Genomic DNA, 47,715 nt, shown 5'->3' with positions numbered 1-47,715 from the left:
TCTGTCTGCTCAGCGGCTTTGGTGTCGCGGCTCTTGGAGGGGTCGGCGGGCAGGACCTCGACGGTGGTGTCGGCGCGGTCGGCGGCGATGAACTGGACGCGTCCCGCGGGGATGTCCAGGACGGCGGAGATCGGAGCGGGGGTGTCGAACTTCTGCATCGTACTCTCCCGTGAATCGTAGTTTCCGATGACAGAAAAGCTACGTTGCATTCAAAGATTCTTCAACAGATTCGTTGCTCGCAATCGCCACTATTGCAGGTACGAGCCAGACAATTGTTGCAATGGTTTGAGATTTAACGCAACAACAGCCCCCTGTTGCGTTGCAATGGATTAGACATGAACGCTATACCGGAGTCGTGCGGCGGGTGTGGCTGGACGAAGCGCCTGACGCACCCGCCGTTGCCCCGGCCGTCCTCGCCCAGCGGGCCGGTTGCGTACGAGTGCTTCCAGGCGGTCGAGGGCGACGACGGCGAGGTTGACCAGGCTGCGCTTGACGTGGGCCCACACCCCTCGACCGGGTTCAGGTCCGGCGAGTAGGCAGGCAGCAGGAACACCGTCAGCCACTCACGCTCGGCGATCAGGCGCCGCATCTCGCGGGAGACGTGGGTGCTCAACCGGTCCCAAACGAGCACGACCTGCGCCTCGAGGGGCTGATGGACGCCGTCCAGGAGGCCGAGGTAGTCCCGCTCGCCCATGCTGCGGCGCCCCCCTTGCCCGCGGCGTGGGCGCGCACGCGGTGGCACAGGCGGGTGCGGAAGCCCGGCCGCCAGGCGGTCAGCCCGGCCACCGACAGGCATCCGGAGCGGCGACCGCTGACCGTCACCACCGGGGTGACGCCGCGCCTGCCTCAGGTGCGTGTAGCCGAGACTGGGACGCGGGCAAGCAGGTGGCAGGCCGGAGGCGACACGTGATCACAGACTGCCGTCTATTGCTCGTTTATTGCTCGTTCGGGCGAGGCGAATTCTCGACCAAGCACCGGTCTCTGCCGACGATTCTCCGGCCCAGGTCAGACCGAGCTTGGCGTACGCCCAGCCGGTCTCCTCCTCCCACGTGAGCCGCAGACCGCCGCGGCCGCCTGTACGGCTGACCTCCCAGACGAGGATCATGTACATCGTCTCGCCGTACGGAAGACCTGCCACGACCGGTGGCCCGCTCCTCTCGGGCTGCGAGTTGCCGCCACTTGGGTGACTCTAAAGAGGTCGTCTGGAGTCACAGCGATCAGGAGAAGGCCATGACCACAGCCAAGGACATCATGCATCCCGGTGCTCACTGGATCACCAAGAGTGACACGCTCCAGCACGCGGCTCAGCTCATGCGCCAGCTGAACGTGGGCGCACTGCCCGTCGGTGACGAGACCCACAACGAGCGGCTGTGCGGGATCATCACCGACCGGGACATCGTCATGAAATGCGTCGCGGATGGGCGCAACCCGGCCGAATCCAAGGCTTCCGACGTCATCGAAGGCACCCCGCGCTGGATCGACGCGGACGCCGACATCGAGGACGTGCTCCATGAGATGGAGAGCCACCGCATTCGCCGGCTACCGGTGATTGAGAACAAGCGGATGGTCGGCATGATCAGCGAGGCCGACCTCGCCCTGCACCTCACAGACAACCAGATCGCTGAGTTCGCAGGGCACATCTACTCGCCAGCCCCAGTGCAACGCTGAGCTGAACCCGCCGCCCGGCGACGCCCCCTGCCACCGGCGCCGATTGGGAGCGGCAGCGGACCTGACCGGCTGGCCCGCTTCGAATCCCGGCGCTGCGCGACGGGTCCGGGGCTCAACTCGTCGGACAGACCCTAGTTCGGAGAAGTCTCCTACGGGGAGATAGTGCTACTGCTGACCGAGCACGGCTGGAACCTGTCGGTGATCAACCGGTTGAAGGTGCCGCAAGCGGCCCCGGACGCCGGCAGCAACGGCCCGCGGATCTACCGGGTCGAACTGGAGAAGCACAAGCGGGGCGCCGGCCGGTACTTCGAGACCCGCAACCTCACCGACGACGAGGCCGCCTCCCCCGGGCGGCTCATCACGCAGGCGCTGGAAGCTACCGTGTTCGCCCGCGCGGCCGTGCACACGCTGAGCCCCAGCACGGACCGCTTCCTGATCTGGCGCTGCGCCAAGGCGCCGCTGACCGACCTCCCACAGGACGAGACCGTGGAGATGGTGGTCCGCCTGTTCTGGAAGCAGGGCGTGGCGGCCACCGGCGTGCAGGACATCGTGAACGCCACGGGGCTCAACCGCTCCAGCCTTTACTCCACATACGGCGGCAAGCAGCAGCTCTACCTCGCCGCGCTGAACCGCTATGTGGCGGCTCGATCGCAGCCCGTCTTCCGGCAGCTCGCCGAGGACGGGCGGGGGCTGCCCGCGGTCGCGGACTTCTTCCGCGGCCTGATCAGCGCGCGTACGTCAGGAGAGCACGCGCGCTGGGGCTGCCTGGTGTCCAACGCGCACGCGGGCGCGGAGAGCGACGACCTGGAGGTGCGGGCCGTCCTCGACCGGCACCACCAGGGGCTGTGCGACGCGCTGCGCTCCACGCTCGAAACGGCAAGAAAGGACGGGCAGTTGGCAGCTGCTGTCGATCCAGCCTCGGCGGCTGAGCTGCTCTCGCTGCTCGCGTACGGGGTGAACGTGCGGTCGCGGGCGGGCGGCGACGCACGTTCCCTGAGCCGCACCGTCGATGCGGCTCTCGACTCGCTCCGGCCCCCGGGCTGAGAGCGCCAGGGCCTCACTTCGCGGTGGCCGTGCCCGGCTGTCGCGGAGACCGCCCGATGAAACTGGCGACCACGCCCGCGCCGACGAGCAGCATGACCCCGGCCACCACGAGGGCGAGCCGCGTCCCGTCGCCGACCGAGGGCGCCGCGCCGATCACCGTGCCGAGGACCGCCACGCCCAGCGACCACGTGGAATCGGATCCTATTCGGGCCCTGGAGTCGTTCGCCCTCGGCTGGTTCCCCGCCGAGGAGACGGAGCCGGCCGAAGAGAGCACGGCGGCCGAACCGGGTGATCTGCCGCCGTCGTTGGCCGCCTTCCACCGTCTGGCCCGTCTCCGCCCGGCGCTGCTCAGATTCCCCGACCCGGTGCTGAAGCAGCCCGAGCGTGCCTCCGGACCGCTCGGCGACCGGCTGGTCTTCGCCGTTTGGCACAGTGGCTCCATGGACTGGTCCATCCCGTGGCCACCGGAGGGCACGAGCGAAGCCGATCCCCGCGTGTGGCACACCGAAGACCCCTATCTAGCGAACCCGGAGACGACCCTCGAAGAGGAACCGCTGAGCCGCTTCCTCCTACAGTTCACCCTCTACGGAGCCATGAATGCCGCCCCCTACCAGGCACGCACCTACTGCATGCCAACCCAGCGCCTTGACCCGTTGTGGAGCATGCTGCGCCCCGTACCCCTCAGTCCGTTCCTGCCGGCCTACGAGGCCGAGAAGTTCTTTGTGGCCCCGGGATTGCTCGCGGCGGTCAGCAGCGACGAGAACGAGGCGGTCGTGACCTTTGCCGCGCTCCACCGCGGGACACTGACGCCGCTGCTCGAACACGGGTTCCGCTGGATCGCATCCTGGGGCGCACCTTCGATCTCCACCGAGGGGTACAGCGAAGACCCGCCGTTCTGACCGCCACCCCGTCAAGATCTACGAGGCTGTCCCTGTCCAGTCCCAGGTGAGAGCCGCGAGCTGGTCCCACTGAGGACGGATGATCTTCCATGGGCGGGCCCAAAATGACACGTGCCCAAGCGAGTTGTGTCCGGGAATGCTTCACCTGCTCGCGATGTTGACCGGTGAGGCAATCGTCGGCGACAGGGGGGACGAGAAGGTGACACAGGCCAGGGAACTCTACCTGAGCGTGGCGGAATCAGCGGGGAGGCTGCTGGCAGAGCCGGCGGTCGCAGGCGGCTGGCACCAGCCCTCAGCCCTGGCGAAGCTCAGCGTCCGCGGGCTGGCGGGCCACCTGGCCGGGCAGGTCTTCTTCATTCCCACGGTGCTGGCTGAGCCAGTACCTTCTGAGCCCGCCATCTCAATCCACGAGTACTACAGGCAAGTGAGTTGGATCGGCTCGGACCTCGACACGCCGTTCAATCAAGGCATCCGATCCGGCGGCGAGGACGAGTCAGTCGACGGTCCCGCCGCACTGGCCGCGCGGGTCGCCACGTGCGTCGACGAACTGCGCGGCACCTTGCCCGCCGCACCGGATCGCCTCGTCCGCCGCCCGACCTGGGGACCGTTCTCGATCAGCCTCGACGACTTCATCACCAGCCGGACCCTGGAGCTCATCGTTCACTGCGATGACCTCGCGTGCAGCGTCGGGCTGCCCACACCTGAGTTCCCGGCCCTGGCCGTTGAGACAGTCGTGGACCTGCTGTCGCGGATCGCACTGCGACGGCATGGCGCGACTAATGTCCTGCGCGCACTGAGCCGCGCCGAACGCGCACCGGCCTCCATCTCGGCGCTCTAGACATGGATCGGTTAGTGATCAAGAGACAGCCTGGGTGAGGTCTTTGAGCCAGATCATCGAGGCGCGCAGGTGGAGGCCGGCGAGGTAGCTCTCGGGGGTCTTGTCGTACCGGGTGGGTGCGCCACTAGGCGCTATGGAATCGAGTGAGGTGAGAGACCTTCACCGCCGGGTTGTCGCAGCAATTCGGTTGAAGCTGGGGTCAGTTCGGCTCGGGGGATGCTGAGCCGAGCGGTAAGCAGCCCTGACAACGTCGGGACGGGCGGCCGAACGCCTTGGACTGGCCCGGGAGTTCATCATCGGCATGCCCTTCGCCGGAGGCGAACCGCTCCGGGCCCGCCGCCCCTTCCCCGACGAGGTTGCCCGCGTCCTGGCCGACGAGATCAACCTCGCCCAGCTCGTGGAGAAGCACGACCCCGACGACCAGGGGATGCGCGACGTCTGGGAGACCATCGTCGTCACCGACCGACGCGTGAATGAGGTTCTCAAAGTGCGCTGGGGCTACATCGGCCGCTACGGCGGCCTGCCGATGTTCTGGCACGATCAGACCAAGGTCGGCAACTACGACACGGGTCTTGCTGAGGTGCCCCGGTCGGGCGTGACCGTTGTGACGATCTGATCGTTCGGCGGGTGTGACGACTCGGCCGTGGATCGTGGACGATGACTTGTGGGCGCTGATCGAACCGCTGCTGCCGCCCTGGCCGAAGCGGTCGCCGGGGCCTAGGCCAGTGGATGATCGGCTCTGTCTGCAGGGCATCCCGTACGTCCTGCACCAAGACATCGCCTGGAAACTCCTCCCGATGGAGCTGGGGTTCGGGTCCGGGCAGACCTGCTGGCGGCGCCTGGACAACTGGCAGCGGGCCGGAGTCTTCGAGCGGTTGCACCGGATCCTGCTCGCCGAGCTCAACGCGGCTGGCAAGCTCGACTGGGCCCGCGCGTGCGTGGACGGCTCCCACGTGCGCACGAAGAAGGGGGAGCCGTGACCGGTCCGTCGCCGGTCGACCGGCGGAAGGCGGGCAGCAAGCACCACCTGATCTGCGACGGCGAGGGCACCCGCTGCACGTCATCACGACCGCCGCCAACGTCAACGACACCACCCAGACCCTCGACCTTGTCGACGGCATCCCGCCCGTCGCCGGACGACCCGGCCGGCCCCGACGGCGGCCGGAGTGCCTCCTGGGCGACAAGGCGTTCGACTCGAAGGATGTGCGCGGTGAGCTGCGACGCCGCCGCATCCAGGCGGTGATCTCCCGCAAGGGCTCCCCGAACATCAAGGGTCTGGGCAAGCTCCGCTACATCATCGAGCAGACCTTCGCCCTGCTCCACCAGTTCAAACCCCTCGCGGTCCGCTGGGAACGACGTATCGAACTCCACGGCTCCTTCCTCTCGTTGATTTGCAGCCTCATCTGCTGGAGACGCCTCAAGAAAACCGGATCATGATCGCGTTACGAGCTCATGGGAAAAGATTTGAGCGAGGCAGCGCCCCGCTGCTACTTTCGCGGTGGACCGTGAAGTCGTCGTATGGAGGTGAGCCCCGTGAACACAGTTACCCATGGGTGCTCCCCCAACCCGTCACGGTCCGGCGGCTGACGTTCGGTGTCGCCAGGAGCGCCTGAGATCGAGGCACTCCTGGAAGGAGACTCCGATGAACACGAAGCCTTTCACATCTGGCCTGAGCGAGAACGCGGTGATGATCACGCGCGTCGCGGACAGGCAATGGCATGCACTGGATGACGACCTGGTGGTCGGCCGCGGGCATGCGGAGCATCGGCCCGACGGACGCTTGTTCGTCAGCATCGACGCCTGGCACGACGCCGCCTTCGACCGGCTCGCCGAGGCGATGCTGGCGGAACTGCCGGCGCCGCTGTACACGGTGGTCGACGAAGCCGACGGCGAGCTGACGGCCGGCTGGCGGCGGGCCGGTTTCACGATCCGGCGCCGCGAGTGGGAGCACGTCGTGCCGACCGACCCGCGGGTCACAGGGCTCGAAGAAGTCCTGCCGCCTTCGGGCGTGACGATCGTGCCCGCCGGTCAGGCGGACGAGAGTCTGCTGCGGGCTGTGGACCGCGCGATCCGTGACGAAGTCGAGGCGACCGTCGGGTGGCAGTCGATGCCCGCGGAGGTAATTCCCCGCCCCGAAGGCGACACCATCGTCGACCCGTCGAAGTACGCGGTGGCCGCGGCGCCTGAGGGCTACCTGGGTCTGATCCGGGTGGTGCCGGTGAACCGGCCGCGCATCGGGCTGGTCGCGGTCCGGGCCGGCGAGCAGCGCCGCGGCATCGCGCGGGCGCTGCTGGCCCACGCGCTGGGGACGCTGCACCGCTCCGGGTTCGCCGCGGCTTGGACCGAAGTCCACGAGTCCAACCAAGCAGCCTCGGCGCTGTTCGAGGGCATCGGCGCCCGGCCGATGAGCAGCAACCTGGAGCTGGTGCGATGACGAAGAACAAGAACGTCATCGAAGTCGAGGGCAAGGTCGTCGAGTGCCTGCGCAGCGCCATGTTCACCGTGGAGCTCGAGAACGGCCACCAAGTGCTCGCGCACATCAGCGGGAAGATCCGCAAGAACTACATCAAGATCATGCTGGAAGACCGGGTGCTGGTGGAGCTCCCGCCGTACGACCTGACGCGCGGCCGGATCGTGTTCCGGTACCGGAACTAGCGGCGGTCGACACCTTCCGCGGCAGCTGATCGCGGGGCCCCGGTCACGGCGTTTCCGTGACCGGGGCCCCGATGATGGCTCGCACGGCCGCGGCAGCCACCGCTCCAGCCGCCGCCAGCAGGTCTGGCCTGGCTTCGACATCGGCAACCGGCCCCATCGAATTGGCCATCGCCGGCGCCGGCAGGCGTTCGATGACGCTCTGCGGCGGCCCCACCGCATAGTCGTTCCCGCAGGCGAGCGGCAGTGGGGCCGCTTCGAGACGTCACGGGCCACTCTTCGATCAGGTGGGGCCAAGTGGCCAATATCGAGGGTCCGCCGAACGACGTCAGAGCCAGTCTGGCCCGAGCCGACCCCCAGCCGCCCCCGAACGCGGACTGGACCGCGCCCAGCTGCGCCCAGCGCCGCGCGCGCTCACGGTCGAGCCCGGCGGCCCCGGTGAAGACGTCGAGTGTGCGGCGGATCGACCTACGTAGGTCGCCTTCTTCGACGAGCACCACAGAGCGGGACTTGATCAGCGTGCCGCAGTCGTAGGCGGGATCCCCGACCCCGCCTTTCGGATCTACCGCCAGCCAGGGCTCGCGGGTGGCTGTCAGGATGTTCCGCGCATTCAGGTCGCCGTGGATGGGGGTGTCCGGCTGGCGGTAGCCGAGTTCGCGCACCGTGGTGATCGCGGCGCGCACCAGATGGGACGGCAGCGCCTGCGGGAACTCCCGTGCGTCCTCGAGTAGTTGCTCCTCCCACGCACCGGCCAACTCTTGAAGGCGGGGAAGACCAGCGGGCGCGGGGACGGCCAGGCGGCGGCTGATGCCCCCTGCGATCGCCGCCACCTCCTCACCCGATGCGGCCTGGGCCAACGTCGTGCAGTGCGCTCGCTCCAGCAGCATCGCGAACCGGTCGTCGTCACGCTCGTGCAGCAGGACCGCTCCGTGCCCGGCCCAGGACGCGAGCGCGTCCGGCTCGAACCGGTTCTCGGGGTGCGGGAAGGACACCTTCAGCACGGCGGGCTCGCTCGCCTTGCGCAGCACGGGGACGACGATCCCGACGCCTCCGTACATCACCTCACCGTCCGGAGCGCAGAACCATCGCTCCGCCGACTCCTGCACTCTGGCGGGAAGATCGGCAAGCCACTCCGCGCCGTTGTCGCCTTCGCGTGCGATGGTCGCCCGCGCGAACTCCTCTGGTGTGCGGATCACCGGCGTTCCCCTGGGGCGGGAGACGCGGCACGTCGTGCGGCCTGGGTCCTCACGCAAGGCCGCCAGCCGGAGTCCGCCGCAGGCCCAGGCGTTGCCGTCACGGCCACTGCTACTCCAGGAAGGACCGGAGCTCCGGGGTGGTCGGCGGGAGCTCGTCGAGGGTGCGCACCCACTGGTAGCGATCGTGCTCGGACAGGATGATCGGGCCCGGCTTCTCGGGGGTCCAGGTGAAGACGAACTGCCGGCTGGTGCGGCCGCGGGAGTTGGTGTAGTCGAAGTGGCCTGCGTAGCGGTCGACGGCGGCGGTGAGCCCCGTCTCTTCGGTGATCTCGCGGGGAGACCCCATGCCGCCCCGGACACACCCCACCCGGCCGCTCGTCCTGCCCGGCGCACTGCTCCTGACCACCGCCCTGCTCGCTGCCAGCCTGACCGGCTGCTCCGCGCTCTCCCCGTTCAACACCTGTGACGACACGGCGACACGCGTGAAGGAGCTACGCTCCCAGCCGATCCTGGAATCCGTCCCGGAGGGGGCGACCGTCCCGAAGGACCTGGCCTCGGTGCACGCGGGATGCCTCGACGACAGCGGCGACGCCTGGCTGTACGTCGAACGCATCTACGCCTTCCCCGGCTCCCGACAGAAGGTCGTGGACTTCTACCGCACCACCGCCAAGGCGGACGGCTGGCGCCTGCAGTCCGCCCCTCCAGGCCTGAGCTCCCCCGAAACAACGGCGGGACTGTGCTTCACCAAAGGCGGGGACGGCGACGCCCTCCTGCTGACCGTGCAGTTCACCAACGCCCGCCAGCTGAAGTTCGAGCGCGACTACGAGGCCGGGCCGGAGTTCGACTCGGGCTCCGGATTCGAGATGGAGGTCGGCTCCGAGACGGACGGGGCGGAGACCGGCTGCTTCGACTGACGCCCCGGGGCTTTCGGAGCCGGCGACGGGGCACGCTGCCATACGGCAGCAGGTCGCGGCCACCGGCCTGCACGACCCCCTGGCCGCACTGGCCGCTCTTGCGGCCATGGAGCGGCAGGTCATCGACCAGATGCCTCCCGCCGTGCGGTTCGCCACAGGGGCGGTGCGAGTTGTGACGCTGTCGGTCGTACCCTCGGAGTCTCGCGTCAGGCCGCGCACCAGCGGCTCGCCAAGCAGGCCGATTGATGCACCACTGTCCGCGGGTGAACCACCTTCGGGATCACAGGAGTTCGCGGGAAAGTGGGCTCCCGGCCGGGGCCCGGAGTCGGTCCGGGTGGAGTTGCCGACCCCAGTACCTTTGTGTCCCTCGCCGCCCAGCTCAACCAGCTCCAGTTTCAGCAAGCCCGCTCGAAGGTATACGTGCAGGGCAGCGGCCTCGACGCTTACGTACAGATGCACGCTCCGAATCTGCGGGCATCTGGCCGACAAGACGTGTGACCGGTTCGTGGCAAATCCGTACCTCGCGGTACGCCCGCCCTTGCGCACATCCCTCCACGCTCAACAGCGCCCGGCTCCACAGAAGTGTCACAGGGCCCTCCCGACTCCCACCTGCGAACAGCACGGATACAACCCTCGCGGCCCGTCGCGAGTCAGAAACGCCGCGATGAGGTGAGGGCCTTCGCACAACCGGTCCACAGGAATGACATACGATGCGCGCGACCCTCATAAAGATCACGTAATAGGATGTACACGTCATGGCAATCCGTACCCCGTATCGTTCCCTTCGCGGTATATCCGCCGTTGCCGCCCTGCTCGCGATCGGCGCGGTGGGCTGCTCGGACGTCTCCGACGCCGTCGGCAGCGCCAAGGACAGCGCGAAGAAGGTGGCTCGCCAGCGCTCGGTGTTCTCGCTGGACATCGGCGACTGCTACAACCCGAACGGCAAGGCCGAGGGGGCAGCGTACGCCGTCGAGATCGTGCCCTGCGACGAGGCGCACGAGGGCCAGGTCGTCGGCGAGTTCGCGATCGACAAGGGCAAGGAGTACCCCGGCGACGACGGGGTCTCGACGATCGCGGACAACCGCTGCCCGGTCGAGGCACAGAAGTACGCCCCGGACACCTGGGCGCTCCCCAAGGGCGTCGCCCTCTTCTACTACACCCCGACCAAGGAGAGCTGGGCGACGGGTGACCGCGCGGTGAGCTGCACCTACACCGCGGACAAGGGCACGTTCAGCGGCTCGCTGGACACCGCGAAGTCCCTCAAGCCCGAACAGACCACCTACCTCACGGGTTCGAACGCAGTCTACGAGGCCCTGTGGGCGAACCAGCCCGAGAAGGACACCGTCGAGGACGACCTCGCCGGCTACAAGGCGCAGGCCAAGGCCGTCGCGGCCGCCCTCGACACACACGTCAAGGGCCTGGACGGCATCGAGGGCACCGAGGTCGGCAAGCTCCGCGCGACGCTGACGAAGGCGGCCAGGAACTGGAAGAAGGCCGCGAACGCCGCCGACGCCGACGCGTTCTACATCGCCTACGACCCGGCGTTCACCGACATCGACCCGAACAAGTCGGTCGCCGCCCGCAAGGAACTGGGCCTGGCCACCACCGTCCCGGCCGACGAGGCCGAGGTCTGGGCGGGCTGACGCTCCGTCGGATTAGCGGGGCTGTGTCCGTCAAGAACCCGGCCCCGCGCCCCGAAGCCGTCTGTGAGGCCGAACGCCAGGCGGCTACTCGGGCCGCCTCCGAGTGCCGCGCGGAAGAAAAAGCGGCACGCCGTCTTGGGCCCCGGTGGCACAGCGGCTGCTCAAGCACCGGGCCGGCCTAGACGACGACGGGTAGGTCACCTTCTGGCTGGACCAGATCGCAACGGTGCTGCCCAGTTGCCAGACCGTTCCTAGGGACTGAGCGGGAGCGAGTCCTGCATCCAGGACTGCTGTTGCTCAGTCGCGTGCTCCGAACGGTGTTGGGCACGCTGGTCACCCGCGTTCGCTCCGCTGCCGGGCGGCACGCATCTGGTGCGTGGTCCGGGGATGCGGGGGCGGGGTTCCTCACGCCCCGGGGCGCCCGGTCGGGCCTGGGCGGTCCGATGCCCCGCACGATCGCTCTGGTCGTGTGGGGGCGGTGCCGTCCGTCGCCGGATCGGGTGTCCGAGGGCGCGTCGCCCGATCGCGATGCTCGCCGCATCGTGCCGGGAAACCTGTCGGTCGGGGCTGGTGAGGGGTTGCTGCCAGTGCTGGGCGCCCCACCGGGAGGTGTAGGCCGGGTCGACCGCGACGATGGCGATGTCCTGCTCGGCGGCCATCGCCACCAGCCGCGCCCTCAGCTTCGCGGTGGGGAAGCGGGAGATCAGACGGCGGAAGCGTTTGTTGCGGCCGTGCTTCTCCCGGCAGCGGCCGTCGGTAAAGTCCAGGTCCTCGACAGCGCCTTTCGGGCGCGGCGTGGCCGTATGCGGTTGCCGTCCGGTGGTCCGATCCAGCCCAGCGCCGTGTAGAAGTCCTTGGCCCGGTCGACGTCGGACACCGGCACCACGACGACCTCGAGTTTCATGTCCATGGCTTGCGCCTCCCGTCTCGGAGGGGATACCGGCGACGGCCGGATCCGCGGTGGCGCCGGGCCTGGAGGACTCATCCCACGGCACTCGAAACGCGTTGCGAGCACCTCGTCTCACGCCCGGCCCGGCAGCTTCCTGACCCTGTCGAACGGGCTGTGTCGTGTTCCAGCGTAGACACGCGTTCGATCAGGCCGCATGTGGACGCTCGCCCACTTCGCCGGCGGCTGATCGCGAAAGGCGCCGGACGAAGGGGTGCTGCCTGCGGGAGCCCGCGCGCTCGACAGCCGACTGAGGCCTGGGCCGAGGGCAGTGGGCGGTCAGTGTGCGACGAGCTGCTGGCCTCCGTCGATGTCGTACGTGGCGCCGGTGAGGGCGCCGTTGGCCATGATGTGCAGCGCGAGGGCGGCAACATCCGCCGGTCCGACCACTCGGCCAATGGGCAGCGTCTTCCTCAACTCCTCGCGTCTGCCTCCAGTTGGTCACCGAGAAGGGAGGCCGACAGCGGTGTGTCCACGAACCCGGCAGCCGTGCTCAGCGGGTTCAGTTCGTCCGCCGCCCGCTTCAGGCGTTCGGTGTCGCGCGCCACGAGCACCAGCTCGCCGTCGGCCGCACGCACCTGTCGCGCGGTCTCCAGACCGATGCCCTCGCTGCCTCCCACCACCACGACCGCCTGCCCGGCCAGGCCGCCGCGCGCTCCACCGGCTCCTCCATCGGTCCCATTCACAGGGGTCACCACCCTCAGAACGCGGCTTCCGTACGTACCTCCGCTCGCCCCGTATGATCGCCTCCGCTTCTTCCGGGCCCTCGTTCTCCTGTTGTGCTCCCGCCCCGGCGCTCACCCCTCCACACCAATGGCGGTCCCGCGTCTCGCGGTTGAGACTTTCGCGCTGCGCTCCTGCGCGCCGGGGATGCACAGGATCCGTAGGCGAGCCGCTGGGGCCGACCAGCCCAGCGCCCGGCCGGCCAAACCCGGATGCCGGGGATTTGGTACTACGGGGACCCCTTTCCGGCCCGGCCGTTCACGATGTCGACGAACTCATCTGTTGCGAGGATGGCATGGGCGTACAGGGGCGCGTTGAGCTCGAATGTCGCTGTCATCTCCTCCCAGCTGAAGGAGGCGATGGCGTCGCGGATGAGGGTCACGTGGTAGCCCAGCTCCTGACCGAAGCGTGCGGTGGTGTCCACACAGGTGTTGGCCCGCATACCGATCAGCAGGATCTTCCGGATGTGGTGCTGCTTGAGCATGAAGTCGAGGTCTGTGTTCGCGAAGCCGCTCGAGGCCCAGTGCTGGCGCATGACGAGCTCGTCCTCGCGGGGGTGGAAGTCGGGGTGCCACTCGGCCCCCCAGCTGCCCTCGGCAAAGGTCTGCTGGGTCACGATGCGCTGTTGGGTCGGAGACAGGTGGTCCCACGTGATGTAGTCGTTCGGCGTCGTCTGGTGGTGGGGCACGATGAAGACGCGAAAGCCCCGGCTGCGGGCCGTGGCGAGCATGGTGCGCATGTGGTCGAGCAGGCAGACGCCTTCCGCCACTTCCTTTGCTCGGGGCCAAAGCTTGCCGCCTTCGGAAAGGAAGTCGTTGTATGGGTCAACGATCAGAAGAGCGGTTTGGTCCGGGGGGTACGGCGCTGCAGAAGTCATGAACAGTTCCCATCTGGTCAGCAAACGGATCGATCGCAGCTGGGATGCAAAAAGGAGTGGACGGCCAGGACAGGCCCCAGGTCCTCTGGCGCAGACGGCCAACTCGCCCTTCAGTCTGTCACTCGTCCGACCGAAAGGCATCCGCGCCGGGTGGTACCCGGCTAGCTTGACTCTGTCGGAGATCTTGGATTTTCCCGGTGCGCCGGCATGATCAGCGGGCATGCTCGATGCTGTTTCGCAGGCCGATGCAGTTGCCGAGGTGTCCGTTGTCGCTCCGTCCCCGTTCCGGTGAGCAAGTCCCGTTTCTGACCGCGCAGATCGCGCGGGCGAGTAACCCGGACGGTACGACGGCGATGTGGGTGAGAGACCACCTCGACGGACTGTGGTGTGATAGGGATTTCGCTGGCTGGTACCCGCGCGACGGACGCCCCGGCATCTCGCCGGCCCAACTGGCCACCGTGTGTGTACTGCAGTTCCTGCTCGGTCTGTCGGACCGGCAGGCGGCCGAGGCGGTGCGCTGCCGCATCGATTTCAAGTACGCCATGGCCCTGGAGCTGGACGATCCCAGCTTCCACCACAGCGTCCTGGCCGACTTCCGCGAGCGCCTCGCCCAGGACGACCGCGCCGACCGACTTCTCGATCTGGCGCTCGCCCGCCTGAAGGAAGCCGGCCTCGTGCGCGAGCGCACCACGCAGCGCACCGACTCCACCCACGTCCTGGCCGCGGTGCGTGATCTGACCCGGCTGGAACTGGTCACCGAGGCCGTCCGCGCTGTCCTAGAGGAAGTGGCCCGCACCGCTGATCACTTGCTGACCGGCCTGGTCGACGAGGACTGGGGGCGCCGCTACGGCCGTCCGGTCCGCTGGGCAAGAACCCCACCCGCCCCAAGACCAGGATCCTCGCCGCCGGCGACGACGCATGCCGACTGTGAGAACACCTCCACCGGCAGGGATTGGGCTACCGGCCCGGCCCGCAGGCCGAGGCCCTGCGGCAGATCGTCGTGCAGAACTACTACCGCGACGCGGCAGGCCGCCTGCGCTGGCGCACTGCCGACGACGGCGGACTACCGCCCTCCTCCTCGGCGATCCTCTCTCCCTACGACACCACGGCGCGCTATGTCCGCCATGGGCACATCATCAGCTGGAAGGGGTTCGCCGCGCATGTCATCGAGACGTGCGCCTCCGGCAACGTCAACGTGATCACGGACGTGGCCACCACCTCGGCCGCCACGAACGACGCCCAGGCCCTGCCCGGCACCCCCACCCGCCTGGCCCGTCGCGGACTGCTGCCCGCCGAGCACCTGGTCGACGGCGGCCAGCCCAAAGAGCTCGTAACACGATCATGAGCAGGCCTTCTTGAGGCACCTCCAGCAGATGAGGTTGCAGCTCAACGAGAGCGAGACTTCGTGGAGTTCAATGCGCTTCTCTCAGCAGACGGCCAGGCGGTTGAACTCGTGAAGCAGGCCGACGCTCTACTCGACGACGTGGCGTAGCCCGTCCAGGCCCTTGATATTCAGGACGCCCTTCCGAGAGGCCACTGGCAGTGTCCGGCGGCATCGCAGACCAGGAGGCGCTTGCCGCCCCTCTCCACCAGTCAAACGATGACAGGCCGGTCGTGGCGCTCCCGTTCCGCGCGAACCTGGAGCCGTTCACGCATGCCAGCGACCAGTCGGGTTGGCCGACTACACTGCCCCGAAATTCATACAGACGTCTTACACGAACGTCTTGTACATGCGTATAAATGTCGTCTACGGTGAACCCATGAACACCGACAACGCCAAGCGTTCCGCGCTCACCATCGACGGCCGCACCCTGTCCTATGTGGACTTCGGCGGACCGGGCCGCCCGCTGCTCGCCCTGCACGGACACATGTCCGAGGGCATGTCGTATGCCGATCTCGCCGCCCGCCTCGCCCCGGACTGGCGGGTCATAGCGCCCGATCAGCGCGGCCACGGCAACTCCGACCGGGCGGCCGACTACAGCCGGGAGGGCTACCTCGCCGACCTGGAAGCCCTCATGGACCACCTGGGACTGGACCGCGCGGCTCTCCTCGGCCACTCGCTCGGCGCGATCAATGCCTACCAGTTCGCCGCCCGCCGCCCCGAGCGAGTGACCGCGCTGGTCAACGGGGAGGGCTGTGCCGAGCTCGGCCTGGACGGCAGCAACCCCCTGGCGTTCGTGCTGAACCTTCCGGAGGGCAACTGCCCCAGCCGGGAGACATTCGTGGCGCAGCTGGGACCGTTCGCCCCCTTCCTCGAATCCGCCGTTCGCGAGCGGCCGGACGGAACTTGGGGCCTGCACTTCCACCCCAAGGACATCTACGAATCCGAGGACCAGGTCCACGGCGACCACTGGGCAGACTGGACCGGCTCCGCCTGCCCAGCACTGCTGATACGCGGCGCCAAAGGCGGTGTGCTGTCGGCGGAGCAGGCAGCACAGATGACCGCTCGGCGGCCGGGCACCCGTCTCGTCGAACTGGGGACGGACCACTTCTTGTACGCCAACGACCCAGTCGGTTTCGCGGACGCGGTTCGGGACTTTCTTGCCTCGGCATAGCCACTCGACTTTCGCTGTTTTCGTAGGTCATGGGGTGGTGTTGGCGCTGGCTGTGGCCCAGGCGTGCTGGACGGCGCGGATTTCGTCGGGGGTGGGCTGAGCTGGATCGACCGCGGAAAACCGGGCGGCGATGATGACGCGGCGGAGCTTGGCGGTCATGTCAGCGAAGGACGGCTCGGTCTTGGTGGTGTACCAGGGCGAGCGCCGGCGGGTCTCGGCTGCGTCGTCGGGATGGTGGCCGAGCAGCGTGTACCAGACGACGGTGATCGTGTAGCACAGGCAGGGCTACCGGGCACCGCAGTCACCGACCCGCGGCGTAGGTACACCAGGCCGAACAGGGCACGCTGGTGCGGCGGGAGCTTGCGGCGGCGGTTCACCCTCGCGGGTGACGATGAGCATCGTGACCCACTCGACCAGGGCGTGAGGCAGGTCGAGTGCGGCAGGATAGGGAACCAACCGGGTAGCTCCAGCGCCGGTGGGTTGAGACTTCGAACACCTCTCTCCGGGAGCGAGAGCTCACTGGGTATCAAATTGTTCCCCGGAGCGAAGGAGACACGGTCGCATGCTGTCTCCTGCCGGCTCGGAAAGACTTCCGTCACTGACCGGGTTGCGCTTCCTCCTGGCGGCCTGTGTCCTGATGGCCCATGCCTTGTCGGGTTCGGCAATCTTCAGCGAAAAACTGCAGGCTGTGCTTTCCGTCCCAGCGGCGCCGCTTGCCACCTCCGCGGTATCCGGGTTCTTTGTCCTCTCCGGCTTCGTACTTGCCTGGTCGTACCGGCCGGGGGATCGTGCCCGAGCCTTCTGGCGACGCCGCTTTGGAAAGATTTACCCCAACCACGCGTTGGGCTGGGTTCTGGGTGCGCTCTTCTTTGTGGTCACGACCGCCCCTAGCCCCATGGCGGTCGGCGGCAGCGCAACCGTGCTGGGCGGGGCTGCAGAGCTGTTCCTGGTGAAGGTCTGGGTGCCTGCTCCGGAAGTATTCAATGGCTTCAACGACCCGTCTTGGTCTGTTTGTTGCGAGGCTTTCTTCTACCTGCTTTTCCCGGTGCTGATTCCTGCTGCCCGCAGGTTGACCCGGACCGGGCTGCGTTGCGCGTGGCTGGCCCTTTCCTGCGCGATCCTCACGTTCCCCGCACTGGCGATGGCGCTCGGTGGGCGAGCGCTCCCGGGCTGGCCGCTCGGTCTGAACGCGCTCTGGTTCGCCTACGTCTTCCCGCCCGTACGATTGACGGAGTTCATGCTCGGAATCGTCACCGCGCGCCTCGTCCAGGAGGGGTCCTGGCCACGGTTGAACGCGCCGATCCGTATCGGAGTCTTGGCGACGGTACTCGCCGCAACTCCATTCGTTCCTCTGACGTATTGCCTCGGGGCCAGCTATGGCGTGCCTTTCTCCTTGATCATTGCCGGGCTGGCCGTGCGAGACATCCAAGGCCGGAGCCGTTTGCTCGCCCGGCCGGCCGTGGTCACGCTGGGGGAGGCTTCGTATGCCCTTTACATCGTTCACTTTCCCTTGTTGATGTCCGCCCGGCAGGCCGTCGGCGTCAATCACCGGTTCGCCGTGCTGAACGGCGTCCTGTTTGCAGCGGGGCTGATGGTGGCGGCGCAGGTGGTGGCTCTGCTGGTCCATCGACGGTACGAACGGCCAATCCAGGCGCGCTTCGCTCGGGGCACCCGCGCCGTGTCGTCCGGCCGCCTTGAACACAGCACAGCGTCCGTATCCGACTAAGAAGATGTCCTATGTGGTGAGTCGAATGTATCGCTTGTAGCAGCAGACCGCGGGGCGAGGCCGAAAAGGCCAGGTAGTTGCGGGGGTGGCGTTCGTAGCAGGGTGACAGACCGCCAATCAACCTGACAGCGCCCCGCCGATTCTTCTCCCATCTCCCCACCGCCACAGCCGACTTCGCCAACTCAACCTGACCTGCGGCCTCAACGGAGGTCTGCGAAAACAGCGAAAGTCGAGTAGCCATGGCCCACGGCCTTTCCGGCCCTCCCCGATGGATCATGATGCGGCCTTCTTGAGGCGCCTCCAGCAGATGAGGCTGCAGGCCAGTGAGATGAAAGCGTCGTGGAGTTCAAGACGCCTCTCCCAGCGCACAGCAAGGCGTTTGAACTGGTGGAGCAGGGCGAAGGTCTGCTCCACGACGTAGCGGAGCTTGCCCAGGGTGAAGACGCGGCTGAAACAGATGCAATACCGCCCCCGCCTCCTCGAGGGTCTCATCGCCAAAACCGGGCTCGACCTCGGCGCCGCCAAAGGCCGTTCCCTGTCGGCAGTCGGGAAATAGTCGGCGCCTCAGGGCGGGTCAGAGGGACCTCGTCGGCAGTTCCAGGACCGCGCGTGCAGCGTCGCGGACATCCGGGCGGGATCTCGACGTCTTTGCCGTCGATCTCCGCGGTGAGCTTGCCGGACTTCTGGCTTACCTCGCGGGTGGACAGCACGCGCCAGTCGTGTCCGTCTTCGGGGGCGTCGGGGCTGAGGATGTCGGCGTTGGGCCGGATGACGATCCAGCCTTCGCCGGCCACGGTCAGGTGCTTGCCGAAGGCGCCGAGCATCTTGGCCTGCCCGTCGGGGCCGCCCGCGATCTGCTGGACGATCTCCGAGGCGCGGTGGTTGGGGGGGGGACTGGCTCGATCGTGCCGTCGTCGGCGCGGCGGCCCGCGTACAAGGTGGCGCCGGCCATCCCGTTGGCGAGGTAGGTCGCGGCGAAGCGGACCTCGGGGACGGCGTGGTACAGCTGCCAGGCCCGAGTCTGCCATCCCTGGTCAGTGGCAGCCTTGACAGAGCGGGCCTTCTGGTCGATGTATCGGGAGGCCGAGACGGTCAGTGAGCCGGTCGTCACTTGCCCACCTCGCCAAGGGTGTCGTCGACGCGGTTGAGGAGGACGGCGGCACCGGCGACGGCGAACCACTCGACGCCGTGGATCAGGAGGGGGCGACGTCTGACTGGCCGGTGGTGAGGGGCCAGGTGGCGAGCAGGGTCCCGGCGATCCACCAGCCCATGCAGTAGGCGCAAGAGATCAGCGTAACGGCCGCGGTGCGCAGGCCGCTGTCGGTCTTGCGGCTGTGCCAGTCGAAGACGACGGAGCGGGCGGGGTCCAGGATCGTGTCATGGACAACCGGTCTCGATCCTGCGGGGCGTCGGGGCGGCCTCCTCCCCTGCGCGCCATCACGAACGGCTCGGCCCCGAGCCCCGGGCCAGGACGGCTCCGCCCGACGGCGGCGCGGCGCCTTTGTGCCGCTCCGCGCCGTCCGCTGGGGCGTTTCAAGCAGGCTGAGCGGCGGCCGCGTCGAGTGCCTCCCGGGCCGCCGCCACGGCCGCCGCCCGGTCCTGCGGCACGAGCCCGATGCGGGTACGCCGGTCCAGGAGATCGGCCTCGTCCAGGGCGCCCTCGTGCAGGGCGGCCCACAGCAGGGCTCCACGTGTGACGGGGTTCCCCGGCACCACGGGCTCGTTCAGGTGGGGATCGCGGGTGCCCAGAGCGTGCACGGCGGGAGCCTCGGTGCCGTAGCGGCGGACCAGGTGGCCGGGTGCCGCGAGCGCGCCCAGCCGGTGCGGGGCGGCGGCTCCGACCAGGGGCAGGGACGCGGTGGTCGAGCCACCGGCGCGCAGGCCGCGGGCCTCGACCGCCGCGTCGACGGCGTCCTGTGCCATGCGCCGATAGGTGGTGAGTTTCCCTCCGACGACGGTGACCACCCCTTCGCCGGAGGTGAGGACGGCGTGCCGGCGCGAGATGTCGGAGGTACGAGTGGTGTCCGCCGGCCGTGTCGGCACGGTGTCCAGCAGGGGGCGCAGTCCCGCGAAGGCGCCCACGACGTCGTGGCGCCTCACCGGTGTGTGGAGGGCGGAGCCCAGGACGTCCAGCAGAAAGCCGATGTCCGACTCGGGTACCTCGGGCACGTCTGGTATGTCACCGTCGACGGGCTCGTCGGTCAGGCCGACGTACACGCGGCCGTCGTCCTGCGGCAGCACCAGGACGAATCGATTGGTCTCCCCTGGAATCGGAATGTGCAGGCCTGCGGGCAGCGGTCCGAGCAGGTCGGCGCGCAGGACCAGATGGGTGCCGCGCGAGGGGCGGATGCGGATGCCCTCGACCAGGTCGCCCGCCCATACGCCGGATGCGTTGATCACCGCGCGGGCCCTGATGTCGCCTTGTTCTCCGGTGAGTTCGTCGCGGACGCGGGCGGTGGTCCCGCTGAGCTCAAGGGCCCTGACCCTGGTGAGGATCTTCGCGCCGTGGGCGGCTGCGCTGCGGGCGAGCGCGGTGACCAGACGGGCGTCGTCGGTCACCCGGCCGTCCCAGGACAGCAGGCCGCCGCGCAGGCCGCCGGGGCGTACGGACGGTGTCAAGTGGTGGGCTTCGACGGCGGAGAGGCGGCGCGGCGCGGGCAGGGTGGCACGAGAGGTGCGGGCCGCCAGGCGCAGGGCGTCCCCGGCCCGGAAGCCGGCCCAGGCCAGGGACGCCTGACCTCGTGACACCGAAGGCGTCAGGGGCAGGACGAAGGGCTGGGCGCGCACCAGGTGAGGGGCGGTGCGTTCCATGAGGACACCGCGTTCGACAGCGCTTTCGTGGGCTACGTCGAACTGCCCCGAAGCCAGGTAGCGCAGTCCGCCGTGGATGAGTTTGGAACTCCAGCGCGATGTGCCGAAAGCGAGGTCGTGGGCGTCGACAGCGACGACGCTGAGGCCGCGCGCGGCGGCGTCCAGCGCGACCCCGGAGCCGGTGGCGCCGAGCCCGACGACCAGGACGTCCACCACGTCGGCGTCGACGGCCTCGGTCAGTTCGCGGCGCCGGCGGGCGGCGGAGAGAGACGATCCGGAGGCGGGGGCGGCCGAGCCGGACGGACTGCTGATGGGGCTCATGGGGTCAGGGTCCTCTCCAGAAGCGTGCGCAGTTCGTCGAGGAAGGCGGAGCTGGTGAGTTCGGGGTCGTCCTCGTCGGTCATGGTCCGCAGCGACAGGGTGAAGGACTGCACCACGAGCAGTACCGCGCGGGCCTGCCGGCCTGTGTGTGTCCGCCGCACCGACCCGTCGGCGTGGCCCTCCTTCAGTGCGTCGACGAGCAGGCTCAGCAGGGCTTCCTGGCTGGCTCCCCGGCGGTCCAGGACGTAGGTCAGCAGGAGTTCGGGGTCGACATCGATGATCTTGCGGAAGAGCGGGTGGGCCCGGAACGCCGCGACTCCGGCCACGAGACCGTCCACGATCAGGCCGCGCATGTCCCGGCCGGGCCGGCGCTGCGGCATGGCGCGGCTCGCCACGTCGATCCATTCACGCGTCATCAGGTCGCCGACCAGTGACCGCACGTCGGGCCAGCGGCGGTAGAGCGTCATCCGCGAGACGCCGGCGCGGCGGGCGACGTCGGTGAGGGTGGTGCGCCGAACGCCGAACGCCAGCACGCAGTCGCGTGCGGCGTCGAGGACGGGGTCGGTGTCCGAGTGGTTGTGACGAATAGGCGCCATGTGTAACAGTGTAACGCCCTGTGCGGCCGTGCGGGAGACGGCGCGTCGCCAACCGACCGATGAGGACAAACCGTTCATGGACATGCTGTGGAGTGGCTGGGGCGACCCCGCCAAGGCGGCACCGCTGCCCGACTCGGTGACCGCTCTGCTGCGGGACCTGCTCGGCGTCAAGCCGCGGGACACCGACACGCACGCTCTCGAGGAGATCTCCCTTCCCCAGCCCCCGTTGGACGCCGCCGGCCTGCGCGCGCTGGCGGAGGCCGTCGGCGGCGAGGCCCACGTGAACACCGACGCGGAGAGCCGGATCAGGCACACGCGCGGCAAGTCGACGCCCGACCTGTTGAAGATCCGTGCCGGAGACGTCGTGGACGCCCCAGCGGCCGTCGTCCTGCCCGCCACCCACAGCGAGGTCCTCGCCGTGCTGCGGGTGTGCGCCGAACACGGCCTCGCGGTCGTCCCGTTCGGAGGCGGTACGTCCGTCGTCGGCGGCCTCGCCCCCGAGCGCCGCACCTTCGTCGCCCTGGACCTGCGCCGTATGAACGCCCTGCTCGACGTCGACCCCGTCTCACGGACCGCCACCCTCCAGCCGGGCCTTCGCGCACCCGACGCGGAGGCGCTCCTGGCCGAGCACGGGTTCACCCTCGGGCACTTCCCCCAGTCCTACGAGTGGGCGACGATCGGCGGATTCGCAGCCGCCCGTTCCAGCGGACAGGCCTCCGCCGGATACGGCCGCTTCGACGAGATGGTCCTCGGCCTCACCGTCGCGACCCCCGAAGGCACCCTGAATGCGGGACGCGCGCCGCGCTCGGCGGCCGGCCCCGATCTGCGGCAGCTGATCCTCGGCTCCGAGGGAGCCTTCGGTGTCATCACCGCCGTCACGGTACGCGTCAGGCCCCTGCCGCAGACCCGTATCTACGAAGGGTGGCGCTTCGCCTCCTTCGAGCAAGGCGCCACCGCCCTGCGCCGGCTCGCCCAGGACGGCCCGCGTCCTACGGTGCTACGGCTGTCCGACGAGACAGAGACCTTCATCGGTCTCGCCCAGCCCGACGCCATCGGTTCGTCCGAGATGCCGACGAACGCCGGATGCACGGCGATCGCCGGATACGAGGGGACCGAGGAGGAAACGGCGAGCCGCCGCGAGCGGGCCGCCGCGGTGCTGCGCGCCGCCGGAGGCACCTTCCTGGGAGCGGAGCCCGGCGAACGCTGGGCACACGGCCGCTATGCGGCACCGTACCTGCGGGACTCCCTGCTCGACGCCGGCGCCTTCGCCGAGACCCTGGAGACGGCGACCTTCTGGTCGCGTGTTCCCGAGCTCTACGCGGCCGTGCGAACCGCGCTGACCGACACCCTCACCGAGGCAGGCACCCCGCCCCTCGTGATGTGCCACATCTCGCACGTGTACGAGAACGGCGCCTCGCTGTACTTCACCGTGGTCAGCGCACAGGGCGAGGACGCCGTGGCCCACTGGGCACCGGCCAAGACGGCAGCCAACGAGGCCGTCCTGAACGCGGGCGGTACGATCAGCCACCACCACGGAGTGGGCACCGATCACCGCGACTGGTACGTGCGGGAGGCCGGGCCGCTGGGTGTCGAGGCCCTGCGCGCCGTCAAGCGGCGGCTGGACCCCGACGGCCTTCTCAATCCCGGGGTGCTGCTGCCCGTGGACTGACTCCCCCGCGCAGACCCCCGGTTGCCGTCCGGCCGCCGGTCCGCCGTCAGACTCCGGCCCCGCACCAGGGGCCGCCCCAGCTCCGTCCCACCGTCACCGCCCGGAGGCACACCGATGCGACAGTTCACCGCCGTCGTCAATCCCACTGCGGGCGACTCAGCCGGAGCGGCGGCGCTGCTCCAGGTCGCCCGTCTGCTGCGGGAGGCCGGAGCGGGGCTGGACACCGAGTACAGCCGCAGCCTCGTCCACGCCCAGGAGCTGGCACGCCGGGCCGGGGAGCAGGGCCGGGTCGTACTCGCCGTCGGCGGCGACGGCATGGCCGGGGGCATAGGCGGCGCTCTCAGCGGTACGGACGCCGTACTGGGCCTGGTGCCCGCGGGCCGCGGCAACGACTTCGCCCGGGCTCTCCAACTGCCCACCGACGGGGCCGGCCTGGCCCGTGTCCTGCTCGACAGCAAGCCGCGGCGCGTGGACACCATCGAGGTCGAGTCGGCGGTGCACCCCCGCACCATCGTGCTGGGCAGCGTGTACGCGGGCGTCGACGCGCTCGCCAACCGGCATGCCAACCAGTCGCGCGTACTGCGTGGGGCCGCCTCTTACTATGCCGGCGGGCTGCGCGCCGTCGCCGGTTGGCGCCCGGCGTCCTACCGAGTCACCGTCGACGGGCAGGAGCACCTGCACCGCGGGTACACCGTCGTGGCCGCCAACTCCGGCTACTACGGCTCCGGGCGCATCGTCGCCCCGACCGCCCGTGTGGACGACGGCCTGCTGGACGTCGTCATGATCCGGGAGGCCCCCCGCCGCCTGTTCTTCACCCTGATGAACGAACTCAAGACCGGCGCCCACGTCGAACGGCCCGAAGTCGTCGTCCTGCGGGGCAGGGAGATCCACATCGAGGCCGACCGGCCTGTGCCCTACGGCGCCGACGGGGAGGTCGAGGCCGTCCTGCCCGTCACCGCCCGGGTGCGGCCGGGCGACCTGGCCATGCTGTTCTGAGCGCAAGTCAGCCGGCCCGGAGCACACCTGCCGCGCCGCCCGCCCCAGAGGCCGGCACCCCCGTACGCGCAGCGGCACGCCTGCGCACGCACCCCGTTGGACGATTCGACAGCCGGTCCGCACACTCCTGAGGACTTGGCCGCATTCGCCACTCGCCTGATCACGACCCATAGCCCTCGCGCATCTGCGGGGCATGGGTCGCCGAACGTACTTGATCACGTGCTGCGGGATGTCGCGACGTGGCCGCACGCTTCCATGAGCAGCTCTCTACGCTCTTGGCACGTGTATCACTGTGTTTGCTCAGATACTGCCCGAGCAGAGCAATCGCGGCGCCGGTCGCCGTGGCCAAGAGCGTGCTCTCGACGGTCCGTCATCGCGCGGAACCCGGCCAAGGCGGGCACTGGCACGTCGTCCTGCCGATGCCGATTGCCGCACGCTCTCCTTGCCGCACAGCGGGACGCCCTGCGGCACGGCAGGCCGAAGCACAAGATGCGGCCCGCACGCAAGTCAGCCGGGTGGGATTCCGTCGAGCGGCTAGTCCGGCGGTTCGCGGCTGCGAGAATGGCCGCCGTCAGCCATTCGGCGTATGGCGGCGGGCGCGCGGCGCGCTGCTGCGCGTATGCCTACGACAAGTGGGAAGCCCTCAGCTCATGACTGCCCAGCCCAGCTCCGGCAAGCACACGTCCTCCGTCCACCAGCTGAAGGTCCAGCTGGAGGGGATGAAGCCGCCGGTGTGGCGACGCATTGTGGTGCCCTCGGACGTTTCGCTGGGCTCGCTGCATGACGTGATCCAAGTGGCGTTCGGCTGGCAGGACATGCACCTGCACGCCTTCGAGGATCCCTCGGGCGGGCGGTATGCCCCGCCGGACGACTTCGGCGTCCCGGCCTTCGACGAGGCGAAGGCTGCCCTCGCGGACGTCCTGCCGCGCACCGGCGACCGCATGGACTACACCTACGACTTCGGCGACGACTGGTTGCACCGGATCACGGTGGAGGAGGTACGCCCCGCCGGGCAGGGCGAGGGGGAGTTTGCGCTGTGCACGGGCGGGCGACGCGCCATGCCCGCCGCCGAGGACGTCGGCGGCGTGTGGAGTCTGGCGGAGCTGCTGCAGCGGTACGAGGCGGGGGAGCGCCCACGTCCCACGCTCATCCGGCACGGCGGTGAGGAGTCGGTGGAGTACGACGGGCTGCACGACGAAGTGCTGGCCGGCCTGTACGAGGAGGACTTCGACCCGGCAGCCTTCGGCCCGGCCGGGGTCACCCGGGCACTCGCTGAGGTCCGGCTGAGGCGGGCGGCAGGCACGCGGCGGGCGGGGCGCAGCGAACGGAGCGCGCGGGGCGTACCTACGGGGATGTACCTCTGCGGATGCGGCGACCTGCATCCTCTGCCCGGTGATGTCGGCGACAGGTCGGCTGAGGAGGAGTCGCTGTCCGACCTCTTCGACGCCGCGGACGTGCGGCTGCCGGCCGTACGGCTGCCCGTCGAGTCGGAGTTGGCCCGCGCGGTGCGCGAGACGCCCGTCTTCATGGCAGCGGTGCGGCTGGGTCACTGGTGCGGCGGTGGCCGGGAGCTGACCCCAAAGGGGTTGCTGCGGCCGAAGCTCGCCCGGCAGGCCGTGGAGGACGCCGAGTTGTGGCGCATCGCCCCTGAGGAATGGGGCGATCCGAAGGAACGTGTCGCACGGTTGGCGAGGATCCGCAGCGCGGGCGACATGGAGCTGGTGGACCTGCCCTGGGAATGGGCGCTGAACTGCGGCTTCGTCGAGGTGGAGGGCAACCGTGCGTACGTCGGCGACGAGGTGCCGGAGGAGGGCGACGACGCGGCGCTGTTGGCCGCCTGGCAGGGGGCGGTTGCGGGCGCAGCGGTCGAGCTCTCCCTCACCTTTCCCGTGCTGGAGGGGCCACTGGGCGAGTTGACACCGCTGCGGGCGCTGATCGAGGAGGCGCCGCCAGTGGTGTTCTTGATGCTGCTTGCGGCGTACGGGCTGCCCGACGGGGAGTGGCTGGACGTAGCGGATTACCTGACTGGCGGCTTGGAGGGGCTGCCTGGGCGGCCGGCCCAGCAGCTGGTGTCGGCGCTCCTCGCCGAGCAATATGACGACATCGCCGGAACGCTGGAGCTGTTCGGCGCCGCCGAGCGCGAAGACGACCGGGCTTTGGCAGACGACGCCCTCGCTGTGCTTCTCGACGGCGGTGGGCGCGACCCGCTGCAGGTCGGCCGCTTCCGGCTCACCCCGCTGGGCCGCTCCGGCCTGCGCACGCTGCTGGCAGGGGCGGGCATCCCGGCGCCGGTAATCGGTTCGCTCGCCGGGGCGGACGCCCGCGAGCTGCTGGCCGCGCTCCCCTCGTATCCGAGCGAGGTGGATGCGGCGGCGGAGTTGGCGGGCTGGCTGGCGGGACGCTCCGCGGCGGACGCGGCGGTGCAGGTGGTGGACGCCTGCGCCGGTACGGAGCCGGCCGACGCGTTGCGCCGACTTGAGGCCCCGCGGGTTCTGGCGGCCGTGCTGGAGGCGGACGAGGCCGGGCGGGCGAAGGCGGTGCTGCGTAAGGCGGCCGTCGCGCAGGTCACCGGTTGCTCGCACGCGGCGGCGTCGATGCTGCGCCGGATCGGCGAGCCCGCCGACGGACAGGCCGCGTGGGGCTTGGAGTGGATGCTGGTGGACGGTGCGCTGCCGTTCGCCCGCCGCGGTGAACAGGCGCTGCGCGAGCGGCTGTTGGCGGGGCAGAGGCCGCGCCCGCTCGACCAGGTGGCCGAGCACGCGGACGACCTGTGGCGCGCCGGCCATCCGCACGCCGGCGAGGTGCTCGGTGCACTGGCCGACGCCGCCAAGCCCGTCGACAAGGCCCTGGCCAAGCGGCTGCGGAAGGCCGCGTTCAAGGCGGGGAGCACCACATGAGCCTGCTCCTCGGCAAGATCGACGCCGGGGGTGTACCGCTCGCGGACCCCGCTGCCGCCGTCCGGGCACGCGAGCACCTCACCATCGGTGGCACGACCGCCGTCTCCACCCCGGCCGACCGGAACACCGCACGCACCGCGAGGAGCACCACGTGAGCCTGCTCGTCAGAGAGATCGACGCCCAGACCTCGCCCCTTGCCGATCCCTCCGCCGTCGCCTGGGCACGCGAGCACCTCGCCGCCGGCGGCTGGGCCGCCGTGTTCACCCCGGCCGAGCCGGGACTGCCGGCCCGGCTCGGCCGTCTGGTGCTCTATCAGCCCGCCGCCGGCGCCCGCCGCGCGCCCGCCCGGGCCGCAGCACCCGAGGCGGTCGAGCAAGTCCGCCTGTCACTGGTCCTGCCGCACGGCGGCGGGGTACGCACCCGCACCCTCGAAGGATGCGCGCTCTCCCCCGGCGACACGCTCGCGCTCCTGCTCGACCTGCCCGCCTCCGGCGTCCATCCGTCGCTCGCCGCATGGGCGGCCGTCGCCCACCGCGCCCTTCAACTGCTCGGCGAGGGGCGCCTGTATCCGGCGCTGACCAGCGACACCTACACCACCTGGCGCTTCGGGCCGCCCGGCACGCGCGGCAAGCGGGACCTGGACGCGCTGGCCGCCGCTCTGCCCCCGTACGCCCACAACCTCCCCGCGCCCCGAACCGGCGACGGGACGCCGCGCATCGCCGAACCGGCCGCCCTGGTACGGGAGTTCTGCGATGCACTCGCCGACGCTCTACCGCGTACCCCGGCCGCCGGCTGGGCCGTGCCCGGCAACCCGTACGCCGACCGCGCCACCGCCCTGCACCCGCGCCTGGCCCAGTGGGCGGCCGAGGCCGCCGCCGAGCGGGCCGCGCAGGTCAGCGTGGAACTGAGGGTGGAACCTCCGGCCGGGCGGCGCCGCTCTTTCCAGGCCGTGCTGCAGTTGCGCACTGCGGCCGATGCGTCCCTGGTCCTGGACGCCGCCGACATGTGGGCCGACCCACACCGCGCGCAGCGCCTGCTCGGCCCGCGCGCCGAGGCCGAGGCACTGCTCGCGCTGCGCCGCGCCGCCCGCGCCTGGCAGCCGCTGACCCGCCTGCTGGCCGAGGCCGCCCCCAGCGCGCTCCGGCTCGACGACGAGGAGGCCATGGAACTGCTGGGGGATGCCACCGACGCGCTACGCACGGCGGGTGTGCGCGTGCACTGGCCGCGGGAGCTGGTCAAGGCGCTTGAGGCGCGGGCGGAGATCGGGGCGGCCGGCGCTCCCGGCGCGAGTGTGGACACCCTGCTGGGCCGCGACGCCCTGCTCGACTTCTCCTGGCATGTCGCGCTCGGCGGCGAGAAGCTCACCGAGGCCGAACTCGATCTGCTCGCCGAGGCCCGCCGCCCGCTGGTCAAACTCCGCGACCAGTGGGTCGTCGCCGACCCGAAGCTGGTGGCCCGCCTCAAGCGGCAGCGCACCCGCGAACTCGCCCCGCTCGACGCTCTCCAGGCGGTGCTGACCGGAGAAGTGGAATGGGACGGCGAGCGCGTCACGGTGGAGGCGGCCGGCGCGTTCGGCGAGCTGGTCGACCGGTTGCGCGACCCCGAGGCCCGTGCCCCCGTCCAGGTGCCGGAGGGCCTGACCGCCACCCTGCGCGGCTACCAGCAGCGCGGCCTGGCCTGGCTGGCGGACATGACCCGTCTCACCCTCGGCGGGATCCTCGCCGACGACATGGGCCTCGGCAAGACGATCACCCTGCTCGCCCTCCACCTGCACCGCCAGGAACATCCCGACACTGCGGGGCCCACCCTCGTGGCCTGCCCGGCCTCACTCCTCGGCAACTGGCAGCGCGAGGCCGCCCGCTTCACCCCCGGCGTCCCGGTGCGCCGCTACCACGGCGGCGAACGCACCCTCGACCACCTCGCCGGTCACGAACTCGTCCTGGTCACCTACGGGGTGCTGCGCCGCGACCGGGAGCGGCTCGCCGCAGTCAAGTGGTCACTCGTCGCCGCCGACGAGGCCCAGCACGTCAAGAACCCCTACTCCACCACCGCCCGCGAGCTGCGTGCCCTGCCCGCCCGCGCCCGCGTCGCGCTCACCGGCACCCCGGTGGAGAACAACCTCTCCGAGCTGTGGGCACTGCTCGACTGGACCACCCCCGGCCTCCTCGGCCCGCTGCCGGCCTTCCGCGACCGCTTCGCGAAAGCCATCGAACGCGGCGCGCTCGGCACCGACACAGACGAGGAAACCGCCGTAGCGGCCCAGCAGGCCGCCGGGCAACTCACCCGCCTGACCCGCCCGTTCCTGCTGCGCCGCCGCAAGTCGGACCCCGGCATCGCCCCCGAGCTCCCGGCCAAGACCGAGACCGACCACCCCATCACGCTCACCCGCGAGCAGGCCGCCCTGTACGAGGCGCAGGTCCGCGAGACCATGGCCCTCATCGAGAAGGCGGACGGCATCGCCCGCCGCGGCCTGGTACTCAAACTCCTCACCGCGCTCAAGCAAATCTGCAACCACCCCGCCCACTACCTGCGCGAGACCGGACCCCTGCCCAGCCGCTCCGGCAAGCTGGACCTCCTCGACGAACTGCTCGACACGGTGGTCGCCGAAGGCGAGGGCGCCCTGGTCTTCACCCAGTACACGCAGATGGGCCGCCTTCTGGAGCGGCACTTCGCCGACCGCGGCGTCCGCGCCCGCTACCTGCACGGCGCCACCCCCGTCCCCCGGCGCGAGGAGATGGTCGCCGCCTTCCAGCAGGGCGACTTCCCCGTCTTCCTGCTCTCCCTGAAGGCTGCCGGCACCGGCCTCAACCTCACCCGCGCCACCCACGTGATCCACTACGACCGCTGGTGGAACCCGGCTGTCGAGGACCAGGCCACCGACCGCGCCTACCGCATCGGCCAAGGCCGCCCCGTCCAGGTGCACCGGCTCATCACCCAGGGCACCGTCGAGGACAAGGTGGCCCGCCTGCTCGGCGCCAAACGCGCCCTCGCGGACCAGGTCATCGCCTCCGGCGAGGCCTCCCTGACCGAACTCTCCGACGCCGAACTCACCGAACTCGTCGCGCTCTCCAAGGAGTTCGAGGCATGACCCCCGCACGCAAGGCCCCCCGCACCGGCACCCGCGCCTTCGCCGCCACCTGGTGGGGCCAGGCCTGGGTGGACGCCCTGGAGGCCTCCACCCTCGACGCCGGCCGCCTTTCCCGCGGCCGCACCTACGCGCGCAAGGGCATGGTCGGCCCGGTCACCGCCGTCCCCGGCCTGCTGCGCGCCAAGGTCGAGGGCAGCACCCCCTGGCCCTACGACGCCGCCGTGCACCTACGCGTCCTCACCGACACCCAGTGGGACACCCTCCTCGACGCCATCGCCGCCCAGGCCGGCCGCACCGCCGCCCTGCTCGACGGCGAGATGCCCGCCGACCTCGTCGCCGACGCCCGCACCGCCGGCGTTCCTCTCCTGCCCGAGGCGAGCGAACTCGACCCCGAATGCTCCTGCCCCGACTGGGGCTACCCCTGCAAGCACGCCGCCGCCTTGTGCTACGCCACCGCCGCTCACCTCGACGACGATCCCTTCTGGCTCTTCACCCTCCGCGGCCGCACCAAGGACGCCGTCCTCACCGAACTGCGCACCCGCCGCCAGACCCTCACCGCCACCGCGACCGAAAACAGCGAGACACCCCGCGGCCAGGGCGTGTCGGCCCGCGACGCGTTCGCCTCCTGGAACGGCACCTTCGCCCTGCCCGCCCCCGAGACCACCGCAGGCACGCCCAGGGAATCAGAGGCAGCCCCCTCCCCACTCACCACCGCTCCCCCACCCGGCGCCCCCTTCACCCTCGACGACCTCCAAGCACTCACCCGCGACACCGCTCAGCGGGCCCGCGGCCTCGCCGCCGGGCACACCACCTCACTCACCAACGCCCCCGTCGAGGACGCCGTACGCCTCGCCGCGACCCGTGTCAGCGAGGACTGGTTCCATCGGCTCGTCCTTGCCACAGGTGTGCCTCCGCTCGACTTCGCCCGCCTGGTCCGTGCCCTGCGCCACGGCGGACCGGCCGGCATCGCCACCGCCCGCGCACCGCTCACTCCGGACCCCGCCGCCATGGCCGCCGCCCGCACCGCCCTCGCCGACCCCGACGCCACGCACGACACCGACGGCGCCCTGCGGCTGCGCGTGTGGCGCAACCGCCTCACCGCCGACGACGACGACATCCAGATCCGCCTCGGTCCCGACAACCGCTGGCATCCCTACATCCGAGAAGGCCATGGCACCGCCGCCGAATGGTGGCCTTGCGCCCCCGCCACAGCCGACCCCGTCGCCGCTTTCCTGGCCGCCCGCACCGCCATCTCGGCGCGCTGACGGGACCGTCGTCGTCCACCACTGCGAGCAGTCTCGAACCGACCCGAAAACGACGAAGATCCCGATCGATCGTGATGATCGACGGGATCTCGTCGACCGCGCTTGAGCCAACCCAAGAGAGCTTCAAGATCGCCCGCGTCCAGCGCCGCCGGACAACTCGCGACAGGCGCGGAGGCAACTGGTACGCACCCGAGGGGACGAGCACCGAGGAGGTCTTCGCCGACTACCGGGCAGCCATCGCGCGCGGACGCCGTGCTCGCTGCCTCCGTGCCCGACCAGGAGCCCGCTGCCTGGCCCGTGGAGATCTGGCCGGCCTGGCGGCTGCCTGACGTGCGGCACGTCAGGATGCGCAGGCGCTCGTGGCTGATTTCGTCGACCACCCCCTCAGCGACCAGGAAGTCGGCCGGCTTGGCCAGGCTCCAGGTCGAGAACGGTAGGCCGTGCTCGGCCGGCTTGGACTTGGCGATCTTCTTGATCTCGCGCCGCTAGGGCAGCGTAAGAGTCCTCGGGCGACCGCCCTTGTACTTGGGGTAGAGCGCCTCGAAGCCGTCGGTGTTGAAGTCGTGAATCACATCGCGGACCCGGTCCGCGCTGGTGAACGTCACCTCGGCGATCTCCGCCACCGCCATGCCCTGTGCTGAAAGCAGCACCATCTGGGGCCGCCGCCACGTCACGACCGAGCCGGTGCCTCTGCGGATGATCCGCAGCACCCTCCGGCCTTCATCGTCATCGATCTCACGAACCCGTACACGTTCTGCCACCCGGACAGACTCGTGGTGACGCACCGCCTGCGCCAGCACCCGAGCGACGCGTCACATCACATCAGGGCAGACACTGCCTGACACGGCGCTGGATGCCCGCCGATGACATGGCGCGACGCGGTCTCCATGCCGCCGGCTCCCGGATTGTGGCGGCCGCCGACGGGAGGCAGGCTGGTGTGGAGACCCTTTGGGCGAGGCCGAAGGCACACGGCCTGTCACGGATGCGGGCTGTGGCTTGTCCTCATCGCGAAGCGAGTTGTGTGAGCCGGGAACCGGCGAACGAGCGGGTCGGTACACCGGTCCGGAATGCGATGGCCGACGCAAGATCGTCCATTCCGGGCGGGTTTACGGAGGTGTGGTACATGTCCGCGAAGAACCCAGAGCACGAGAACGCCCACAAAGTCTCCTTGCCGCCCGAAGTCAAGTTGCTGCAGGAAGTCACTCCGCCCTTCTTTCCCGAAGGTGGTTCGGGAATGACCATCCTCGTCGATTGGCCTCCCGGTCACCCCGGGCTCCCTCCGCATCGCCACTCGGGCCCGTCGTTCGGCTACGTGATGGAGGGCGCGCTCCGGTTCGAGCTCGAGGGTGAGCCGGAGCGTGTGGTCGAGGCCGGCGGGACGTTCTGGGAGCCAGGCGGAGACGTGATCCACTACCAGGACGGCAACGCCCTGTCGGACGCACCGACCAAGTTCGTGGTGACCATGGTGTGCGCGCCGGGTCAGCCGATGCTCACGCTGGTCGACGACGAGGAGCTGAAGGAACGGGCACACCTGCGTGCCCCGCGGCCCTCCGAGGGCTGATCCGCGAGATCGACAAGAGTGCGGAGTCCGGAACACCGATCCAGGTGCCGGGCTCTGTAGCAACCTCCGGCCTTCATCGTCATCGATCTCACGAACCCGCACACGTTCTGCCACCCGGACAGACTCATCGTGACGCACCGCTGCGCCAGCACCGGAGCGGCGCGTCGTCACAACAGGGCAAACGTTGCCTGATACGGCACTACTTGGACGCCGTGCGCGAACTGATGGACGGCACCATGGCTTTGTTCACGAGAACCTCGTTTCGTTGCCGAGAGCCGGCCGAACGCGAGAGGCACCGGTACGGGCGGCTGCAGCAAGGTCTTGGAGCTCCCGCAGCGCCATGCGCGCCACCAGGAATTCACCGAATGTGGAATGCAGAAACTCGAAGGATCACAGCCGCTCACCGTCACGCAACGCCTCTGCCTGGTGGATGAAAAAGAACCGCCCCACAACTACCTGGCCCGGCGTGAGCACGGCCCGCAGATCAGCTGGCCGTGCTGAATGCTCCCGCTGCGGAAGCAGGGCCTCGAGGTCGGTGGTGAGTTCCGCTTCGGTGATCCACTGTCGGCTGCGGTTCAGCATGCCGAAGGCTGTACCGGACGGGCGGAGCAGCTCGGATTCGACCGCACGGGCAAGCTGTTCCTCTGTGAGCCCAGGCTCGTTCTTGCGGACCTCACGCGCAGCGAAGCGGGTCAGCAAGCGGTCGTAGAGGTCGAAGCCGGCAAGGTCTGTGGGGGCGCGCTGGAAGGAGTTGCCCTCGGCGTCATAGAGGGCAAGCATCAGCAACAGCAACGGCTGGCCGCTGAGTTCGCGTTGTGTCAGCACCTGGTCCACGGACAGGGGCTGCAGCACGTGGCGGCGGAAGTACGCGGCATTCATGCGATTCCACAGCACAAGCCACTGCGTTATCTGCGCATCGTTGAATGGTTCCAGTCGTATGGCAACGCCGCCCGGCGTCAGGCGAGCTCGCTCGGCGACTGCGGTGCGGGTGGTGACCATCACGACCAGGGGGCGCCCATGCATGGCCTCACGCTGCTGGAAGGCGGCCACCCGGTGCAGGTAGTCAGACTGGCTCACGCCGGTGGCCTGGAGGAGTTCATCGAAGCCGTCGAGCAGTACCACAGGCAGTGCTTGCGGTGTTGTACGCGCCGCCTCGGGCCAGGACATGCGCTCCCCAGTGGCGTCACGGATCGCGGTTTCGATCTGGTCCTGGATTCCTGCGTCGGCCGGTACGGCGGACAGCGGCACCCGAACCACGAGGAAGTCATCCGCGGGGAGCCGGGCTGCCAGGACGCGCGTGAGCACCGATTTTCCCGCCCCCGGCTGTCCCAGCAGCAAAAGGGCGCCTCAACAGCCTGCGGTGCGGTGAACAGGCCCGGCAGGACACCTTCCAGATCGTGGTGCACAGGCCTCGCGTCCCACCAGCGTTCGTCGGACAGCCGGTCGGCGGCTCCAAAGGCAGCCACTTTGAAGTCGGGGGAGATGTACCCATCGCCCAGCGCGGGGACCGCCAGGCCCTCCGGGAGGTCCTCCAGAACCAGCAGCGGCGCGTCCATCGCTGCCCGGGAGGCGCGGTTCAGCGCCAGGTACCGCTCGGCTGCGACCCGCCCGGCGGCCGCCCGGGCCACTGCTTCACCCAGATCGTCGAGGGCGTGGTGGAGGCGGCGGACCTCGTCACGTGTCGCCTGATGGTCGATCAGGTTGACCCAGACAGCTACCTCAGGGAACTCCGCTGCCAGGCGCCGGTACATGATTTCGTAGGCCCGCAGGGCCCGTTGGGGTGCCACGTCCAGCAGCCCCGCTCTCACCTCGGCCTGGTCCTGCTCCGGCAGGGCACTCCACGCCTCGCCGCCCGACACGTACTCCAGAAGCCGATCCGAGAGGTTCCGGTAGAACTCCTCCAGCGCCACCAGCTCCCTCTCGTAGGGACGGTGCGGAGCGGGCATCGGAACCTCGGCCCGCAGTAACTGCTCCGCCGACGACGCAAGTCTGCCGCCGCCGGGCGCATGGCCCGTGGCCAGCCCTGCGGCTTGCGCCCTGCCCACCGCCAACACCCGCCCCTCCAGGGGCAGATCCAGCTCCTTGACGGCGTCGAAGTACGCGGTCACCACCACGACGGCGTGTGCAGCGGCCAGCCGCTGCGTACGGTCAAACCGCCCCAGCCCGCGAGCCCGATCCGCCAGCCCGGACAGCAGCGACTGGCTCAGCCGTGCCAGCTCGCCCTGAGCATCGAACAGACCCATCGCGAGCTACGAACCGCCCCCGGTGGCCACCAACAGCGCTCCCCCGGCCAGCCGGTCCAGCGCAGCCAGCGCGGCACTGTCCGCACCGCCCAGCAGCCGCACCGCATCCGCGTAACTCATCCCCCTGGCCACATGTCCCCCGGCCTCGCCCCGACGGATCGCACGTCAGATCCATCATGGCGAAGCTGGGACACAACAGACGGCCGTTCTGCCAACTCCACGACAGGCATTTGCGCGCGACAGACGATGCCGCAGCCGCGTCGCCGCCTTCCTCACCGAACACTCCCCCGCCGACACCGTCCCCATCTCCCTCGCGAAAGAAAGAGGCAGCACCACTCGCTACGTATGGGAGGAGCACCATGCAGACCGCAACGCGGACAGCAGCACCCCGCCCCTGGGGCCTTCGCCGACTCGGGCGATACCCGGCCACGGTGAAGCTGCCGTTCACCACGGTCACGGTCGACCCGGACACACAAGTCGCTGTCTTCCGCGACGCCGACGGCCACATGGTCGAGATGGGCAAGCACGGCACCAGCTCCGCCACCTCGACAACCACCACCACCAACCTGGACTCGAAGAACGACCAGGGGTCCGACCAGGACTCCCAGCAGGACTGACGCGCATGACCGAGACCGACAGGCCCGTCCTCGTGGCCACCGAACCTCTCGACCTGACCGCCGACATGGTGATCACCGAGGCCCGTCAGTTCACGGCCGCGTACGGCCCGGTCATCGCCAAGACGCTGCGGTGGACGCCGTACGAACGCGACGGCGTCCCCATGACCTCATGGGCCGAACCGGTGGCCACCGACGAGATCGACGACACCCTCCGCGCCGCCCCGCACCTGTTCCAGGCCCGCGTCGAAAAGGTCACCGACCTGCGGGTGTTGATCGTCGGCCGCCGGGTCTTCGCCGTCCGGATCGACTCCGGCCTGTTGGACTGGCGCACCGACTACGACGCACTCTCGTACAGCGTCGTCGACCTCCCCGAGCGCCTGGTGAAATCCCTTCGCGGCGTCCTGGAGCACTTCGGCCTCGCCTCCGGGCAGGGCCGATGCGTTCTCAGGAAGCAAGATGCGTGTTGCTCCTCCGACTTAGCGTTGGCCCGAGCCTCAGGGCCTCAGCAGTCCGCCCACCCACCAGTCGTGCGGCTTACCGTCGTTGGCAATACCGCGGTTACGCAGCGTCCCTTCGACGGTGAAGCCGAGCTTCTCGGCGACGGCACGCGACCCGGTGTTCCCGGCCATGGCCCACCACTCGATGCGGTGGACGTCGAGGGTGGCCCAGCCCCAGTCACACAGCGCCCGGGCGGCCTCCACCGAGTACCCGCGGCCGCGCTGCTCCTTGACCGCCCAGTAACCGAGTTCGTAGACGCCCTGACTGACGATGAACAGGCAGTACGAACCGATCAGGGCGCCGCTGTCCTTGCGGAAGGCGCCCAGGGTGTAGTTCTTGTCCGTGGCCCAGCCCGCGGGCAGTTCCTCACCGATACGCTTCTCCGCGTCCGCACGCCGGTACGGCACGGGCACCGGCGTATAGAACTGGATGTCTTCGTCCTGGCAGGCTTCGTACATCGCCTTCACGTCGGCAGACGTGAAGGCTCGCAGCACCAGACGGTCGGTCTCAAGAGTCACCGGATCCATTGCGGCAGTATGGATACCACCCACAGGCAGCGACCAGCGAATATCCCCAGCGCATCGTGGAATCAACAGACGCGGCCCCAGATGATCAAGGCTGCGGAAGCCGAAGATCACGATCTGGAGCCGCGTCCGCGTGCCACCCTCCCCGATTGGTTCCCTCGCCCGTCATTGCGAGGACGCCATCCTGCCGCCTCCCCCCACCGAACCGGCTGAACGGGCCGGTGGGAGCGGCGCATCCCCCGTGAGAGCTACCGGAGCTGTCCATGTGCGGGTGATTCGCGGACGTCGGCGAATTCCTAGCGTGGTCGTCAGGTCGCCGCCGGTGCGACCACCACCACAGGGGAGGCCACCATGGGCACGACTGCCAGCGCACAGCACGACACAGGCTCCGGCCTGGACAAGGGCCGAGGCGGCCGTCTCGGCCGGGTCGTCCGCTCTCCGCTCGGCTGGATGCTGACGGGCATGGTCGGCGTCGGCCTGGTCTCGGGCCTGACCGCGACGGGCCCCGGTCCGGTGCCGGTACTGGGAGCAGCCGCCGCGGTGGCCGTGTACTGGGCGGTCATGCGCTTCGTCGCCCGACGCTCCGCGCCGGAGATCGCCCGGCCGGGAGCCTGCCGGGAGGCGCTGCTCGGCGGTGCGATCGGCCTGGGCTTCATCCTCGTTTCCGCGCTCCTGATCAGCGCGTTCGGGGGCTACTCGTTCTCCTGGGCGGGCAACGGTTTCATGTCGGTGGTGTGGTCCGCGGTCATGGTGCAGATCGGCGCCGCGGTCACCGAGGAGCTGATGTTCCGCGGTCTCGCCCTGCAGGCCCTGGAACAGATGTGGGGCAGCCGGGCCGCCATCGTGATCACCGGGCTGTTCTTCGGCGTCGCCCACCTGAGCGCCCCGGGAGCCTCCGCCTGGAGCGCACTGGCCATCGCCGTGGAGGCGGGCGTCATGCTCGGAGCCGCGTTCCTGTGGCGGCGTAACATCTGGTTCGTCGCCGGGCTGCACTTCGCCTGGAACACCGCTGAGCAACTGCTCGGCATCCCGGTCTCCGGACACACCCCCGAGGGCCTGTTCACCGTCGACGCCCACGGCTCGGCTCTGCTCACCGGCGGCACCTTCGGTCTGGAGACGTCGATCGTGCCGGTCCTCATCAGTGTGCTGATCACCGTCCCGATGGTCGTCCTCGCTCGCCGGAGCGGCGGTCTGCTGCCCCGGCGGCGCGCCCGGCACTGACAGCCGCCGACTGGAGGAAACGAGAAGTGATGTCCCGTCAGGCGCCCTGGAGCCGTCCCGAGCTCCGGGCGCCGCTCGGCTGGTGGCAGAAGCAGGCTGCCTCCCACAAGGACGGCCTCTGCGCCCTGCTGCTCGCCGTGCTGGCGTTCGTACCGACCCTGTCGAAGATCGGGGCGCAGATCGGCGATCTGCCCGAGCGGCCGGCCAGCGCACTGGGCCTCGGGCTGACCCTGGCCCAGACCCTGCCGCTGGCGGCACGCCGCCGGTGGCCCGCGGGCACTCTGACCGTCGTCGCCTGCGCGTTCGCCGTGCACCAGGCGCTGGGCTTCGCGACGACGTTCGGGAGCCTGGGGTTGTATCTCGCCGTGTACTCGGCCGGGGCCCACCAGGTCCGCTTCCGCCTTGGTTCGGCTGCCGTGGCGAGCGCGGCCTACGCCGGACTGGCCGTCGTCCTGGACCGTCTCGGCTCACCGCAGGGCGTCCCTGACTATCTCGCGTTCTATCTGATTCTGGCCGTGGTCTGGCTGGTGGGGAGCACTGTGCGCACGAGGCGGGCTGAAGAGGCGGAGCGGCGGCGGCTGGCCGCCGAGGTGGCCACGGCCGCCGAGCGGGCTCGGATCGCCCGTGAGTTGCACGATGTGGTCACCCACCATGTGACGGCGATGGTGGTCCAGGCAGACGCGGCGCAGTTCCTGCTCAGGTCCGCGCCAGAGCGGGCCGGCGAGGGATTGTCGGCCGTCAGCGACACCGGCCGCCGGGCGCTGACGGAGCTGCGGTATCTGCTCGGCGTGCTGGAGGCGACCGGCGATTCCTCGGCCGCCGACCCGGCGCGTGCGGACCGGGCCCCCACGCTGGGACGGGTGGGAGACCTGGTGGAACAGGCCCGCAGCGCGGGTCAGCCGGTCGAGTTCAGCGAGCAGGGTGAGCGGCGTCCGCGGCCTGTGGAGGTGGAGCTGGCCGCGTACCGCGTGGTGCAGGAGGCGCTCACCAACGCGATGAAGCACGCGACTGGGCAGCCGACAAGGGTCCTGGTCCGGCACGGCGAGGAACGCATCGAGATAGGGGTGACCACCGAGGGCCCCGATGACTCGCCGACGGCCGCACCGGTCACGCGGAAGCCGAGCCCGGCGGGCGGACGAGGGCTGGCCGGGCTGCGTGCACGGGTGCGGATGGTCGATGGTGAACTGGAGGCCGGCCCCCGGCCCGAGGGCGGGTTCGAGGTCCGCGCCACGATTCCGTCCAAGCCCGTTAGGGAGTGACCCCTGTGCCCCCCGTGAGCGATGCGCCGCCGCCGATCCGTGTACTCGTCTGCGACGACCAGGCACTGGTGCGGACCGGCTACGTCACCATCTTCTCCGCGCAGCCCGACATGGAGGTCGTCGGGGAGGCCGAGAACGGGCACGAGGCAGTGGAGGCCGCACGGCGGCTGCGCCCCGACGTGGTCGTGATGGACATCCGGATGCCGCTGCTCGACGGCATCCAGGCGACCCGGCAACTGGCCGGTCCCGATGCCGAGTCCGCGCCGAAGGTGCTGGTCGTCACCACGTTCAACGTCGACGCCTATGTCTACGACGCGCTGCGGGCCGGAGCCAGCGGCTTCCTCCTCAAGGACGCGCCTCCGGCCGCGCTGGTGAGCGGCATCAGGACGGTCGCCGCGGGCGAGGCCCTGCTGGCGCCCGCCGTCACGCGCCACCTCATCGGCCACTTCGCCGAACATCTGCGTCCTGCCGACACCACCCGGTCGGCCAGGGAAGACGTCGTACGCGCGCTGACTCCGCGCGAACTGGAGGTACTCGAGTCGATCGCCGAGGGCCTGTCGAACGCGGAGATCGCCGCGCAGTTGTTCATCACCCCCGAGACGGTCAAGACGTATGTGTCGCGCATCCTGACGAAACTCGGCCTGCGCGACCGGGTCCAGGCGGTCGTCCTCGCCTACCGGGTCGGGCTCGTGTCCGGCACCGGCTGAAGCGGCGCCGGGCGTGGACGGACATCGCCGCGCGTGGTCCGTGCCGGGCGTGGACGGACATCGCCGCGCGTGGTCCGTGCCGCGAGCGGACCGGCGGTGCCGCCCTGCCTTCACAGCCCGGTGGCCGCGAGCCAGACGGTGACGGCGGCCGTGAGCAAGAGCGTGACGTTGAGGGCGATCCGGCGGTCTCCCTGGCTCAGGTGAACCCCGGTCGCACCGATCTGCAGGACCACGAACCCGATGGCGGCGGCCAGGGCCAGCCGGGGCGCGATGCCGGTCAGCGGCGGGAGGATCAGCCCGATCGCGCCGAGCACTTCGATCACCCCGATGGCCCGGACGGCCTGCATCGGGGTGCTGTCCACCCAGGCCATCATCGGCCGGAGCTGCTCCCGGCTCCGGACCACCTTCAGCCCGCCTCCGTAGAGGTAGAAGAGGGCGAGCAGGCCGGCGACGATCCCATAGACGACGCTCACGGTTCCCGTCCGTTCCGGGTCCGGGCGAAGTCGGTCCCGGATGACGTCCTGCTCGGGGACATCCTGTTCGGTTCTTCGGTCATGCTCCGATTCCACGGCCACTGGCCCGTGACTGTCCAAGACCCGTTCCGAGACCTCGATACCGTACGGGTATCGTCGCCGCATGGAGCTGCGCACACTGCGCTATTTCGTGGCGGTCGCCGAAGAACTCCACTTCGGCCGGGCCGCCGCCCGGCTGCACATGAGCCAGCCGCCGCTGAGCCGAGCGATCAAGCGGTTGGAGACCGAGGTCGGCGTCACCCTGCTCGACCGCTCCTCCGCCGGTGTCTCGCTCACTCCCGCGGGAACGGTCTTGCTCGATGAGGCACGCGCCCTGCTCGACCAGGTCGACCGGGCCCGCGTACGCGTGGCCGCGGTGGCTGGCGCCGTGACCCTCACCGTGGGCTTCCTGGGGGACACCACCGATCCGGGCGCGACGCGGCTGGCCCGCGCGTACCACCACCGGCACCCGCACGTCGAGGTCCGCATCCGCGAGACCGACCTGACCGATCCCACTTGCGGGCTGCACGCCGGACTGGTCGACATCGCCCTGACCCGCGGCCCGTTCGACGAGACCGGACTGACCGTGCACGAACTGCGCGTCGACCCGGTGGGGGCGCTTCTGCGCGCCGACGATCCGCTGGCCCGCAGCAACAGTCTGAAGCTGGCCGATCTGGCCGACCGCCGCTGGTTCCGGTTCCCGGAGGGCACCGACCCCCTCTGGCAGTCGTACTGGAGCGGCGGCGAACCCCGCGAGGGGCCGGTGGTCCGTGCCGTGCAGGAGTGCGTGCAGGCCGTTCTCTGGAACGGCACGGTCGGCATGACCCTCGTCGGGCATGTGCCGGGGGAAGGACTCGCCGTGGTGCCGTTGATCGACATGCCACCGAGCCGTGTGGTGGCGGCGTGGCACAAGGGCGACCCGAATCCCTTGATCCGCTCGTTCGTCCGGATCGCGACCGCCGCCTACCTCGCCCCGGACAGCCACAACCGGTAACCCCAAGCACGCCGGGGCGACACAGCAGGGCGGCTCCGAAGGGTCAACCCTTCATGACTTCGGACTGCCATCTCCGACCCCAAGGGACCTCCTCGACGCGGTCGCGCTTGGCTACTCCAAAAACTCGCCAGACAACACCTCACACCCGCACAGCGGGCAGACCGCACCCGCTCCCGCCCCCGCACAGAAAGCGATGCAGCCCTGCGCCACCGCGCCCTGCCCCCGGCACCCGCCATCTCCCCCCTACGAGCCGGATCATGACTCCAGACCAACTCGCCTCCCAGGCCGTGGCCAAGACCGGTACGCACCGCATGCCGGGCAATGCCTTCCGGCCTGCGGACTGATGCTGCGGCTATACGGTGCAGGGCAGGTCGCGGCCGAGGGCACCGCGCTGAAGACGCAGTTCGCCGTTCCCCGCCCGCCAGCCGGGAGCAGCAGCCGGACTTTCTTGCCGAGTGCCCGTCAGTCAGGAAACAGCCCTGGGCGACGGACGAGTTTCACCGTGCTCTGGCCTGCGGCTCGATCAACAGGCAGCGGCGCGCCGAGCCCCATGCACGCCCCGACCTCCGGCCCGCGGACGTCCCCCGCCTGCCGTCGCCGCCACCGTGATGAGCAGCGAGCCGGGGCTACTCCCCGACGCCACCGGCTGCATCCGCCATCCCGTGCGGCTTCAACGCGTTCACGACGATGTCACGCCCAGCGGCATGGCCACGGGACTGAGCTGACCCCGGGTTGTGGTCGGATGGCGCATGTCGTCCTTGAGCACTCCTTCAGCACGCTGCTGCGCACCCGGCGGGGAGTGCCGCGAAAGCGATCGCGAACAGGAGGCCGAAGCGGCAGAACTCTCCCTCCACTGGGCGGCCCGAGTGGGAGTTTTGTCAGCTCTTGTCCGTCAGGGTCTGAGCGGTCGGGACCTGGCTGGTCGGTGCCCACATGCTGCTGGTTTACGGCGGCACCGTGAATAGGCCGGGTCCCAGCTCGGCGAGGATGCCACGACTGACCAGGCGTTTGAGCTTGGCGCAGGGTGCGGCACACGTCCTTGGCGTGCAGGCCGCCGTCCGCGTGCTCGAAGACGGCCAAGATCTGCTGGTAGGCGCGCGGGAGCGGTTCAGGGACGAGCGTGTTGTCACGGATCTCCTCGGCCGCCATCTCCAGGAGCGTTTCCCGGGTGATCCGGACACGAGACAGGGTCTGCTTGGCCGCTGAATGCTCTCCTGCATTCGGCAGGGCACAGGCGAGGGGCAGCGGCCTCAGCCGACTACCCCTCGCCCCTCCCCCTCCGGCCGACGCGACGTTCCGCTACGAGCGCGTGTGCGCGGGCGGCGCGTCTGTGGTGCACGTCAGCGGTACTCCCGTGGGCACCAGGCGCTCGACGGATCCCGGATTCCCGTTCACGGAGGCCAGTTGGGCCTCGTTCAGGAAGCCGATGAACAGCTGAGTCCCGGCCGGCATCGCCGAGGGGGTGAAGACGAAGGTGACCCTCCCGTCGTCTCCCCGCGCGCCCTTCATGACGTTCCTGACCCCGGGCCCTACGCCGCTCGGGTCGAGCGTTGCGTTGTCCTGCGGCCCCTTGCAGAACTCGCCCTCTTTGATGAGCACCGGGAAGCCGGCCTTGCGCAGTGCGGCCTGCAGGCCGGCGTGGTCCTTGAAGTACCGCTGCTTGTCGAAGGTCACATGGACCGTGCCGTCGTTCTTGGTGTCCACGGTGTACGCCGCCGTGCGGATGTGCACGGCGCCCGCCCCGGTGCTGTCACCCGCCGTGGGCGGCGCGGTCGACAGGTTGCCGTACGTGGGGACGCCGAGCGCAAGTCCTGCGGCTACCGCGACGCCCGCCGTCATGCCCACGATGCGGCGTCGACGCCGACGCGCCCGGCCCGCGGCCTCGATCTGCTCCACCGGGGTGTCCATGGTGATGCCGTCCAGCGAATCCTTCAGCGCGTTCAGTACGTCCATGTCGTGGTCGCTCATTGCCCAACCTCCGGCTTGTCTACGGTGACGAGGTGGCCGCGCAGTGTCGCAACGGCCCGCGACAGGTGGGCGGTGACGGTTCCCGGGGCGATCCCGAGCACCTTGGCGGTGGCCCCGGTGTCGAGGTCGAGGAAGACCCGGTATGCGATCACTTCCCGCTGCCGCTGCGGCAGTTGACGCAGCACGGCCAGCAGCGCGGGGTCCAGACCGGGGTCACTGACCGTGCCGGCCGCGACGTCGGGAGCGCCGTCCAGCGTGACTTCCCGTCGCCGCCGACGCCACCACGAGATCCGGGTGTTGAGCGCCGTACGCACGATCCATGCGCGCGGCGCCGGATGGCGGCTGACCTTCGGCCACGCCGTCCAGGCCCGAGTGAACGCCTCGGCGACCAGATCCTCGGCCAGCTGCCGATCACCCACGCTCGCCAGGACCGCCCGCAGGCATGCGTCCTGGCTGGCTTGGTAGAAGTCCTTGAACTCCAGCTGCTTCACACCCCTCATACGCCGCAGCCCCGCGATCCGCTTACCTGAGAGGCTTTCTGCAAGCGCGTTTCGCCGGGTTCCAGGTTGAGGCGAGCTCCGGGACGGGTCGAGTGGGCCGTGGCAGGGTGAAGAGGCCGAGCTCGGGTTCGGCGAGGATGCCGCGGCTGACCAGTCGTTTCAGCTTGGCCCGCATGACTTCGGTGTGCCGCGGCTCGGTGCCGGTGCCGAGAGTGCGGCAGACGTCCCTGGCGCGCAGCCCGTCCCTGTTCTGCTCGAAGAGGGCCAGGATCTCGTGGTAGCCGGGCGGCAGCGGCTCGGGCGGCGGGCCGCCGTCCTCGGTGGCCAGTTCCAGCACGGTCTCGCGGGTGGTCTCCAGCCGTTCCAAGGTGCGCTCGGCGGAGGCGAGTTGTTCGGTGAGTTCGGTGATCTGCTCACGCAGCCGTTCGACGGTCTCGCGCACCAGCCGCTGCCGGGCCTCGATCTTGTCCAGGAGCTCTCTCACCGCCCGCTCCCGCTCGCCTGGGATGCATCGCGCCAGGTCGGGGTGGCGGTGCGGGTGAGGCGGCGGAGCATGACATCGGTCATGGACCAGTGGATCATCGCCACCGAGCTGGCCGGCCGCGTCTCGTAGTCCCGCACGAGTCTGCGGTGGAGCTGGAGGGTACCGAACGTCTGCTCCACCACCCATCTCTTGGGTTCCGGGGTGAACCCTCTTGTCCCGGGCTCACGTTGGACGATCTCCACGTCGATGCCGAGGCGGGCGCCGTGCTCGACCACGGCGTGCTTGAACCCGGCGTCCACCCAGCCCTTCGTCACGGTGGGCGCCGTGGCGGCGACCTTGTCCAGCAGGACGATCCCGATCGCGTTGTCGTGCACGCTCGCGGCGACCACGACCACGGCGATGATCAGGCCGAGGACGTCGGTGGTAATGCCCCGCTTGCGACCCGGGCTCTTCTTGCCCGGATCCAGCCCGGTCGTGTCCTTCGGCGCGTTCGCCGAGGCCCGCACCGTCTGCGAGTCCAGGACGACGGCGGTGGGATCCTCGTGCCGCTTGCGCATTTCGCGGGCCTGCCAGCGCAGCAGGTCGTGGATGGTTTCGGCGGTGCCGTCGTCGCGCCAGAGGGCGAAGTAGTAGTACACCGCGCTCTTCGGCGGCAGGTCGTGCGGCAGGTAACGCCGCTGGCAGCCGGTGCGGGCCTGGTAGAGGATCGCGTTGACGATCTCCCGCATCTCATACTGGCCCGCGTGCCCGCTGACCGAGGGATGCCTCGCCTTCCACGCCGTGATGACCGGCGGGATCAACTCCCATGCCTCATCCGGCAGATCACTCGGGTACGGCTGGCGCCCGTCCACGTTTCCCAGCAGACCGCACAGTCGTCCGACCGTGAAGTCCTGTAACCGGACAACCCGCCCTCAATCGCGACGAGAACAGCCGAACTCTCGCAGAACGCCCTCTTCGAGCTTGCGCAGATAGGCGAGTACTTATGGGCGACGCTTCGGGCGGTTGTCCCAGCGGTGACTGGTCCAGGCTCTGCGGAGCAGGCTACGGACGGTGATGATCGTGCCGCCGCTCTCCTGGCAGAAGGCGTTGATGACGGTCGCACGGCGCTCCTAGCAACGCGTTCTGCCAGGCATGCGGCGGCCACGGCTTCGGTGTGCACTACTGACCAACCGGAGCCCCGCCCAGGGCGATGGTGACCTGGGATTTTGTCGGCTTGGCCGGGGCCGTGGCGGGCAGCAGCTCGTCCAGAACGACCTGGACGGCGGGGTGCTGGGTGCCGCTGCGACGTGTCGCGGCGAAGACCGAACGGGTCACGGGCGCGGCGAGGGGGTGGAGCACGACTCCCGGCGGGATGTGACGTACTGCCATCCGGGGCATGAGGGACACGCCGATGCCGGCCGCCACCATGGCCAGGACGGCTGGGAAGTCCCCGCACTCGGCAACGATCCGGGGGACGAACCCCGCATTGCCGCAAGCCCGTTGGGACATGTCGTAGCAGGTCGTGCGATGCGGGGCGCTGATCCAGGCACGGTCGGCGAGTGTGGCGAGGTCGACGGGTTCGGTGGCCTCCGCGCCCTCGTGAGCCGCCGTCTGACCGGGCAGGGCGGCCACCACCGGGTCGGTGGCGAGCTCGTGACGCTCGCACCCGGGAGGCAGTGTCGCGGGCAGGAAATCATACGCATGGGCGATGGTGAGCTCTACCTCGCCACGGCGCAGTGCGGTCAAGCCGTCCGAGGGGTCCATCTCGGTCAGCCGCAGTTGCAGGCGGGCGCCGTGGCGCGCCGTGAGCGCCGTCCAGGCCCGGGGCATCAGCGCGGCCACCGCGGAGGGGAAGGCGGCGATCCGGACCGTGCCGGAGACCTCGGCCCGCAGCGCGACGAGGTCTGCCTCGGCAGCCGCCATCTGGTCCAACAGCACCTCGGCATGGGCCACCAGCACCCGCCCCGCCTCGGTCAGCCGCAGTTTGCGTCCGTCCCGTTCGAGGAGACGATGGCCGACCTCCCGCTCCAAGGCAGTGAGCTGCTGGGAAACGGCCGGGGCGGTCAGCTGCAGTGCCTCGGCGGTGGCCGACACCGTGCCGTAGCAGGCGAGGCTGTGGAGCAGGCGGAGCCTGCGCATCTCCATCACAAAAGCAGACCTTAGCAATTTGCCTAGAAAACCTACATGGACGCTGAACTATCGAGGGGGAAGACTCGGAGGCATCACGGCAGACGCCAAAGGACACTCACCGCACCGCACACCCGCGACGCTCACCAACGGCGCGGATCGGCGACGCACAACGGCAACACCTACCAACGGCGCCCCGTCAACAGACCCTAGCCGCACGCACCAGGAGGAACGCACCCATGCCGATGATCACCGTGGACATGCGCGAAGGCCGCACCGCGGAGCAGAAGCGGGTTCTCGTCCAGCGCCTCACCGATGCCTTCGTCGAGACCTGCGACTGCCCGCCGGACGGCGTCTGGATCGTCCTGCGTGACGTATCGACGGAGAACTGGGCGATCGGCGGCCGGCTGCAGTCCGACGGGCCCGCCGACGCCTGAGAGCACCCACCCGGCCGGACAAGCTGTGAGGGCCGAGCCGCCACTTGGCGACTCGGCCCTCAGTGATCACTGGGGGACTTGTGCCCGTGCTGCCGTCATGGCTGACCGACCCGCTCTGGGACCAATTTGCTGCGCTGCTGCCCGAGCGCCCGACGGAGATCCGTCCCACCCGCTGGGCTGCCACCGCCCCCGCATCAGCGACCGGATCATCTTCGACAAGCTGCTGCAGCTGCTCCGGTTCGGCTGCTCCTACCAGGCGATTGCTGATACCACCTGCTCGGCAAGCACCATCCGCAACCGCCACAACGAGTGGATCGGTCTCGGAGCCTTCGCCCAACTCAAGGAGATCACAGTGCAGTCCTACGACCGGACCGTCGGGCTCAAGCTCGACCAGATCGCCGTCGATGGCTCCATCACCAAGGCCCCGACAGGAGGGGAAGCGGCCGGGCGATCACCGGTCGATCGCGGCAAACAGGGTATGAAACGCTCGGGCATGACGGATGGTTACGGAATCCCGCAGGGTCCTGGCCGGAGCGAACCGCCACGACTCGCCGCTGCTTGCGCCAACCTTGGATCTGCTGGAGGACCTCGGGCCGCTGCCCGACGGCATCACCGTGCACCTGGATGCCGGCTACGACTCGGACAAGACCCGAAGCGAACTCACCGCCCGAAACTTGCACGGTCGCATCGCGCACAAGGGCGAGAAGGCGCCGATCCAGGGCAGTCAGCGATGGCATGTCGAGCGCACGCACGCCTGGCA

General features: G+C 69.7%; 44 protein-coding genes and 12 pseudogenes (1 of these 56 only partly in view). 29 read left to right on the top strand and 27 right to left on the bottom strand.

All coding sequences use genetic code 11. From position 1 onward, the window contains the following. The 3 genes and pseudogenes from ABT114_RS50675 to ABT114_RS29590 all read right to left on the bottom strand — a co-directional run. Positions 1–158: pseudogene (locus ABT114_RS50675) on the bottom strand (DUF4097 family beta strand repeat-containing protein); the annotation flags it as partial. Between the two features lie 267 nt (positions 159–425). Then, positions 426–846, bottom strand: a pseudogene (locus ABT114_RS50670) (transposase); the annotation flags it as partial. 64 nt (positions 847–910) lie between these two features. Then, on the bottom strand, positions 911–1,138 hold the full coding sequence (locus ABT114_RS29590; protein WP_351145921.1) for a hypothetical protein: 228 nt from the start codon (positions 1,136–1,138) through the stop codon (positions 911–913). 92 nt (positions 1,139–1,230) lie between these two features. Between ABT114_RS29590 and ABT114_RS29585 the strand changes: the two genes are divergently transcribed. From ABT114_RS29585 to infA, 8 genes and pseudogenes are all read left to right on the top strand, one after another. Further along, positions 1,231–1,668 (top strand): CBS domain-containing protein, encoded by a 438-nt coding sequence (locus ABT114_RS29585; protein WP_351145920.1) that lies wholly within the window; start codon positions 1,231–1,233, stop codon positions 1,666–1,668. Between the two features lie 162 nt (positions 1,669–1,830). Further along, positions 1,831–2,712, top strand: coding sequence for a TetR/AcrR family transcriptional regulator (locus tag ABT114_RS29580; protein ID WP_351145919.1), 882 nt, complete (start codon positions 1,831–1,833; stop codon positions 2,710–2,712). A gap of 56 nt (positions 2,713–2,768) precedes the next feature. Further along, positions 2,769–3,611, top strand: coding sequence for a hypothetical protein (locus tag ABT114_RS29575; protein WP_351145918.1), 843 nt, complete (start codon positions 2,769–2,771; stop codon positions 3,609–3,611). Between the two features lie 136 nt (positions 3,612–3,747). After that, positions 3,748–4,449, top strand: a complete 702-nt coding sequence (locus tag ABT114_RS29570) for a maleylpyruvate isomerase N-terminal domain-containing protein (RefSeq protein WP_351145917.1) — start codon at positions 3,748–3,750, stop codon at positions 4,447–4,449. Positions 4,450–4,750: 301 nt separating this feature from the next. Next, positions 4,751–5,065, top strand: coding sequence for a hypothetical protein (locus ABT114_RS29565; protein WP_351145916.1), 315 nt, complete (start codon positions 4,751–4,753; stop codon positions 5,063–5,065). A 13-nt stretch (positions 5,066–5,078) separates the two neighbouring features. Next, positions 5,079–5,886, top strand: a pseudogene (locus ABT114_RS29560) (IS5 family transposase). 205 nt (positions 5,887–6,091) lie between these two features. Beyond that, complete coding sequence (locus tag ABT114_RS29555) at positions 6,092–6,883, top strand: GNAT family N-acetyltransferase (RefSeq protein WP_351145915.1); 792 nt, start codon at positions 6,092–6,094, stop codon at positions 6,881–6,883. Next, the gene (infA, locus tag ABT114_RS29550; RefSeq protein ID WP_010981942.1) at positions 6,880–7,104 is read left to right on the top strand and encodes a translation initiation factor IF-1; all 225 of its coding nucleotides are present in this window, start codon (positions 6,880–6,882) and stop codon (positions 7,102–7,104) included. The genes ABT114_RS29555 and infA overlap by 4 nt, the downstream gene beginning before the upstream one ends. Positions 7,105–7,463: 359 nt before the next feature. On the opposite strand, the pseudogene ABT114_RS29545 reads toward infA, so the two are convergent. Together ABT114_RS29545 and ABT114_RS29540 are read right to left on the bottom strand one after the other, a co-directional pair. Continuing rightward, positions 7,464–8,297: pseudogene (locus ABT114_RS29545) on the bottom strand (aminoglycoside phosphotransferase family protein); the annotation flags it as partial. 109 nt (positions 8,298–8,406) lie between these two features. Beyond that, entirely contained in the window at positions 8,407–8,643 is a 237-nt protein-coding gene (locus tag ABT114_RS29540; RefSeq protein ID WP_351145914.1) for an NUDIX hydrolase, read from the bottom strand. On the opposite strand from ABT114_RS29540, the gene ABT114_RS29535 reads away from it, so the two are divergent. Beyond that, positions 8,642–9,211, top strand: coding sequence for a hypothetical protein (locus ABT114_RS29535; RefSeq protein ID WP_351145913.1), 570 nt, complete (start codon positions 8,642–8,644; stop codon positions 9,209–9,211). The genes ABT114_RS29540 and ABT114_RS29535 overlap by 2 nt on opposite strands. 755 nt (positions 9,212–9,966) lie before the next feature. Next, positions 9,967–10,854 carry a septum formation family protein gene (locus tag ABT114_RS29530; RefSeq protein ID WP_351145912.1) on the top strand — a complete coding sequence of 296 codons (888 nt, stop codon included), beginning with the start codon at positions 9,967–9,969 and terminating at the stop codon, positions 10,852–10,854. Positions 10,855–11,105: 251 nt separating this feature from the next. Here ABT114_RS29530 and ABT114_RS29525 read toward each other — a convergent pair. The 4 genes and pseudogenes from ABT114_RS29525 to ABT114_RS29510 form a co-directional block, all read right to left on the bottom strand. Beyond that, positions 11,106–11,633: pseudogene (locus ABT114_RS29525) on the bottom strand (transposase family protein); the annotation flags it as partial. Between the two features lie 50 nt (positions 11,634–11,683). Continuing rightward, a pseudogene (locus tag ABT114_RS29520) lies at positions 11,684–11,764 on the bottom strand (VOC family protein); the annotation flags it as partial. A 449-nt stretch (positions 11,765–12,213) separates the two neighbouring features. Continuing rightward, positions 12,214–12,486 carry an SDR family NAD(P)-dependent oxidoreductase gene (locus ABT114_RS29515; protein WP_502988413.1) on the bottom strand — a complete coding sequence of 91 codons (273 nt, stop codon included), beginning with the start codon at positions 12,484–12,486 and terminating at the stop codon, positions 12,214–12,216. Between the two features lie 266 nt (positions 12,487–12,752). Further along, positions 12,753–13,400, bottom strand: coding sequence for a cysteine hydrolase family protein (locus ABT114_RS29510; RefSeq protein WP_351145933.1), 648 nt, complete (start codon positions 13,398–13,400; stop codon positions 12,753–12,755). Between the two features lie 227 nt (positions 13,401–13,627). Here ABT114_RS29510 and ABT114_RS29505 point away from each other — a divergent pair. The 3 genes and pseudogenes from ABT114_RS29505 to ABT114_RS29495 all read left to right on the top strand — a co-directional run. Next, positions 13,628–13,945, top strand: a pseudogene (locus ABT114_RS29505) (transposase); the annotation flags it as partial. A gap of 407 nt (positions 13,946–14,352) precedes the next feature. Next, complete coding sequence (locus ABT114_RS29500; RefSeq protein ID WP_351145934.1) at positions 14,353–14,745, top strand: hypothetical protein; 393 nt, start codon at positions 14,353–14,355, stop codon at positions 14,743–14,745. 415 nt (positions 14,746–15,160) lie between these two features. After that, on the top strand, positions 15,161–15,955 hold the full coding sequence (locus ABT114_RS29495) for an alpha/beta fold hydrolase (RefSeq protein ID WP_351145911.1): 795 nt from the start codon (positions 15,161–15,163) through the stop codon (positions 15,953–15,955). 27 nt (positions 15,956–15,982) lie between these two features. Here the strand turns inward: ABT114_RS29495 and ABT114_RS29490 are convergent, their stop codons facing one another. Beyond that, on the bottom strand, positions 15,983–16,114 hold the full coding sequence (locus ABT114_RS29490; protein ID WP_351145910.1) for a hypothetical protein: 132 nt from the start codon (positions 16,112–16,114) through the stop codon (positions 15,983–15,985). Positions 16,115–16,251: 137 nt separating this feature from the next. Further along, positions 16,252–16,411: pseudogene (locus ABT114_RS29485) on the bottom strand (IS5/IS1182 family transposase); the annotation flags it as partial. Positions 16,412–16,517: 106 nt separating this feature from the next. Between ABT114_RS29485 and ABT114_RS29480 the strand changes: the two are divergent. Beyond that, a complete protein-coding gene (locus tag ABT114_RS29480) occupies positions 16,518–17,681 on the top strand; it encodes an acyltransferase family protein (RefSeq protein WP_351145909.1) in 1,164 nt (387 codons plus the stop codon). A gap of 488 nt (positions 17,682–18,169) precedes the next feature. Here the strand turns inward: ABT114_RS29480 and ABT114_RS29470 are convergent, their stop codons facing one another. The 4 genes from ABT114_RS29470 to ABT114_RS29455 all read right to left on the bottom strand — a co-directional run bounded on the left by ABT114_RS29470 (position 18,170) and on the right by ABT114_RS29455 (position 21,409). Beyond that, positions 18,170–18,505 (bottom strand): hypothetical protein, encoded by a 336-nt coding sequence (locus tag ABT114_RS29470; RefSeq protein ID WP_351145908.1) that lies wholly within the window; start codon positions 18,503–18,505, stop codon positions 18,170–18,172. A gap of 283 nt (positions 18,506–18,788) precedes the next feature. After that, a complete protein-coding gene (locus tag ABT114_RS29465; RefSeq protein WP_351145907.1) occupies positions 18,789–18,965 on the bottom strand; it encodes a hypothetical protein in 177 nt (58 codons plus the stop codon). Between the two features lie 249 nt (positions 18,966–19,214). Then, entirely contained in the window at positions 19,215–20,813 is a 1,599-nt protein-coding gene (locus ABT114_RS29460) for a glycerol-3-phosphate dehydrogenase/oxidase (RefSeq protein ID WP_351145906.1), read from the bottom strand. Continuing rightward, positions 20,810–21,409, bottom strand: coding sequence for a TetR/AcrR family transcriptional regulator (locus tag ABT114_RS29455; RefSeq protein WP_351145905.1), 600 nt, complete (start codon positions 21,407–21,409; stop codon positions 20,810–20,812). The genes ABT114_RS29460 and ABT114_RS29455 overlap by 4 nt, the downstream gene beginning before the upstream one ends. A gap of 76 nt (positions 21,410–21,485) precedes the next feature. Here ABT114_RS29455 and ABT114_RS29450 point away from each other — a divergent pair, with 76 nt between their 5' ends. The 6 genes from ABT114_RS29450 (at position 21,486) to ABT114_RS29425 (ending at position 31,324) form a co-directional block, all read left to right on the top strand. Continuing rightward, a complete protein-coding gene (locus tag ABT114_RS29450; RefSeq protein WP_351145904.1) occupies positions 21,486–23,078 on the top strand; it encodes an FAD-binding oxidoreductase in 1,593 nt (530 codons plus the stop codon). Positions 23,079–23,192: 114 nt separating this feature from the next. Next, the gene (locus ABT114_RS29445) at positions 23,193–24,074 is read left to right on the top strand and encodes a YegS/Rv2252/BmrU family lipid kinase (protein WP_351145903.1); all 882 of its coding nucleotides are present in this window, start codon (positions 23,193–23,195) and stop codon (positions 24,072–24,074) included. 650 nt (positions 24,075–24,724) lie between these two features. Continuing rightward, positions 24,725–26,971 (top strand): IS1096 element passenger TnpR family protein, encoded by a 2,247-nt coding sequence (locus tag ABT114_RS29440; protein ID WP_351145902.1) that lies wholly within the window; start codon positions 24,725–24,727, stop codon positions 26,969–26,971. Then, positions 26,968–27,126: a hypothetical protein gene (locus ABT114_RS29435; protein ID WP_351145901.1), complete on the top strand. Its 159-nt coding sequence runs from the start codon at positions 26,968–26,970 to the stop codon at positions 27,124–27,126. Before ABT114_RS29440 ends, ABT114_RS29435 begins: the two co-directional genes overlap by 4 nt. Next, positions 27,123–30,059 carry an SCO1167/SCO6262 family helicase gene (locus ABT114_RS29430; RefSeq protein WP_351145900.1) on the top strand — a complete coding sequence of 979 codons (2,937 nt, stop codon included), beginning with the start codon at positions 27,123–27,125 and terminating at the stop codon, positions 30,057–30,059. The genes ABT114_RS29435 and ABT114_RS29430 overlap by 4 nt, the downstream gene beginning before the upstream one ends. Beyond that, complete coding sequence (locus tag ABT114_RS29425) at positions 30,056–31,324, top strand: SWIM zinc finger family protein (RefSeq protein ID WP_351145899.1); 1,269 nt, start codon at positions 30,056–30,058, stop codon at positions 31,322–31,324. Before ABT114_RS29430 ends, ABT114_RS29425 begins: the two co-directional genes overlap by 4 nt. Before the next feature lie 341 nt (positions 31,325–31,665). Here ABT114_RS29425 and ABT114_RS29420 read toward each other — a convergent pair. After that, positions 31,666–32,085 (bottom strand): annotated as a pseudogene (locus ABT114_RS29420) (helix-turn-helix domain-containing protein); the annotation flags it as partial. Positions 32,086–32,447: 362 nt separating this feature from the next. Between ABT114_RS29420 and ABT114_RS29415 the strand changes: the two are divergent. Further along, positions 32,448–32,885 (top strand): cupin domain-containing protein, encoded by a 438-nt coding sequence (locus tag ABT114_RS29415; RefSeq protein WP_351145898.1) that lies wholly within the window; start codon positions 32,448–32,450, stop codon positions 32,883–32,885. Positions 32,886–33,275: 390 nt separating this feature from the next. Here the strand turns inward: ABT114_RS29415 and ABT114_RS29410 are convergent, their stop codons facing one another. Both ABT114_RS29410 and ABT114_RS29405 read right to left on the bottom strand, forming a co-directional pair. Beyond that, positions 33,276–34,007 carry an NACHT domain-containing protein gene (locus ABT114_RS29410; RefSeq protein ID WP_351145897.1) on the bottom strand — a complete coding sequence of 244 codons (732 nt, stop codon included), beginning with the start codon at positions 34,005–34,007 and terminating at the stop codon, positions 33,276–33,278. Then, a pseudogene (locus tag ABT114_RS29405) lies at positions 33,959–35,248 on the bottom strand (NACHT N-terminal helical domain 7-containing protein). Before ABT114_RS29405 ends, ABT114_RS29410 begins: the two are co-directional and overlap by 49 nt. 239 nt (positions 35,249–35,487) lie before the next feature. Here ABT114_RS29405 and tgmA point away from each other — a divergent pair. Then, entirely contained in the window at positions 35,488–35,745 is a 258-nt protein-coding gene (gene tgmA / locus ABT114_RS29400) for a putative ATP-grasp-modified RiPP (protein ID WP_351145895.1), read from the top strand. 167 nt (positions 35,746–35,912) lie between these two features. Here the strand turns inward: tgmA and ABT114_RS50665 are convergent, their stop codons facing one another. Beyond that, positions 35,913–36,200 carry a hypothetical protein gene (locus ABT114_RS50665; protein ID WP_502988412.1) on the bottom strand — a complete coding sequence of 96 codons (288 nt, stop codon included), beginning with the start codon at positions 36,198–36,200 and terminating at the stop codon, positions 35,913–35,915. A 39-nt stretch (positions 36,201–36,239) separates the two neighbouring features. Continuing rightward, complete coding sequence (locus ABT114_RS29390; protein WP_351145894.1) at positions 36,240–36,770, bottom strand: GNAT family N-acetyltransferase; 531 nt, start codon at positions 36,768–36,770, stop codon at positions 36,240–36,242. A 348-nt stretch (positions 36,771–37,118) separates the two neighbouring features. Between ABT114_RS29390 and ABT114_RS29385 the strand changes: the two genes are divergently transcribed. The 3 genes from ABT114_RS29385 to ABT114_RS29375 are packed head-to-tail and all read left to right on the top strand — an operon-like array spanning position 37,119 to position 39,954. Further along, positions 37,119–37,988, top strand: a complete 870-nt coding sequence (locus ABT114_RS29385) for a CPBP family intramembrane glutamic endopeptidase (protein ID WP_351145893.1) — start codon at positions 37,119–37,121, stop codon at positions 37,986–37,988. Positions 37,989–38,017: 29 nt separating this feature from the next. Further along, positions 38,018–39,247: a sensor histidine kinase gene (locus ABT114_RS29380; protein ID WP_351145892.1), complete on the top strand. Its 1,230-nt coding sequence runs from the start codon at positions 38,018–38,020 to the stop codon at positions 39,245–39,247. A 14-nt stretch (positions 39,248–39,261) separates the two neighbouring features. Beyond that, complete coding sequence (locus ABT114_RS29375) at positions 39,262–39,954, top strand: response regulator (RefSeq protein WP_351145891.1); 693 nt, start codon at positions 39,262–39,264, stop codon at positions 39,952–39,954. A 110-nt stretch (positions 39,955–40,064) separates the two neighbouring features. Here the strand turns inward: ABT114_RS29375 and ABT114_RS29370 are convergent, their stop codons facing one another. After that, positions 40,065–40,427, bottom strand: a complete 363-nt coding sequence (locus ABT114_RS29370) for a DoxX family protein (protein ID WP_351145890.1) — start codon at positions 40,425–40,427, stop codon at positions 40,065–40,067. 163 nt (positions 40,428–40,590) lie between these two features. Between ABT114_RS29370 and ABT114_RS29365 the strand changes: the two genes are divergently transcribed. Continuing rightward, on the top strand, positions 40,591–41,460 hold the full coding sequence (locus tag ABT114_RS29365) for a LysR family transcriptional regulator (RefSeq protein WP_351145889.1): 870 nt from the start codon (positions 40,591–40,593) through the stop codon (positions 41,458–41,460). A 933-nt stretch (positions 41,461–42,393) separates the two neighbouring features. Further along, positions 42,394–42,666: a hypothetical protein gene (locus tag ABT114_RS29360; protein ID WP_351145888.1), complete on the top strand. Its 273-nt coding sequence runs from the start codon at positions 42,394–42,396 to the stop codon at positions 42,664–42,666. A 93-nt stretch (positions 42,667–42,759) separates the two neighbouring features. On the opposite strand, the gene ABT114_RS29355 is transcribed toward ABT114_RS29360, so the two are convergent. From ABT114_RS29355 to ABT114_RS29330, 6 genes and pseudogenes are all read right to left on the bottom strand, one after another. Further along, the gene (locus tag ABT114_RS29355) at positions 42,760–43,428 is read right to left on the bottom strand and encodes a hypothetical protein (RefSeq protein WP_351145887.1); all 669 of its coding nucleotides are present in this window, start codon (positions 43,426–43,428) and stop codon (positions 42,760–42,762) included. After that, positions 43,425–43,919, bottom strand: a complete 495-nt coding sequence (locus ABT114_RS29350) for an RNA polymerase sigma factor (RefSeq protein ID WP_351145886.1) — start codon at positions 43,917–43,919, stop codon at positions 43,425–43,427. The genes ABT114_RS29355 and ABT114_RS29350 overlap by 4 nt, the downstream gene beginning before the upstream one ends. Before the next feature lie 31 nt (positions 43,920–43,950). Further along, the gene (locus ABT114_RS29345; RefSeq protein WP_351145885.1) at positions 43,951–44,412 is read right to left on the bottom strand and encodes a hypothetical protein; all 462 of its coding nucleotides are present in this window, start codon (positions 44,410–44,412) and stop codon (positions 43,951–43,953) included. Continuing rightward, the gene (locus tag ABT114_RS29340) at positions 44,409–45,263 is read right to left on the bottom strand and encodes an IS5 family transposase (protein WP_351145884.1); all 855 of its coding nucleotides are present in this window, start codon (positions 45,261–45,263) and stop codon (positions 44,409–44,411) included. Before ABT114_RS29340 ends, ABT114_RS29345 begins: the two co-directional genes overlap by 4 nt. Positions 45,264–45,392: 129 nt before the next feature. Beyond that, positions 45,393–45,521 (bottom strand): annotated as a pseudogene (locus tag ABT114_RS29335) (IS5/IS1182 family transposase); the annotation flags it as partial. 49 nt (positions 45,522–45,570) lie between these two features. Continuing rightward, positions 45,571–46,530, bottom strand: a complete 960-nt coding sequence (locus ABT114_RS29330) for a LysR family transcriptional regulator (protein ID WP_351145883.1) — start codon at positions 46,528–46,530, stop codon at positions 45,571–45,573. A 59-nt stretch (positions 46,531–46,589) separates the two neighbouring features. On the opposite strand from ABT114_RS29330, the gene ABT114_RS29325 reads away from it, so the two are divergent. Together ABT114_RS29325 and ABT114_RS29320 are read left to right on the top strand one after the other, a co-directional pair. Continuing rightward, positions 46,590–46,955, top strand: a complete 366-nt coding sequence (locus ABT114_RS29325) for a tautomerase family protein (RefSeq protein WP_351145932.1) — start codon at positions 46,590–46,592, stop codon at positions 46,953–46,955. 80 nt (positions 46,956–47,035) lie between these two features. Further along, positions 47,036–47,715, top strand: a pseudogene (locus ABT114_RS29320) (IS5 family transposase) (it continues 155 nt past the right edge of the window).

Source organism: Streptomyces sp. NPDC002088 (assembly GCF_040296605.1).
Lineage (GTDB): Bacteria > Actinomycetota > Actinomycetes > Streptomycetales > Streptomycetaceae > Streptomyces.
The sequence above is the reverse complement of the archived record's forward strand: the minus strand, read 5'-3'. Positions and strand labels throughout refer to the sequence as shown.

What these genes read in the sequence shown, in the direction of transcription:
- ABT114_RS29585 (WP_351145920.1), top strand. Translation starts at nt 1,231, where the DNA reads ATGACCACAGCCAAGGACATCATGCATCCCGGTGCTCACTGGATCACC.
- ABT114_RS29575 (WP_351145918.1), top strand. Translation starts at nt 2,769, where the DNA reads ATGAAACTGGCGACCACGCCCGCGCCGACGAGCAGCATGACCCCGGCC.
- ABT114_RS29570 (WP_351145917.1), top strand. Translation starts at nt 3,748, where the DNA reads ATGCTTCACCTGCTCGCGATGTTGACCGGTGAGGCAATCGTCGGCGAC.
- ABT114_RS29565 (WP_351145916.1), top strand. Translation starts at nt 4,751, where the DNA reads ATGCCCTTCGCCGGAGGCGAACCGCTCCGGGCCCGCCGCCCCTTCCCC.
- ABT114_RS29555 (WP_351145915.1), top strand. Translation starts at nt 6,092, where the DNA reads ATGAACACGAAGCCTTTCACATCTGGCCTGAGCGAGAACGCGGTGATG.
- infA (WP_010981942.1), top strand. Translation starts at nt 6,880, where the DNA reads ATGACGAAGAACAAGAACGTCATCGAAGTCGAGGGCAAGGTCGTCGAG.
- ABT114_RS29535 (WP_351145913.1), top strand. Translation starts at nt 8,642, where the DNA reads ATGCCGCCCCGGACACACCCCACCCGGCCGCTCGTCCTGCCCGGCGCA.
- ABT114_RS29540 (WP_351145914.1), bottom strand. Translation starts at nt 8,643, where the DNA reads ATGGGGTCTCCCCGCGAGATCACCGAAGAGACGGGGCTCACCGCCGCC.
- ABT114_RS29530 (WP_351145912.1), top strand. Translation starts at nt 9,967, where the DNA reads ATGGCAATCCGTACCCCGTATCGTTCCCTTCGCGGTATATCCGCCGTT.
- ABT114_RS29510 (WP_351145933.1), bottom strand. Translation starts at nt 13,400, where the DNA reads ATGACTTCTGCAGCGCCGTACCCCCCGGACCAAACCGCTCTTCTGATC.
- ABT114_RS29495 (WP_351145911.1), top strand. Translation starts at nt 15,161, where the DNA reads ATGAACACCGACAACGCCAAGCGTTCCGCGCTCACCATCGACGGCCGC.
- ABT114_RS29490 (WP_351145910.1), bottom strand. Translation starts at nt 16,114, where the DNA reads ATGACCGCCAAGCTCCGCCGCGTCATCATCGCCGCCCGGTTTTCCGCG.
- ABT114_RS29480 (WP_351145909.1), top strand. Translation starts at nt 16,518, where the DNA reads ATGCTGTCTCCTGCCGGCTCGGAAAGACTTCCGTCACTGACCGGGTTG.
- ABT114_RS29470 (WP_351145908.1), bottom strand. Translation starts at nt 18,505, where the DNA reads ATGCTCGGCGCCTTCGGCAAGCACCTGACCGTGGCCGGCGAAGGCTGG.
- ABT114_RS29460 (WP_351145906.1), bottom strand. Translation starts at nt 20,813, where the DNA reads ATGAGCCCCATCAGCAGTCCGTCCGGCTCGGCCGCCCCCGCCTCCGGA.
- ABT114_RS29455 (WP_351145905.1), bottom strand. Translation starts at nt 21,409, where the DNA reads ATGGCGCCTATTCGTCACAACCACTCGGACACCGACCCCGTCCTCGAC.
- ABT114_RS29450 (WP_351145904.1), top strand. Translation starts at nt 21,486, where the DNA reads ATGGACATGCTGTGGAGTGGCTGGGGCGACCCCGCCAAGGCGGCACCG.
- ABT114_RS29445 (WP_351145903.1), top strand. Translation starts at nt 23,193, where the DNA reads ATGCGACAGTTCACCGCCGTCGTCAATCCCACTGCGGGCGACTCAGCC.
- ABT114_RS29440 (WP_351145902.1), top strand. Translation starts at nt 24,725, where the DNA reads ATGACTGCCCAGCCCAGCTCCGGCAAGCACACGTCCTCCGTCCACCAG.
- ABT114_RS29435 (WP_351145901.1), top strand. Translation starts at nt 26,968, where the DNA reads ATGAGCCTGCTCCTCGGCAAGATCGACGCCGGGGGTGTACCGCTCGCG.
- ABT114_RS29425 (WP_351145899.1), top strand. Translation starts at nt 30,056, where the DNA reads ATGACCCCCGCACGCAAGGCCCCCCGCACCGGCACCCGCGCCTTCGCC.
- ABT114_RS29415 (WP_351145898.1), top strand. Translation starts at nt 32,448, where the DNA reads ATGTCCGCGAAGAACCCAGAGCACGAGAACGCCCACAAAGTCTCCTTG.
- tgmA (WP_351145895.1), top strand. Translation starts at nt 35,488, where the DNA reads ATGCAGACCGCAACGCGGACAGCAGCACCCCGCCCCTGGGGCCTTCGC.
- ABT114_RS29390 (WP_351145894.1), bottom strand. Translation starts at nt 36,770, where the DNA reads ATGGATCCGGTGACTCTTGAGACCGACCGTCTGGTGCTGCGAGCCTTC.
- ABT114_RS29385 (WP_351145893.1), top strand. Translation starts at nt 37,119, where the DNA reads ATGGGCACGACTGCCAGCGCACAGCACGACACAGGCTCCGGCCTGGAC.
- ABT114_RS29380 (WP_351145892.1), top strand. Translation starts at nt 38,018, where the DNA reads ATGTCCCGTCAGGCGCCCTGGAGCCGTCCCGAGCTCCGGGCGCCGCTC.
- ABT114_RS29365 (WP_351145889.1), top strand. Translation starts at nt 40,591, where the DNA reads ATGGAGCTGCGCACACTGCGCTATTTCGTGGCGGTCGCCGAAGAACTC.
- ABT114_RS29360 (WP_351145888.1), top strand. Translation starts at nt 42,394, where the DNA reads ATGCTGCTGGTTTACGGCGGCACCGTGAATAGGCCGGGTCCCAGCTCG.
- ABT114_RS29355 (WP_351145887.1), bottom strand. Translation starts at nt 43,428, where the DNA reads ATGAGCGACCACGACATGGACGTACTGAACGCGCTGAAGGATTCGCTG.
- ABT114_RS29330 (WP_351145883.1), bottom strand. Translation starts at nt 46,530, where the DNA reads ATGCGCAGGCTCCGCCTGCTCCACAGCCTCGCCTGCTACGGCACGGTG.